The organism is Okeania sp. SIO2C2, assembly GCF_010692625.1.
Taxonomy (GTDB): domain Bacteria; phylum Cyanobacteriota; class Cyanobacteriia; order Cyanobacteriales; family Microcoleaceae; genus Okeania; species Okeania hirsuta.
Window position 1 is genome coordinate 57,672 of sequence record NZ_JAAHGM010000020.1, and the last position, 57,671, is coordinate 115,342.

60 protein-coding genes and 3 pseudogenes (2 of these 63 cut by a window edge) are annotated in these 57,671 nt (G+C 38.6%); 19 read left to right on the forward strand and 44 right to left on the reverse strand.

Going from position 1 to position 57,671, the window contains the following annotated elements; translation table 11 throughout:
- From F6K18_RS17855 to F6K18_RS17910, 12 genes and pseudogenes are all read left to right on the forward strand, one after another.
- A protein-coding gene (locus F6K18_RS17855; protein ID WP_287522613.1) for a polyketide synthase crosses the window boundary here: on the forward strand, positions 1-3,174 show its 3' portion. It extends 4,560 nt beyond the left edge of the window; the window shows 3,174 of its 7,734 coding nt (coding positions 4,561-7,734); its start codon lies off the left edge, out of view; it ends in the stop codon at positions 3,172-3,174.
- Positions 3,175-3,200: 26 nt separating this feature from the next.
- Positions 3,201-4,385 (forward strand): condensation domain-containing protein, encoded by a 1,185-nt coding sequence (locus tag F6K18_RS17860; RefSeq protein ID WP_287522681.1) that lies wholly within the window; start codon positions 3,201-3,203, stop codon positions 4,383-4,385.
- Positions 4,379-4,522, forward strand: coding sequence for a hypothetical protein (locus F6K18_RS17865; protein ID WP_287522614.1), 144 nt, complete (start codon positions 4,379-4,381; stop codon positions 4,520-4,522). The genes F6K18_RS17860 and F6K18_RS17865 overlap by 7 nt, the downstream gene beginning before the upstream one ends.
- Before the next feature lie 881 nt (positions 4,523-5,403).
- Positions 5,404-5,847 (forward strand): ATP synthase subunit I, encoded by a 444-nt coding sequence (locus F6K18_RS17870; protein WP_287522616.1) that lies wholly within the window; start codon positions 5,404-5,406, stop codon positions 5,845-5,847.
- A gap of 66 nt (positions 5,848-5,913) precedes the next feature.
- Complete coding sequence (gene atpB / locus F6K18_RS17875) at positions 5,914-6,663, forward strand: F0F1 ATP synthase subunit A (RefSeq protein ID WP_375339679.1); 750 nt, start codon at positions 5,914-5,916, stop codon at positions 6,661-6,663.
- 346 nt (positions 6,664-7,009) lie between these two features.
- Positions 7,010-7,255, forward strand: a complete 246-nt coding sequence (gene atpE / locus F6K18_RS17880) for an ATP synthase F0 subunit C (RefSeq protein ID WP_011611801.1) — start codon at positions 7,010-7,012, stop codon at positions 7,253-7,255.
- 333 nt (positions 7,256-7,588) lie between these two features.
- Positions 7,589-8,074 (forward strand): F0F1 ATP synthase subunit B', encoded by a 486-nt coding sequence (locus F6K18_RS17885; RefSeq protein ID WP_287522618.1) that lies wholly within the window; start codon positions 7,589-7,591, stop codon positions 8,072-8,074.
- A 91-nt stretch (positions 8,075-8,165) separates the two neighbouring features.
- Positions 8,166-8,699 (forward strand): F0F1 ATP synthase subunit B, encoded by a 534-nt coding sequence (locus F6K18_RS17890; RefSeq protein ID WP_287522620.1) that lies wholly within the window; start codon positions 8,166-8,168, stop codon positions 8,697-8,699.
- A complete protein-coding gene (atpH, locus tag F6K18_RS17895) occupies positions 8,696-9,241 on the forward strand; it encodes an ATP synthase F1 subunit delta (RefSeq protein ID WP_287522622.1) in 546 nt (181 codons plus the stop codon). The genes F6K18_RS17890 and atpH overlap by 4 nt, the downstream gene beginning before the upstream one ends.
- 44 nt (positions 9,242-9,285) lie before the next feature.
- Positions 9,286-10,803 carry a F0F1 ATP synthase subunit alpha gene (atpA, locus tag F6K18_RS17900; protein ID WP_287241325.1) on the forward strand — a complete coding sequence of 506 codons (1,518 nt, stop codon included), beginning with the start codon at positions 9,286-9,288 and terminating at the stop codon, positions 10,801-10,803.
- 203 nt (positions 10,804-11,006) lie between these two features.
- Positions 11,007-11,123 (forward strand): annotated as a pseudogene (locus F6K18_RS36685) (zinc ribbon domain-containing protein); the annotation flags it as partial.
- 412 nt (positions 11,124-11,535) lie between these two features.
- Positions 11,536-12,483: a F0F1 ATP synthase subunit gamma gene (locus F6K18_RS17910; protein ID WP_287522624.1), complete on the forward strand. Its 948-nt coding sequence runs from the start codon at positions 11,536-11,538 to the stop codon at positions 12,481-12,483.
- A 708-nt stretch (positions 12,484-13,191) separates the two neighbouring features.
- Here the strand turns inward: F6K18_RS17910 and F6K18_RS17915 are convergent.
- Positions 13,192-13,320 carry a hypothetical protein gene (locus tag F6K18_RS17915; RefSeq protein ID WP_287522625.1) on the reverse strand — a complete coding sequence of 43 codons (129 nt, stop codon included), beginning with the start codon at positions 13,318-13,320 and terminating at the stop codon, positions 13,192-13,194.
- A gap of 52 nt (positions 13,321-13,372) precedes the next feature.
- Complete coding sequence (locus tag F6K18_RS17920) at positions 13,373-13,867, reverse strand: hypothetical protein (RefSeq protein ID WP_287522626.1); 495 nt, start codon at positions 13,865-13,867, stop codon at positions 13,373-13,375.
- A gap of 79 nt (positions 13,868-13,946) precedes the next feature.
- Here F6K18_RS17920 and F6K18_RS17925 point away from each other — a divergent pair, with 79 nt between their 5' ends.
- From F6K18_RS17925 to F6K18_RS17945, 5 genes are all read left to right on the forward strand, one after another.
- A complete protein-coding gene (locus tag F6K18_RS17925; RefSeq protein ID WP_287522627.1) occupies positions 13,947-14,828 on the forward strand; it encodes a shikimate dehydrogenase in 882 nt (293 codons plus the stop codon).
- Between the two features lie 989 nt (positions 14,829-15,817).
- On the forward strand, positions 15,818-15,961 hold the full coding sequence (locus F6K18_RS17930) for a hypothetical protein (RefSeq protein ID WP_287522629.1): 144 nt from the start codon (positions 15,818-15,820) through the stop codon (positions 15,959-15,961).
- On the forward strand, positions 15,894-16,175 hold the full coding sequence (locus tag F6K18_RS17935) for a transposase family protein (RefSeq protein WP_287522630.1): 282 nt from the start codon (positions 15,894-15,896) through the stop codon (positions 16,173-16,175). Before F6K18_RS17930 ends, F6K18_RS17935 begins: the two co-directional genes overlap by 68 nt.
- The gene (locus F6K18_RS17940; RefSeq protein WP_287522632.1) at positions 16,156-16,428 is read left to right on the forward strand and encodes a transposase family protein; all 273 of its coding nucleotides are present in this window, start codon (positions 16,156-16,158) and stop codon (positions 16,426-16,428) included. The genes F6K18_RS17935 and F6K18_RS17940 overlap by 20 nt, the downstream gene beginning before the upstream one ends.
- A 34-nt stretch (positions 16,429-16,462) precedes the next feature.
- On the forward strand, positions 16,463-16,732 hold the full coding sequence (locus F6K18_RS17945; protein WP_287522682.1) for a transposase family protein: 270 nt from the start codon (positions 16,463-16,465) through the stop codon (positions 16,730-16,732).
- Positions 16,733-17,686: 954 nt separating this feature from the next.
- Here F6K18_RS17945 and F6K18_RS17950 read toward each other — a convergent pair.
- The 7 genes and pseudogenes from F6K18_RS17950 to F6K18_RS17980 all read right to left on the reverse strand — a co-directional run bounded on the left by F6K18_RS17950 (position 17,687) and on the right by F6K18_RS17980 (position 27,938).
- Entirely contained in the window at positions 17,687-19,648 is a 1,962-nt protein-coding gene (locus F6K18_RS17950; protein ID WP_287522683.1) for an amino acid adenylation domain-containing protein, read from the reverse strand.
- A gap of 12 nt (positions 19,649-19,660) precedes the next feature.
- Positions 19,661-20,983, reverse strand: a pseudogene (locus F6K18_RS17955) (condensation domain-containing protein); the annotation flags it as partial.
- Positions 20,984-21,391: 408 nt separating this feature from the next.
- Positions 21,392-22,363 (reverse strand): DMT family transporter, encoded by a 972-nt coding sequence (locus F6K18_RS17960; protein WP_287522634.1) that lies wholly within the window; start codon positions 22,361-22,363, stop codon positions 21,392-21,394.
- A 337-nt stretch (positions 22,364-22,700) separates the two neighbouring features.
- Positions 22,701-23,810: a D-alanine--D-alanine ligase gene (locus F6K18_RS17965; RefSeq protein WP_287522636.1), complete on the reverse strand. Its 1,110-nt coding sequence runs from the start codon at positions 23,808-23,810 to the stop codon at positions 22,701-22,703.
- Between the two features lie 241 nt (positions 23,811-24,051).
- Positions 24,052-25,050, reverse strand: coding sequence for an NAD(P)-dependent oxidoreductase (locus tag F6K18_RS17970; RefSeq protein WP_287522637.1), 999 nt, complete (start codon positions 25,048-25,050; stop codon positions 24,052-24,054).
- A 431-nt stretch (positions 25,051-25,481) separates the two neighbouring features.
- Positions 25,482-26,456 (reverse strand): DMT family transporter, encoded by a 975-nt coding sequence (locus F6K18_RS17975; RefSeq protein WP_287522638.1) that lies wholly within the window; start codon positions 26,454-26,456, stop codon positions 25,482-25,484.
- Positions 26,457-26,501: 45 nt separating this feature from the next.
- Positions 26,502-27,938 (reverse strand): sodium/proline symporter, encoded by a 1,437-nt coding sequence (locus F6K18_RS17980; RefSeq protein WP_287522640.1) that lies wholly within the window; start codon positions 27,936-27,938, stop codon positions 26,502-26,504.
- A gap of 451 nt (positions 27,939-28,389) precedes the next feature.
- On the opposite strand from F6K18_RS17980, the pseudogene F6K18_RS17985 reads away from it, so the two are divergent.
- Positions 28,390-29,052: pseudogene (locus F6K18_RS17985) on the forward strand (IS1 family transposase); the annotation flags it as partial.
- A 220-nt stretch (positions 29,053-29,272) separates the two neighbouring features.
- On the opposite strand, the gene F6K18_RS17990 reads toward F6K18_RS17985, so the two are convergent.
- The 5 genes from F6K18_RS17990 to F6K18_RS18010 form a co-directional block, all read right to left on the reverse strand.
- Positions 29,273-30,637 (reverse strand): ATP-grasp domain-containing protein, encoded by a 1,365-nt coding sequence (locus F6K18_RS17990; RefSeq protein ID WP_287522642.1) that lies wholly within the window; start codon positions 30,635-30,637, stop codon positions 29,273-29,275.
- Positions 30,638-31,388: 751 nt separating this feature from the next.
- Positions 31,389-31,745, reverse strand: coding sequence for an aspartate 1-decarboxylase (gene panD, locus F6K18_RS17995; RefSeq protein WP_124143152.1), 357 nt, complete (start codon positions 31,743-31,745; stop codon positions 31,389-31,391).
- A gap of 260 nt (positions 31,746-32,005) precedes the next feature.
- Complete coding sequence (locus F6K18_RS18000; protein WP_287522644.1) at positions 32,006-32,851, reverse strand: O-methyltransferase; 846 nt, start codon at positions 32,849-32,851, stop codon at positions 32,006-32,008.
- 227 nt (positions 32,852-33,078) lie between these two features.
- Complete coding sequence (locus F6K18_RS18005; protein WP_287522646.1) at positions 33,079-34,422, reverse strand: sedoheptulose 7-phosphate cyclase; 1,344 nt, start codon at positions 34,420-34,422, stop codon at positions 33,079-33,081.
- Positions 34,423-35,991: 1,569 nt separating this feature from the next.
- Entirely contained in the window at positions 35,992-36,165 is a 174-nt protein-coding gene (locus F6K18_RS18010; RefSeq protein ID WP_287522648.1) for a hypothetical protein, read from the reverse strand.
- A gap of 609 nt (positions 36,166-36,774) precedes the next feature.
- Here F6K18_RS18010 and F6K18_RS18015 point away from each other — a divergent pair.
- Positions 36,775-37,638, forward strand: a complete 864-nt coding sequence (locus F6K18_RS18015) for a pentapeptide repeat-containing protein (protein WP_287522649.1) — start codon at positions 36,775-36,777, stop codon at positions 37,636-37,638.
- Positions 37,639-37,880: 242 nt separating this feature from the next.
- On the opposite strand, the gene F6K18_RS18020 is transcribed toward F6K18_RS18015, so the two are convergent.
- The 30 genes from F6K18_RS18020 to rpsS all read right to left on the reverse strand — a co-directional run.
- Positions 37,881-38,360, reverse strand: coding sequence for a hypothetical protein (locus F6K18_RS18020; RefSeq protein WP_124143147.1), 480 nt, complete (start codon positions 38,358-38,360; stop codon positions 37,881-37,883).
- 855 nt (positions 38,361-39,215) lie between these two features.
- Positions 39,216-40,325, reverse strand: coding sequence for a peptide chain release factor 1 (gene prfA / locus F6K18_RS18025; protein ID WP_287522651.1), 1,110 nt, complete (start codon positions 40,323-40,325; stop codon positions 39,216-39,218).
- A gap of 121 nt (positions 40,326-40,446) precedes the next feature.
- Positions 40,447-40,698 carry a 50S ribosomal protein L31 gene (gene rpmE, locus F6K18_RS18030; protein ID WP_124143144.1) on the reverse strand — a complete coding sequence of 84 codons (252 nt, stop codon included), beginning with the start codon at positions 40,696-40,698 and terminating at the stop codon, positions 40,447-40,449.
- A gap of 701 nt (positions 40,699-41,399) precedes the next feature.
- Entirely contained in the window at positions 41,400-41,810 is a 411-nt protein-coding gene (rpsI, locus tag F6K18_RS18035; RefSeq protein WP_124143143.1) for a 30S ribosomal protein S9, read from the reverse strand.
- 5 nt (positions 41,811-41,815) lie between these two features.
- Positions 41,816-42,265 carry a 50S ribosomal protein L13 gene (gene rplM, locus F6K18_RS18040; RefSeq protein WP_287522652.1) on the reverse strand — a complete coding sequence of 150 codons (450 nt, stop codon included), beginning with the start codon at positions 42,263-42,265 and terminating at the stop codon, positions 41,816-41,818.
- Between the two features lie 345 nt (positions 42,266-42,610).
- Positions 42,611-43,429, reverse strand: a complete 819-nt coding sequence (truA, locus tag F6K18_RS18045; protein WP_287522653.1) for a tRNA pseudouridine(38-40) synthase TruA — start codon at positions 43,427-43,429, stop codon at positions 42,611-42,613.
- Between the two features lie 322 nt (positions 43,430-43,751).
- Positions 43,752-44,102, reverse strand: a complete 351-nt coding sequence (gene rplQ / locus F6K18_RS18050) for a 50S ribosomal protein L17 (protein WP_124143141.1) — start codon at positions 44,100-44,102, stop codon at positions 43,752-43,754.
- A gap of 170 nt (positions 44,103-44,272) precedes the next feature.
- Complete coding sequence (locus F6K18_RS18055; protein ID WP_287522655.1) at positions 44,273-45,235, reverse strand: DNA-directed RNA polymerase subunit alpha; 963 nt, start codon at positions 45,233-45,235, stop codon at positions 44,273-44,275.
- 24 nt (positions 45,236-45,259) lie between these two features.
- A complete protein-coding gene (gene rpsK / locus F6K18_RS18060) occupies positions 45,260-45,655 on the reverse strand; it encodes a 30S ribosomal protein S11 (RefSeq protein ID WP_124143139.1) in 396 nt (131 codons plus the stop codon).
- An 809-nt stretch (positions 45,656-46,464) separates the two neighbouring features.
- The gene (locus tag F6K18_RS18065) at positions 46,465-46,740 is read right to left on the reverse strand and encodes a zinc ribbon domain-containing protein (protein WP_338043122.1); all 276 of its coding nucleotides are present in this window, start codon (positions 46,738-46,740) and stop codon (positions 46,465-46,467) included.
- Between the two features lie 18 nt (positions 46,741-46,758).
- A complete protein-coding gene (gene rpsM / locus F6K18_RS18070; protein ID WP_202225088.1) occupies positions 46,759-47,142 on the reverse strand; it encodes a 30S ribosomal protein S13 in 384 nt (127 codons plus the stop codon).
- Between the two features lie 84 nt (positions 47,143-47,226).
- The gene (rpmJ, locus tag F6K18_RS18075; RefSeq protein ID WP_287522657.1) at positions 47,227-47,340 is read right to left on the reverse strand and encodes a 50S ribosomal protein L36; all 114 of its coding nucleotides are present in this window, start codon (positions 47,338-47,340) and stop codon (positions 47,227-47,229) included.
- 104 nt (positions 47,341-47,444) lie between these two features.
- On the reverse strand, positions 47,445-47,669 hold the full coding sequence (infA, locus tag F6K18_RS18080) for a translation initiation factor IF-1 (protein ID WP_008191178.1): 225 nt from the start codon (positions 47,667-47,669) through the stop codon (positions 47,445-47,447).
- A 252-nt stretch (positions 47,670-47,921) separates the two neighbouring features.
- The gene (locus F6K18_RS37325; RefSeq protein ID WP_375341329.1) at positions 47,922-48,092 is read right to left on the reverse strand and encodes a hypothetical protein; all 171 of its coding nucleotides are present in this window, start codon (positions 48,090-48,092) and stop codon (positions 47,922-47,924) included.
- Positions 48,093-48,292: 200 nt separating this feature from the next.
- On the reverse strand, positions 48,293-48,889 hold the full coding sequence (locus F6K18_RS18090; protein WP_287522659.1) for an adenylate kinase: 597 nt from the start codon (positions 48,887-48,889) through the stop codon (positions 48,293-48,295).
- Positions 48,889-50,229 (reverse strand): preprotein translocase subunit SecY, encoded by a 1,341-nt coding sequence (gene secY, locus F6K18_RS18095; RefSeq protein WP_287522660.1) that lies wholly within the window; start codon positions 50,227-50,229, stop codon positions 48,889-48,891. The genes F6K18_RS18090 and secY overlap by 1 nt, the downstream gene beginning before the upstream one ends.
- A 274-nt stretch (positions 50,230-50,503) precedes the next feature.
- Positions 50,504-50,959, reverse strand: coding sequence for a 50S ribosomal protein L15 (gene rplO, locus F6K18_RS18100; protein WP_287522662.1), 456 nt, complete (start codon positions 50,957-50,959; stop codon positions 50,504-50,506).
- 485 nt (positions 50,960-51,444) lie between these two features.
- Positions 51,445-51,978: a 30S ribosomal protein S5 gene (gene rpsE, locus F6K18_RS18105; protein WP_287241294.1), complete on the reverse strand. Its 534-nt coding sequence runs from the start codon at positions 51,976-51,978 to the stop codon at positions 51,445-51,447.
- Positions 51,979-52,029: 51 nt separating this feature from the next.
- Complete coding sequence (rplR, locus tag F6K18_RS18110; protein WP_124145117.1) at positions 52,030-52,392, reverse strand: 50S ribosomal protein L18; 363 nt, start codon at positions 52,390-52,392, stop codon at positions 52,030-52,032.
- Positions 52,393-52,932: a 50S ribosomal protein L6 gene (gene rplF / locus F6K18_RS18115; RefSeq protein WP_124145118.1), complete on the reverse strand. Its 540-nt coding sequence runs from the start codon at positions 52,930-52,932 to the stop codon at positions 52,393-52,395. It abuts the gene before it with no gap.
- Between the two features lie 298 nt (positions 52,933-53,230).
- A complete protein-coding gene (gene rpsH / locus F6K18_RS18120) occupies positions 53,231-53,632 on the reverse strand; it encodes a 30S ribosomal protein S8 (RefSeq protein ID WP_124145119.1) in 402 nt (133 codons plus the stop codon).
- A gap of 30 nt (positions 53,633-53,662) precedes the next feature.
- Positions 53,663-54,208: a 50S ribosomal protein L5 gene (gene rplE, locus F6K18_RS18125; RefSeq protein WP_124145120.1), complete on the reverse strand. Its 546-nt coding sequence runs from the start codon at positions 54,206-54,208 to the stop codon at positions 53,663-53,665.
- 64 nt (positions 54,209-54,272) lie between these two features.
- Positions 54,273-54,641: a 50S ribosomal protein L24 gene (gene rplX / locus F6K18_RS18130; protein ID WP_287522665.1), complete on the reverse strand. Its 369-nt coding sequence runs from the start codon at positions 54,639-54,641 to the stop codon at positions 54,273-54,275.
- On the reverse strand, positions 54,642-55,010 hold the full coding sequence (gene rplN, locus F6K18_RS18135) for a 50S ribosomal protein L14 (RefSeq protein WP_124145122.1): 369 nt from the start codon (positions 55,008-55,010) through the stop codon (positions 54,642-54,644).
- Positions 55,011-55,102: 92 nt separating this feature from the next.
- Positions 55,103-55,351, reverse strand: coding sequence for a 30S ribosomal protein S17 (gene rpsQ / locus F6K18_RS18140; protein WP_124145123.1), 249 nt, complete (start codon positions 55,349-55,351; stop codon positions 55,103-55,105).
- Positions 55,352-55,465: 114 nt separating this feature from the next.
- The gene (gene rpmC / locus F6K18_RS18145) at positions 55,466-55,744 is read right to left on the reverse strand and encodes a 50S ribosomal protein L29 (RefSeq protein ID WP_124145124.1); all 279 of its coding nucleotides are present in this window, start codon (positions 55,742-55,744) and stop codon (positions 55,466-55,468) included.
- The gene (gene rplP / locus F6K18_RS18150) at positions 55,745-56,161 is read right to left on the reverse strand and encodes a 50S ribosomal protein L16 (RefSeq protein WP_124145125.1); all 417 of its coding nucleotides are present in this window, start codon (positions 56,159-56,161) and stop codon (positions 55,745-55,747) included.
- Positions 56,162-56,338: 177 nt separating this feature from the next.
- Positions 56,339-57,067: a 30S ribosomal protein S3 gene (gene rpsC, locus F6K18_RS18155; protein ID WP_287522668.1), complete on the reverse strand. Its 729-nt coding sequence runs from the start codon at positions 57,065-57,067 to the stop codon at positions 56,339-56,341.
- Between the two features lie 52 nt (positions 57,068-57,119).
- On the reverse strand, positions 57,120-57,476 hold the full coding sequence (gene rplV, locus F6K18_RS18160; RefSeq protein ID WP_287522669.1) for a 50S ribosomal protein L22: 357 nt from the start codon (positions 57,474-57,476) through the stop codon (positions 57,120-57,122).
- 37 nt (positions 57,477-57,513) lie between these two features.
- Positions 57,514-57,671, reverse strand: the 3' portion of a protein-coding gene (gene rpsS, locus F6K18_RS18165) for a 30S ribosomal protein S19 (protein WP_124145128.1). 118 nt of this gene lie beyond the right edge of the window; 158 of the gene's 276 nt are visible here — the last part of the coding sequence; the start codon falls outside the window, past its right edge; its stop codon occupies positions 57,514-57,516.

Sequence of the window (57,671 nt, forward strand, 5' to 3'; positions counted from 1 at the left end):
ACCACTGCTTCTGGTAAACTGGCATTCCTATTTACAGGGCAAGGTTCACAATTTGCCGGTATGGGTCGCAGATTGTATGAAACTGAACCCGTGTTTAAAGATGTATTAAATCGCTGTGAAACAGCATTTTTTGGCCATTGCGGGCACTCTATTCTAGATGTTCTATTGGCAAAAGACGAGGACACCTCGATCCACAGAACCGAATTTGCTCAACCGGGACTCTATGCTCTTGAATGTGGCATTGCTGCCTTGTTCCTGTCTTGGGGCATTCAACCCAGCATGGTGATTGGTCATAGTGTTGGTGAATTTGCAGCCGCATGGGTGGCTGGGGTTTTCCAGTTGGAAGAAGGGTTGATGCTGGTAGCTGAACGTGGACGCCTGATGCAGGAACTCCCAGAGTCAGGGAGCATGATCGGTATTTTCGCTCCCCAGGATGTGGTTATGAGCTACATACAGGACTACACAGATGTTTCCATTGCCGCAATTAATGGGCCAAAAGCTGTGGTGATTTCAGGTAAACAGGAATCATTAACACAGATTATCCAGCGCCTAGAAACGGAGCATATAAGCTACAAAGAATTAGTGGTGTCCCATGGGTTTCATTCTTCACTGATGGACCCCATCCTTGATACTTTTGAACGATTTGCCTCCCAGTTTGACTTCCATCCACCCCAAATCCCCTTCATTTCTAACTTAACAGGAGATCTTTTGGATGCAGAACGGACCCTAGATGCCACCTATTGGACAGACCATATTCGAGGAACTGTTCGTTTTCATGATGGATTAAAAACTATTGTGGATTCTGGACTAACTATGTTTCTGGAAATTGGACCTAAACCAATCCTCTGTGGTCTAGGACAACGGGAGTTTCCAGAACTGAACTGGATTCCCACTCTTGAAGGATCGCAAAAGGGTTATGGTGATGTTTTAGATAGCCTTGCTTGTCTCTATAACTGTGGAATTTCTATAGATTGGAATGCTTTTCATGTCCATGAGAACCGACGGAAACTTCCCCTACCTACCTACGCTTTTCAACGTCAATGTTACTGGCCAGAAACAACTATGATTTCTACACAATCCTCTAGAACTGCTTCACCATCTGCTATTTCAGAGCGGATCGGGCGGGAAATGACGGAAATGATTGCAACTATGATGCGAATGGACAGCAGTGCCATCGATCGTGAAACATCTTTCCTCAGCCTAGGACTAGATTCCCTCACCTTATTAAATGTTATTGCCCGCATTGAAAAAGACTACGGCATTACTCTGGCTATTCACCAATTCCTGGATGAGTTGACCAACCTTCAACAACTCATTGACTTCTTAAGTCAGAAAGTCCCACCACAAAAGGTTTCTCTACCAGTTATCACCCCATCGGCCAATGGAGCAGCTCTTCCTAACCAACCTGCTCAACCATCTGAACCCACTGTTACACTTGACACTAAACTCAATCAGGAACCAACAGTTGCTCTTGCACCAGTGGAAAACGGCACCTCGACAGGTCTGGAGCGCATTATTGAGCAGCAACTACTGGTAATGACGAAACAATTGGAAACCATCCAGGGAAAATCCAGTGTGTCTTTGGCCCCCGTGAGTCCCCCTTCTCAACAACAGCAACCCCTGGTTAAGGCAATAGAACCAATGGAACCTGCCAAGTCGGTGGAGGCCACTCAACCAAAACCAGCGGAAAAAATAGGATCGACACCCGCTCCATTCTCATTTTGGGGAGCAAAAGGCAAAGCCGGCAAACCACCAACAGCTAAACAACAGGCATTCATCGACAATTTAGTCCAAGCCTACTGCCAACGCACCAAGGGATCGAAAGAAAATGCCGCCGCCTATCGCAATTACCTGGCAGATCGCCGATCAATTAGGGGCCTTCGTCCCAAACTGAAGGAGATTTTCTACCCAATTGTTGCAGAGCGTGCCGAAGGTTCCCACATTTGGGATATTGATGGCAATGAATACATTGATATTACGATGGGTTTTGGGGTTCATCTGTTGGGTCATAATCCAGATTTCATCATGAATCCGGTTCGTTACACCCTAACCACTGGCGTACAAATGGGTCCTCAAACACCATTGGCCGGAGAAGTTGCCAAACTATTCTCTGAGGTCACGGGGAAAGAACGGGTGACTTTCTGTAATTCTGGGACTGAAGCTGTGATGACCGCAGTACGTATTGCTCGGGCTGCTTCTGGTAAGCATAAAATTGTGAAGTTTAAAGGTGCTTATCATGGTCACTTTGATGGTACGTTAGCCATTCCGGCACAAACTGATGGAACACCCTATGGCCAACCTATGTTCCCAGGAACATCACCTAACATGGTGAAAGATGTGATTGTGCTGGACTATGGCAAAGCAGAGAGTCTAGAGGTTATTCGACAACATCGACATGAACTAGCCGCTGTGCTAGTAGAACCAGTTCAAAGCAGACTGCTGAGTCTTGCGCCAAAGGAGTTTTTGCATGAGCTACGTGCCCTGACCCACTCAGAAGATATTCCCCTGATCTTTGATGAAGTGATTCTGGGATTCCGGGCCGCGCCTGGTGGTGCTCAGGAATATTTTGGGATTGAAGCCGATCTTGCAACCTATGGAAAAGCGGTTGGTGGTGGGATGCCGATCGGGGTCGTAGCTGGAAAAGCTAGGTATATGGATCGGATTGACGGGGGCACTTGGAACTATGGAGACCAATCGTATCCCCAAACGGAACCCACTTATTTTGCTGGTACTTTTTGCAAACATCCTCTGGCCATGTCAGCAGCCAAAGCAGTTCTTCTCCATATCAAGGAGCAAGGTGGAGCATTACAAGCCAAATTGAATGACTCTACGGCCCGACTTGCTCAAGCCTTGAATCACTATTTTCAAACTGAGGGACTCATGCTGCGGGCCGATCAGTTTTCGTCGATTTTTAGAATTGAGTTCCAAAGTATGTTTAGTGAACTGTACCTTCCCATTGAAATGGATCTCTTGTTTTACCTATTGATCCATAAAGGGGTTTATGTTTGGGAAGGTCGGGTCTGTTTTCTCTCAGCAGCTCACACTGACCAGGATATCGATCGCATTATTACCGTGGTTAAAGAAAGTGTTGAAGAGTTGCGTTCCGTTGGGTATTTTCCGTCACAAACGTCACAAAAACCAGTTGCTCAAAAAAAAAACGCACTTATCCCCTAACGGAAGAACAGCAACGCCTACTTCAAATTTCCCAGGATAAAAATGGTTCGACTGCCTATAATGAATCGATTACGTTTGAGCTGACAGGAAAACTGGCCATTGATCGGTTACGGAATGCGATTCACACTGTCATCCATCGGCATGATGCTCTGAGAACATCCATTGCTGCCGATGGATTTGCTCAAATTGTTAGGCCAGTCCTGGATGTTGAAATTCCTTTGCTAGATTATTCATCTGAAGATGCTCCAGATGAAGCCCTAAATCAGTGGCTCTTAGCAGAAAGCCAACAGCCATTCGATCTTTATCAAGGACCTCTAATTCGGACAACAATTGTCAAACTTTCTCCAGAGAGATACGCATTCAATATCTGTATTCATCATTTAGTTTCCGATGGATGGTCTCTGGTTGTGATTTTGGAGGAAATTAGTAAGATTTATTCCGGTTGTCTAGATATTCCCCCAATTCAACAATTCACAGACTATTTGCAATGGTATAACCAAGATACCCAAAGCGATATCTTCAAGAAGTCCGAACTATTTTGGAGCGAAAATCTCAGGGCGGTATCCCCCTTACGTTTACCTCTGGACTACTCTGCTCCAAAACAACGAACCTACAACGGCGCTCGTATTAGTATACAGATACCATCGGACTTAACCTTTGCTCTTAAACAACGTTCGATGGCCTGGAATGCCACCCTATTTCACACACTGCTGGGAGCCTACGCTTACCAAATGACCCAGTTTTGCCAGCAAAATACCATCACGATTGGAATTTCTGTGAGTGGCCGTCCAACACATCTGGCCGAACATTTAGTGGGCTACTGTTCACATTTCATTCCCATCTACCTGAAAACTGATGAGAACTTAACCTGGAACAAGCAAGTAGAACGAACCAAAGCTGCCATTAGCAAAGCATTCAAGCATCAAAATGTGCCCTTAGCCAGAATCTTAGGCCAATTTCCCCAGGAACAACAGCAAAACCTCATGCAAGTTACTTTTAACCTTGACATCCCGATGAACCTTGATTTAGTCGATCTGCAAACTCAGATTATTCCTCAGCCAGTAACTTCCGCACGATATGCAATGGGCCTGAATGTCATCCCTGAACTCGATCGCCTTCATTTTGATCTGGATTACAACACAGATTGCTTCAAGACAGAAACAATGCAAGAATTTCTAATGAATTTGATAGAACTGCTTCGGGTTTGTTGAAAAAGTCTTTTAGTAGGGGTAGGAGACAACCCACCCCTCGCCCCTCCCCCTCCCAGGATGGGAAGACAGGAGGAACGGGGAATGAGCGAGGAGGTAGGAGTAAGAATTGTAAGAATGATTTTTCTGCCCAACTATGAGCCTAAAATACTAACTTTTTGAACGTTTTAGACTGAAATAGGCACACTTTTTAAAGGCCCCAAAAAGGCTAAAATCTTTATATTTCAATGCTTTGATATTTAATTAGGGTTTGCGTATGGAAAGTCTTTTTGCTCTTTGTAGGAGACAGGAGACAGGAGACAGGAGTTATGGGAATTAGTGAGGAGGTAGGAGTTAAGAATTGCCTCTCAATTTTTCTGCCATAATCATCCCAAAATACTAGCATGCATGAGCTTTTTCCACCAAAAAGTTGGTACTTTTTTCAACTCTAAAACCCTAAAACCTTTATCTTTCAATACTTTTAGGATTAATCAGCAAACCCTAATTAGCAAGCCCTACTTCAAGGCATTCTTACGGGCTGTGTTGCAAAATAGTGAGGGTTGTGAGCTACTTGGAGCTATTTTTACCATGAATCAGTTATAAAAAACCTTATATCTTTGAACCAATATTCCCTTCTGCCTTCTGCCCTCTGCCTTCTGCCCTCTGCCTTTGTACTACGTTTTGAAGTGCGGAATTTAGGTTATATCAAGTCTTATTAATTAGCCATAATCAAAATCTTTTTCCCGATCAATTTCTCTCTGTTCCCTATTGCCTCAATTTTTTATTGTGGGTATTCAAAGAGACATAATATTATATCATGTCCGGATAATTAGTGATAAAAAACTTTCTTCTTCTCTTCCTTCTTTTTTCCTCCTGACTCCTGACTCCTGACTCCTGACTCCTGACTCCTGACTCCTGACTCCTGCGACTTCTGGCCTCTAAATTTTAACTTTTGACTTCTGGGTATGCTTGCTCCAACATGGTATGATGACTATTGGCATATAGAAAAAGCCTACCACTTGTGATTAGTATCTAAATTTTTGTGAATACATCTGATACATCACCAGAAACCATAACTGTTGACGATAGTAATACTCCAGAAGTTGAAACTGCAGGGGCAGAACCAAACACTTCAATGCAAGAGTATTACAAACTGCAGCAGGAATTATATGTAATCACCTTGACAATTACAGGTATAATATTTATCTTTGTCTGGGTTTTTTACTCCCTAAACATTGCTCTTAATTATTTGATAGGAGCAACTACAAGTGTGGTTTACTTAAGAATGTTAGCTAAAGAAGTTGAGAGTATTGGCGGGGATAAAAGAAGTGTAGGTAAAACAAGGTTAGCAATATTTGTCGGGCTGATGATATTAGCAACTCAGTTGAATCAGCTCAAAATTTTGCCGATTTTCCTTGGGTTTCTGACTTACAAAGCAGCACTAATAATATATGTAGTGCGAACATCCTTGATGCCAAACTCATAACAATTGAAGCAAATTCTAATTCTTGAAAAATCCACTTGATATAAATCGGGAAGTCTGAGAATCAAAATGCTAGATATTTTGCATACTATTAACTATTTACCTCTGGCTGAACTAGAAGTTGGCCAGCATTTTTACTGGGAGCTAGGCAGCCTCAAAATACATGGGCAAATTTTACTCACATCCTGGTTTGTAATTGCCCTGATAGTCTTGGCTGCTTTAACAGCAACACTCAATGTGCAGCGAATTCCTAGTGGGATGCAAAATTTCATGGAGTACATCCTAGAATTTATACGCAGCCTAACTAAAGACCAGATTGGTGAAAAAGATTATCGCCCTTGGGTACCATTTGTTGGTACTTTGTTCCTATTTATATTTGTGTCAAATTGGTCAGGAGCGCTAGTACCATGGAAAGTAATAGAACTACCTGCGGGAGAACTTGCTGCCCCCACAAGTGACATTAATACAACAGTGGCATTGGCACTACTGACTTCCATAGCATATTTTTATGCAGGTATCAGCAAAAAAGGCTTAGGATATTTTGCGGGCTATGCTGAACCAGTACCATTTATGGTCCCCTTTAAGATCATAGAAGATTTTACCAAGCCTTTGTCCCTAAGCTTCCGTTTATTTGGTAATATTCTTGCTGATGAATTGGTTGTGGGAGTGCTAGTTCTGCTAGTACCTCTATTTATTCCTCTACCACTAATGGTTTTGGGTCTATTTTTAAGTGCTATTCAGGCATTGATTTTTGCAACTCTAGCTGCTAACTACATCGGAGAAGCGTTAGAAGAACACGGCGCAGAACATCACGATTAAGAGTTAGGTAAGTAGTAGAAAAAAAATTTGCTTAAAAGTAACTCAAAGTCTGGTATTCTAAGCTGTTAGTGGGATGAATTATCGCCAGATTCACGGAAACTGGAAATGGTAGAGCAATAAGTCCCTCAAGACAACAAAACAAGTAAACTTCAGAGTTGACGAGTGATGTGAGATAAAAGCATGAAACTTGAACTTATTGAGTTTCATATTTCACTTCAATCATCACATCAGTTCATCGAAAAAAGTGACAATTGTGTATGTAGTTGATTACGCAAAAGTGTAATCAATATAGTTCTAGTTAATCGTCAAGTTTGTACTTTAGGTTAAAAAAGGAAAGAAAATTATTATGGATCCATTGATTGCTGCTGCTTCCGTCGTTGCTGCTGCCTTAGCTGTAGGTTTAGGTGCGATTGGTCCTGGAATTGGTCAAGGAAATGCAGCAGGTCAAGCTGTAGAAGGTATTGCCCGTCAACCAGAAGCAGAAGGAAAAATTCGAGGCACATTATTGTTGAGTTTGGCATTTATGGAAGCTTTAACAATTTACGGTTTGGTGGTATCACTGGTGTTGCTATTTGCCAACCCCTTTGCATAAACAACCCTAATTATAGAAAATAGGGATTTTAGATTTTTGATTTTGGATATCGAAAATCTAAAATCTTTAAAAAGCATTCAGCAGTTCAGCAATTAGCAGTCAGCTTTGCGCATTTGCAGAGAATTCCGAATGGAAAGGGGATTTAAAGCAACCCCTAAAATTAAGCGAAAAGCTAGATAGAAGTCGGGGATGTTTTACCCAAGCTTTTCCTGGAGGAATGCTACGCAAACAGATGCCTAAATTATATGGGCAAATTTTTAGGCTGATAGCTGATAGCTGATGGCTAGTTAAACCCAACCTAAACTATTGGGAACCACCTAAAAATTAGAGAAAATGATAAATTGGACAATATTACTAGCCGTTGAAGAAGTAGCAGAAAAGGGTGGTTTGTTTGACATTAATGCAACTCTACCCTTAATGGCAATTCAGTTTCTGATTCTGGCTTTTGTCTTGGATAAAATTTTTTACAAACCACTGGGTAAAGCTATAGATTCTCGTGCAGATTATATCCGCGACAATCAAATCAAAGCACAAGAGGGTTTGGCAAAGACAAAAAAATTAGCTGAACAATACGAGCAAGACCTAGCAGAAACTCGTAAAAAATCTCAAGCAATTATTACTGAAGCTCAAGCGACAGCTCAGAAAATAGTAGCCGAAAAAGTGGCTAAAGCTCAACAAGAAGCACAAGCCAAAAGAGAACAAGCAGCTCAAGAAATAGAAGAGCAAAAGCAAGCAGCTTTGCAACAGTTAGAAGAACAGGTAGACTCTTTGAGCCGCCAAATTCTAGAAAAACTATTAGGACCAGAATTGGTCAGATAGCCACAGAAAATTCCAGGTTGAAAAGTTGAGCTATTGATAATAACACTCAGCATCCAACAAGATAATTTAAGGCTAACTATCACAGGATATCATGGTAAATGTTTTATGGCTAGCCACAGAAGCTAGCGCTGAAGAAGGTTTTGGTTTAAACCTGGATCTTTTAGATACTAACCTAATTAATTTAGGAATTTTGATTGTAGTTTTAATTTATTTTGGGCGAGGCTTTATTGGGAAAATTCTTAGTGAAAGACGCGCCACTATTGAACAAGCAATCAAAGAAGCAGAAAAACGTCAACAAGAAGCAGCATCAGCTCTAGCAGCTCAACAACAAAAGTTGACCCAAGCTCAAGTAGAGGCCGAAAAAATTCTAGCCACTGCTGAAACAAGAGCACAGGAAGTCAAGCAAAAAATTGAGCAACAGGCAGAACAAGATATTGAGCGGATGAAAGCTACTGCTAGCCAAGAGATGGACTCGGAAAGAGATAAAGCAATTGCCCAACTGCGCTCAATTGTAGCATCTAAAGCATTGGCACAAGTAGAATCTCGCCTCAAAGAAACTTTAGATGAGAATGCCCAGCAACAATTAATAGATCGTAGTCTGGGGTTATTAGGAGGTCAATCATGACTGTAATTGCTGGTGAAATTGTAGAACCCTACGCAGCAGCTCTAATGTCCTTGGCTAAATCAAAAGACCTTGCCGAGAGGTTTGGGGAAGATATACGTTCTCTGCTCAATATTATGGATGAATCCCCAGAATTGAAGCAATTTATGGGAAATCCAATTATTAAACCGGAAGACAAAAAAGCAGTGCTGCAACGCATGATGGGTGATGAAGCCGATCCCTATATGCGTAATTTTTTAATGCTGCTAGTTGATAGAGGTCGGATTATTTTTCTAGAAGAGATAGGGAAAAAATACCTAGCACTATTGCGAGAACTAAATCAAACTGTTCTAGCAGAAGTGACCTCCACAGTAGAATTAAACGAAGACCAAAAAAATACAGTCCGCGAACGAGTCAAATCAATGACTGATGCGAGGGATGTAGATATTGAAACCAAAATCGACCCCAGCTTACTCGGTGGTGTCATTATCAAAATAGGCTCTCAGATAATTGACTCTAGTCTGCAAGGACAACTACGCCGAATTGGCAATAGCCTCAAAGCATAATTAACTCATTTTTTGTAATAAAGACTGGACAATAAAAAAGAAAAATGGTATCAATCAGACCTGACGAAATTAGCCAAATTATTCGCGACCAAATAGAACAGTACGACCAAGATGTCAAAGTATCTAACGTTGGTACTGTTCTACAAGTGGGTGACGGTATTGCCAGGATTTATGGCCTAGACAAGGTAATGGCAGGAGAACTGGTAGAGTTCTCAGATGGTACAGTAGGTATTGCCCAAAACTTAGAAGAAGATAACGTAGCGGCAGTATTGATGGGTGAAGGCCGGGAAATTCAAGAAGGGTCTGCCGTAACTGCCACAGGTAGAATTGCTCAAGTGCCAGTAGGAGAGGCCATGGTTGGCCGGGTGGTAGATGGTCTCGGTCGAGCTGTTGATGGTAAGGGAGATATTCAAACCGATGACAGTCGTCTGATTGAATCTCCTGCTCCAGGAATTATCGAACGCCGTTCTGTTTGTGAACCTATGCAAACAGGTATCACCGCTATAGACTCGATGATTCCCATAGGTAGAGGTCAACGGGAATTGATTATTGGTGACAGACAAACAGGTAAAACAGCGATCGCCATCGATACTATCATTAACCAAAAAGGTGAAGATGTTATCTGTGTATATGTGGCTATTGGTCAAAAAGCTTCTACTGTAGTTCAGGTAGTAAGTACCCTTGAAGAAAAAGGTGCAATGGATTACACCGTTGTAGTAGCTGCTAATGCCAGTGACCCTGCAACTCTCCAATACTTGGCTCCTTATACTGGTGCTACTATTGCTGAATACTTTATGTATAAAGGCAAAGCAACTCTGGTAATCTATGATGACCTTTCCAAGCAAGCTCAAGCTTATCGCCAGGTATCTTTGCTACTGCGTCGTCCACCAGGTCGTGAAGCATATCCAGGAGATGTATTCTATCTCCACTCCCGTCTCTTAGAAAGAGCTGCTAAACTCAATGATGATTTAGGTGGAGGCAGTATGACTGCTCTACCAATTATTGAAACTCAAGCTGGTGACGTTTCGGCCTATATTCCTACCAACGTTATCTCTATTACGGATGGTCAAATCTTCCTCTCCAGTGACCTATTCAACGCAGGTTTCCGCCCAGCAGTAAACGCAGGTGTTTCTGTGTCGAGGGTAGGTTCGGCTGCTCAGACCAAGGCTATGAAAAAAGTTGCTGGTAAGATTAAGCTAGAGCTAGCACAGTTTGCTGAATTAGAAGCGTTCTCTCAATTTGCCTCAGACTTGGATAAAGCTACCCAAAACCAACTGGCAAGAGGTCAGCGCTTGCGGGAGATTTTGAAACAATCTCAAAACTCACCTCGCTCTCTTCCCGAACAAGTAGCAGTGATTTATTCTGGTATTAATGGTTACTTGGATGATATCCCTCTTGAGAAGGTGACTAAATTTATTTCTGGTTTACTGGATTACTTGAACAACAGTAAGCCCAAGTTCGGTGAAATTATCGGTACTGAAAAGGTACTGACTGATGAAGCTCAAACTGTCTTAAAAGAAGGTATTACTGAGTATAAGCAAACATTCTTGGTATCTGCTTAAATTAGTTACTTTTAAGTATTAACATTTAGTGGTTAGTTGTTAATGCTCAAAAGCAACTAGCCACTAATTATGGCGTTGCTAAATACTGGGATAATTAAGGCGGACACGGGGACAGGGGGACACGGAGGCACGGGGATTATAGTTGATCCTCTCTGATAAAATCATCCTGCAATTATGCAATGCCCTAATTATTAGTTAGATAACGTTGCTCTAGTTGTGGGCACACAGTAGAAAAATTACCATTAAACATTAGAGAGTGGGATTGTCCAGAGTGTGGTAGTCACCATGACAGGGACATAAACGCTTCGATAAACATTTTGCGGATGGGAACCCGCGTCGGCGATAGACGCAAGCGGTCAGACCCCGCGACGACGCCAGCTCGCTTGCGGAATGCTGACCAAGAGAGGGAACGCCCACCAAGAAGGCTGCGGGACTCGCAGTGTCAGTCTGTGGAGCGACTGTAAGACCTTCTGGGAGTAAATCTCGGAAGGCGGGTGCTAAGAAACAGAAAGTCCCTAACAGTGATGCTAGGGAATCCCTGGCTGTCTCGTTAGAGCAGCGTCGGGAGGATGTCAAAGGCGAATCTCTATAGATTTATTGAAAAAAAAGGTTGAAAGTAACTAGATAGACAGATATGAGAAAGTTTAATCTAGTTGACTTAGTTGAGAATAAATTAAAATTTCCCTTCTTTATTTCTTCCTTGTTACTTCTTACTTCTTCCTACACAAAATCATGCCTAATTTAAAAGCTATTCGCGATCGCATCAACTCGGTCAAAAACACTAAAAAAATTACAGAAGCAATGCGCCTAGTGGCCGCTGCTAAAGTACGTCGTGCCCAAGAACAAGTAATTAATACTCGGCCTTTTGCCGACCGCCTTGCCCAAGTTTTATACGGACTTGCCGAACGTTTACAATTTGAAAGTGTAGATTTACCCCTACTAAAACAGAGGGAAGTTAAAACAGTAGGGTTATTAGTAATTTCTGGAAATCGTGGTTTATGTGGTAGCTATAACAGCAGCATCATTAAACGCGCAGAAATCAGAGCAAGTGAACTCACTGAGCAAGGAGTTGATTATAAATATTTATTGATTGGACGTAAAGCAATTCAATATTTCCAACGTCGGGAAGCTCCAATTTTAAACACTTATGATAATCCTGAAAAAATTCCTACAGCTGATGATGCTTCAGCAGTTACTGATGAAGTACTTGCTGATTTTCTCTCAGGAACAGTAGATAGAGTAGAGTTGGTTTATACCAAATTTATTTCACTAATTAGCTCTCAACCTGTGATTCAAACTCTCTTACCTCTGGATCCTCAAGGTTTAGAAGTTCAAGATGATGAAATCTTCCGTTTAACTACTAAAGGTGGTCACTTTGAAGTATCACGGGACAAAGTAACAACACCTACTAAAAGCTTTCCCCGCGATATGATTTTTGAGCAAGACCCAACTCAAATTTTAGAAGCTCTCTTGCCATTATTTTTAACTAACCAGTTATTGAGGGCGTGGCAAGAATCATCTGCTAGTGAGTTAGCATCTCGGATGACAGCAATGAGTAATGCTAGCGATAATGCTAGTGAATTAGTTGGTACATTAACTCTTTCCTATAACAAAGCTCGGCAAGCTGCTATTACTCAAGAAATTCTGGAAGTTGTGGGTGGTGCTAGTGCTTTAGAATAATACCTTTGAAAAACCTAGCCAAAGAAAGGACATTTCTAAGGTTGTCTCTCAAAGGTTGCAGATCGAGTCTGAAGTGACTACGTTGGTAGGTCACGACCACAATATGTGAACTCCAGCATATATGCTGGTCGCTCTAAATTAAGGACAGTCTTTAATAGCGCCAATCGGAAGTAGGTTTAGTACCGATAGTGTTTAGAGTATGAACAAGCCTAGCCAACATGATCGAGGAACACTTTACTGAAAAGGAATAGACACCACAATGTCTAATTAAAAGTTGTACATAAAAAAGGTGGTTATACCTATACATTTTGTCCACAATTGTCTATAAATGTCGAGGAAAATGCTGTCTAAAACTTAACAGGCTACTTTAGAAAATTATTAATATTATTAATACGTCTGACATGACTCAGGCGTATTTTTTTCTTATTTATTGAGAGTAGGGAAAAGGCAGCAGCGGTGCGACTCCACGGGGTACGACAAACTTAGAAGATATCTAATAGACTTGTCGCTTTATAACTTAAAAAACTCCCAAAAACCTTGTTCTGTAAGGATTGTAGCTATTGATGAAAAAAAGGCTTAGAATTATTGATCTGTCTAGGTTGTAGCGATTTTTTTCCCTCTATTTAGGGCTTGCTGAATAAAATTGTAATCAATATCTCTAAAGGCTTCCAGGGTTAAATATTGCTGAAAAAGTACAAGGTTTTTGGCTCAATTATGTCTAAAAATGCTAATATTTTTCCCCTGACTATCAGAAAATTTGGCCGTAGCAGATAGTCTAAACTGTTGCCTGTTGCCTGTTGCCTGCTGCCTATCATCACTATCAGACTTTTTCAGCAAACCCTATTTAGTAACAACTCTAATATATTTAGTTTAAATTTTGAAAAACTTATTAAACATATTTATAGGCTCGTTTTGCCATCACAGGTTTAAATTGAGTATCTACAAACTGCACTGGCTCAAAGGTATCTATCCACAAGTGAGCGCCACAACTTGCTGGATTTAGTGGTCGATAAACTATACGACAAGGACCCTGAATTTCTAACTGAAAACCTAAATAGTTACCTTTTCCCTGCTTCAAAGCGATTACTGGTTTCAATTGGTCTAGCGCTATTTGAGGATTTTTATTTATTTTTTTGCGATTTGCTTGAATTTTTTGCTGATTAACATGGATCATGGTCGGCTTCTGTCGCTGTCGATGATACCACATACCTTTAGGACCTCTAGTCCCTGGTATAACAACAGGCATTTGGCCATAAAGAGGAATTCGCCAAAATCCCTTGTGTTTATAAGCGCCTTTAATTCTACCTTGAGAAAGTAAAACTCTGACGCGTTGACAACAAATACCTAATAAAAAAGCTGCTTCTCTAGTTCCGATAATAGTCATTTTTACTATAGCACTATAGTTTTGATTGTTTAATTCGTATAAAATATATTATAGCAATTTTTACTTAATATTTATCATAATGATTACAGGTAAAACAAAATTATTAGGAGTCATGGGCTATCCGGTTGAACATTCTTTGTCTCCAGTAATGCACAATGCTGCAATTAAAGCAATAAATAATCAACAAAACTTAATAGATTATGTTTACCTACCTTTTCCAATTAAACCAGAAAATTTAAAAACAGCTATTGCTGGGTTTTCTGCTATTGGCATTCAGGGTTTTAATATTACTATTCCCCACAAACAAACAATATTACCACTTTTGTCAAAAGTTTCAGACCTTGCTCAAGCAGTGGGGGCAGTTAATACTGTTTATCAAACAGATAAAGGATGGGAGGGAGCAAATACAGATGTGGAAGGATTTCTTTCTCCACTAAAAACTTATAATTGGGATTGGCATCAAAAGGTAGCATTGATTTTAGGTAATGGTGGTGCATCTCGCGCAGTAGTGGCTGGTTGTGCTCAATTGGGTTGTGCAGAAATTAATGTTATTGGTCGGTCTCAAGAAAAGTTAGCTGCTTTTAGGCAAAGTTGGATTAATTCTCCTTTACCAGTAAATTTAAAAATACATAAGTGGAATGAAATGTCAAGATTAGTTTCACAAGCAGATTTGCTAGTGAATACTACTCCGATTGGAATGTATCCTAATATTGAGCAGTCTCCAATAGATGAGAAAGTGTTCGATCTATTATCACCAGGAGCAATAGTCTATGATTTAATCTATATTCCTAACCCTACTAAATTTCTTCAGCAAGCCCTGGTTAGGGGAGCGATCGCTATTGATGGATTAGAAATGTTGGTTCAACAAGGAGCTGTAGCTTTGGAATTATGGTTGCAAAAGTCTGTACCAGTTGATATTATGCGCCATTCTCTACGCCAACATTTAGGCTTGAATGATTAGACCTGTAATATCATGTCCGGTTGAATACTTATCATATATTTGGGGGTGGGGAGTAGGGGAGTGGGGGAGATTGAAGTAATTGTAGAATTATAAACATATAATAGACTTGTCGCTTTATAACTTAAAAAAAATCCCCAAAAGCCTTGTTCTGTAAAGATTGTAGCTATTAGCGGGTCAAAATAATTGGAATTATTGCTCTGTCTAGGTTGGAGCGATTTTTTCCCTCTATTTAGGGACAACTCTAATATATAACCGGATTCTATATAACTGTATAAATTCAATAATCATCGATATCCAATAGACATCTCCAAAAATCAAAAATAAACAGGACTTACGCAAAGGCACTACATATAGCGCCTACTAATTTAGGCGATTGCCTCAGCAAAGCTCCGAATGGCGCTATAATTTTTTAAGCGATCGCCTAGCTTTGCTGATTCTATTTAATTCCATAAAAACTTAAACAACTCTCATTTTAATTGTCGGATATTTTAGTTCAGATACGCTTATATTTGGATAATAAGGGGTTGCACATTATGGAATGATATTGCCAAAAATTAGTTTAGACTTTGACTAAAAAAAACAGAATATCAATCATTCTAGCAGAGGAACGGGGAATGAGCGAGGAGGTAGGAGCTAAGTTTTGTAAGAATGATTTTTCTGCACAACTATGCGCCTAAAATACTAACTTTTTGAGCGTTTTAGACGTGATAAAGCCTTTTAAAGGCCCCAAAAAGGCTAAAACCTTTATTTAGAAGTCCTTTGAGATTTAATCAGCAAACCCTACTTAAACTTATTTGTTCCATTAGACATCTCCTCCATGCATAGGGAACAGGATTAACGAAGTCAGAAGTCCCCAAGTAGGGGCGAACCGCCGTTTGCTTCGCATACTCCGCAGGTGCCCGTACAGAAGTTATTTTTGTAACGGGTATTTAATAGACTTGTCGCTTTATAAGGTAAAGTAAAGTTAATAGGGTGTTTGAGATGGGACAATGTTAGATCTTAATCGGGTGCTAAAAGAAGACCGCCTCTTAAGGGCATTGACTGGACTAAACCGTAAGGCATTCGATGAATTATTACAAGCTTTTTGTGTCCAACTTGACTCGGAAGCGATCGCTCTTTTGCCAAAAACCTAGAGTTCGAGCTTTAGGAGGAGGGAGAAAAGCGCGGTTGTTAGAGGCCAAAGACAAGCTATTTTTGATCTTGTTCTACTTCAAGTGTTACCCTACCTTTGATGTGGCAGGAATATTGTTTGACTTACACCGCAGCCGAGCACACTATTGGATGTTAAGACTACAACCGTTGCCCTTAGAGTGCTTTCGGGAAAAAAATGGCCTTACCAGAACGTAAGTTACAAAGCATTGAAGAATTCATTGGCAGGTTTCCATCTGCCAAAGAAGTGATGATTGATGGTACGGAACGGCCAATCCAGCGTCCAAAAGACCAGCAAAAGCAGAAAAATCATTACTCAGGTAAAAAAAAGTGCCATACGAGTCAACATCTGATAATGACAGACTCAGATAAAAGGGTCCTCGTCCTATCAAAAGCAAGAGAGGGCAAGGTTCATGGGCATTCGGCAGTTGGACGCGCGAAAAATTGGTAGATTTTGTGCTTTTTGGAAGTGAAAATTCATGTAGATTTGGGTTTCCAGGGATTACAGAAGGAATTCGTCAACATCAAGCCGACCCACGAAAAAACCTAAAGGAAAGGAATTAACTGAGGAACAAAAACTTTTCAATAGAGAGAAAAGTAGCGATCGCGTCAAATGTGAACATACAATATCTGGCGTGAAGAGATATAATGCAGCGAGAGGATTGTATCGAAATCACATTAAAGATGCGCGACGATCGCTTCATGTTCACTGCGGCTGGACTCTGGAATTTCTACTTAATGGCAGGATAATTTAATCAGTGAAAACCAGAATTTTCCCATTTCACTTTAAGGTTTTATTTCGCGACAAGTCTAATATCAAATCCGTTTAATTCGCTATAAAAAAATGTTCCATCTTCAACCATTACCAAATATTTCTCAAGTTCTCCATCTCCCCTACTCCCCTACTAAGGCATGGTTTTTTCAGTTATCAGTTATCAGTTGTTAGTTAGGGCTTGCTGATTAAATCTAAAAGCATTTACAGATAAAAGTAAGTGCCTTTTTGGGGCCTTTCAAAAGTGCCTGGTTTTCAGCTATTTACCGAAAAATTGTGGTTTAAAACCTCCCCTTTTAATGGGATAATAAATAAAAATTTTCATGATTAGTCAATCCTCTTCTTTTCAAGGAGAGGTAATTCGCGCATTCGCGCATTCTAAATTCTTGAAGTTCATGCATGGCTCGTATTTTAGGCGCATAGTTGGGCAGAAAAATCATTCTTACAATTTTTACTCCTACCTCCTCGCTCCCAAGCCATTTCTCCTATCTCCTGTCTCCTACCCTCACCCATAAGACTTTTTCAGCAAATCCTAGTTATTAGTTGTAAGAATGACAAAAAAATTTATGCCTTCCTTTCACCAAAGTTAATTATTCAACTAAACATGATATGGCAATATGAAATGATTTGTGAAAATAACTGTAGGGGTTTAGTTTTCAAACCCCATCTTAACTTGGGTGGTAATAGCTAACTGCTGAATATTACCTATTTTAACTTGGGTTTGGTGACCAAATCCCTACGATAAAATATGACAACATAATTGCAAATTGCTATAACTGATAGCTGGTAGCTAACTGCTGAATACTTACCGAATAATTAAGGTTTAAAGCCTCTCCTTTAAAGGAGAAACAAGAAAAAAATTTTCCTTTTATTCAATCCTATCCGTTTTAGGGAGAAGTAATTATCAATTATCCATTATCAATTATTCATTATTGCACTACTTCAAATATTCACTCAAACGTTCTGCTAATACTTTATTATTTGCTTCCTTTATAAATGTAAAATGATTGCCAGGAACCATAACTACCTCCATATCAACTACATCTAAAATAGCATACATTTCTACCCAAACCAATTGAGGATCTATGCCATGAGGATGTTTTTCTTCCGCACGAAAGACTGTTACTTTTCCCGGATAAGGCCGACGTTTATAACTATAAGTTGCCTTCAAAGTGCCAATAATTACATCAATAAACCGCCGATTTTGTTCGCGAGTCGCTTCCTGGGGAAATAACTCTAATTTTTCCGCTTTATCAATAATAAACTCTATTTGTTCCTCTGAACTTAGCCCAATTAATTCATCCTCCCTAACTAAATTAGTTATACCAAACATTCCTCCAAAATAACGACTTAATACACCCTTCATGTACAAATTATCAATTTTCTTATTAGGGTCTAATAAGATGGGAACCCAAGGATCTAATAAAGCCAATAAACTAACTTCTTGTCCCTGCTGAACTAACTGTTGTGCCATTTCAAAAGCAACAACTCCCCCAAAAGACCAACCACCAATTTGATAAGGTCCTTCAGGTTGAAATTCTTGCATAGTTTTGATATAAAATTCAGCCATATCTTCCACATTTGTGAAGATTTTTTCTCCTTCATTAAATCCTTGAGCTTGTAAACCATAAAAAGGCTGATTATTACCTAAATAATGGGATAATTCCTGGTAATAAAATACATGACCGCCCGACGGAAGGGGGATTTTTTCTAGTCTCCCCCTTTCCAAGGGGGACGGAAGGGGGATATTAATAAATCTTTCTGCTGTTAAATCTGGGCGGTTCAGATAACCATTTGCTACACCTACTCCTCCAATATATAGTTCTCCGGGAACACCGATGGGAACTGGTTCTAAATTTCTATCGAAAATATAAAGTTGATTGTTAGCAATAGGGCGACCAATGGGAGGAAGTGCTGGCCAATTTACCGCAGATCCTTGTAAAGTGTAAGCAGAAACTACATGACTTTCCGACGGCCCGTATTGATTTTGCAACCTACAGTTGGGCAGTCGTTTCATGAACTCAATTAAGTCTGGAGTCATCTGTAACTGTTCGCCTGCTGTGACAATTTCACGCAGTTGTGGTAAAATTTGACATTGAGCAGCAACTGTAGCTAACTGTTGCAAGGCGACAAAGGGTACAAATAGTTTATCTACTTTGTTATCAATCATAAATTGCATCAAAGCAAAACTATCGCGCCTGACTTCTGGAGAAACTAAAACTAAAGTACCCCCAGAATATAAGGTTGAAAAAATTTCTTGGAAAGATACGTCGAAACTGATGGGAGCAAATTGTAATGTTTTTGCACCTTGACCAATAATTGCTTCCTGCTGCTGCCACATAATTAGGTTAACCAGAGCGCGTTGACTCATAGCAACTCCTTTGGGTTTACCTGTGGAACCGGATGTATAGATGATGTAGCCTAGATTTTCGGGTTTAGCCACTTTTGCCAAATTTTCTGTAGGCAATTGAGCGATCGCCTCCCAATCTTTATCTAAGCAAACAACCTGTGCTTGATGTTTGGGCAAAGATGTCACTAATGATTCCTGAGTCACCAATACTGATACTTGTGCATCAGAAAGCATATAAGCTAAACGTTCTGAGGGATAGCTGGAATCTAGGGGGACATAAGCTCCTCCTGCTTTGAGAATTCCTAATATACCTACGACCATTTCCAAAGAAGGTTCTACACATATTCCCATGTGTTTTTCTGGTTTCACTCCCAACTTTTGTAAGTAGCGAGCTAGTTGATTAGCTTTGGCATTCAACTCTGAATAAGTCAGCTTTTCTCCTGCAAAAACTACTGCCACTGCATCGGGTGTTTTTTCTACTTGTGCCTCAAATAATTCATGGATACATTTGCCTTGAGGATAATCTACTTTTGTATCGTTCCATTCCACTAATATTTGCTGTTTTTCCCTATCACTCAGTATCGGTAACTTATCTACTTCTGTCTGAGGATTTTCTACAATTGCTGTTAGTAAATTCTGGAAATGTTCGGCAATTTGAGTAACAGTTTCTGCTGCTAATACATCACTATTGTATTTCCAATCAACCCAGAGAGATTCCTCTAACTGAATAGCTTCTAAACTGAGTTCAAAATCTACCTTTTGTTGTGGAAGTTGATAATATTCTAATTCTAATTCTTTGGCATTAAATAACTTCTTGAACTTGTAATAACCAAATGCTGTTTGACAGATAGGAGGATAACTCAGATTAGATAATTTGAGTTGTTGTACAAGTAGAGCAAATGGATAATCTTTGTAGCTTTCTGTTTCAAATACTTTTTTACTGACTTGAGTCAAAAAATCTGTAAACTTGAGATTCCCTGAAATAGAGTTTCTGATAACCGTAACATTAGTAAAATTGCCAATCACTCCAGGGAATAATGGTTGATTTTCTCGTTTTTGTAATAAACCTACCAGTAAATATTCTTCTCCTGTGTAGCGGTAAAGCAGGACTTTAAATACTGCTAATAGTATCTCTTCGACCTTGAGTGCTTCTGTTTTTGCAAGTTGTTGAATTTGTTGACTTAATTGTAAATTTATGGTAAGCCTTATTGATTTTCCATTATAAGTTCTAATGGTTGGACGAGGAGAATTTGTTGGTAATTCTAACACTGGTAATTCATCAGCTAACCTCTGCAACCAATAATCACCCAATTGTTTTCCTTCTGAACTATTGAGCAAGTCTAATTCTTTCTGAATATAATCTTCATAAGATTTATTTAGTATGGGTAAATCTAGAGATTCATCATTAATTTTTGATTCATAGAGAGCCACAAATTCATTCACTAATATTAATCAAGACTCCCAATCTCCTGCTATTTGATGAACAGTCAATAACAAAATATTCTCTGTTACCTAACGTTTAAATAAACAAGCACGAAATACCCCACTATTTTCCAAGTCAAAAGGACGTTTGTTCGAGTCAGATAACTGCCCTTCTAATTCCTCGTCGCTCCAAGATGAAGCAGAAATTTGTTCAAAATTAATATCGACATTTTCCCGAATTTGTTGAACTATTTTTCCATCTTGTTCGTAATAGATACTGCGGAGAATAGAGTGACGTTCAATTAATACTTGTAGTGTATCTTTTACACTTTGAATATCTAGAGGTGATTTAATCCGAACTGCTACAGACACTTTGTCTGTTAGACCTGTAGGGTTGAATTTATACAGAAACCAATTTGCTTGCTGTATGTGGGAGGTAGAAAGCGATCGTAAAGTAAACAAAACTTGATTCCTCTTTATTTAGCTAATATTTTTCTGATCTTTTCAACAAGTAATACCAATTTGAAAAAAGAATGTTACGAATAGTAAGAGCGATAAAAATACTTTACAGGAGCTGTCCCTTTGACAAAAAAGATAATTTACGCCCTAAAAAATGGTATTAAAGCCATTCCCATACGACTCTGTCCTCCTGACTCCTGACTCCTAAAAAATATCCTAGCTATTTGTAGCAAACATTTATCAATTTGGTATAATATAATGTCCGCTTAATTCGGTATAAAAAAATGTTTCATCTTCAGGTATTAGAAAATCTTTCTAAATCCTCTTTCCTCCTGACAACTGATAACTGAAATGACTCCTGACTCCTGACTCCTAAAGAATTAATATCATACACGCGCTTCACCAACCCCTTCAGCCATTTTCCAACTTGATAGCAGATGTGCTAGAAATAGCCAAATACATTCCAAATAAAATTACAAAGAAACTTACCACAGTCAAAAAATTTAGGCTTTCTGAGAATATAGCCCAACCTTCCACCGCACTGAGAGCCGGAATAACCAACGCCACTAAGCTACTAAACCCAGCAGATAACTTTTTGAGACAATAAGCCCAAAGTCCCATAGCAAGCATTTGACTAACGAGAGCTTGGGCAATGACTGCAAGCCACCCATTTATCGAAGTTGGGAAAAGTTGCTCTTCGGCAATCATAACAACAGGTAACATAAATAGAAAACTTGTTGTTGTAGACCAAGTCATAATAGTGACAGGGCTTAAATTACTACGGAGTCGCTGAATGACAAGTGGATGTATTCCAAAAAACACTGCTGAGAGCAAAGCTGCTAAACTTCCCAATAGTTCTTGGCTCATTCTCAATGATAACAGTTCTTTTGCTTCTAGTAAAGTTGCTCCAAAAATCGCAACTACCATACCAATCAAAAATCGATTGTCGAAAGTTTGACCTAAAGCTAGCCACCCTCCTAAGACGGTAAATATTGGCACCAGATTATGGATCATACTAGAGTTAGCAATACTCGTTTGATTTAAAGACCAAGCCCAAAGCATTAAACCTACTGATATAAGAATACCATCTATTATTAGTAGCTTTGCCCTATTAACTAGATGGTGCTTCTGTTGTTGGAGTGGAGTTTCTTTATTTCGGTCTCGGTGGCGTACTGTCAATAAAGTATTTAGCAGCCAAAAGGCAACAGCCGCTATCCAAAAACGATTAAATGCTGTAGCGTTTGGTCCTATTTCCAGTTCGCTCAAACGGATAAAAATGGGTGAAAAAGAGAGACAGATTATGCTAGCTGTTAATGCAACTAAGGAATCTATCGGTAAAAATGAGACAAACTGTAGCTTTAATAATTTTGCTTGAGCATTCATCTTTTTTTTCTAGGCTAAGTCAAATGGGAATGATAATAACGATAAATTAAGGCTGCTGAATAGCCAGTGTCCTAATTAGAACAGGACTTACCCATGAGGTACGAAAAACTAGGACTTGAGATTGCTTCCCTACCCACTCCCCTACTCCCCACTCCCTCACTCCTCTGCTCAATAAAATGAGAAATGGTATTATCAAAATAATATGGGTCGCGCAACCCTGCCTTTTAAGGCGAAATATTTTTGGAGAGTTGCTCAAATCCCCTACTTCCGCTCCTGGGAGGGGGAGGGGCGAGGGGTGGGTTAACTTCTGACTTTTGACTTCTGACTTCTGACTTCGTTAAACCTTTGTTACTTGCTGTGATGTGCTGTATTTAAACAACGAACTACAAGCTACACGAGTTCTCCCTGCTGCTGCACTCCATAGTTGCAAAGCCACATCTTCTAAATTTTGCCCATCAGCTTGAAGCATCCGGGAAATCATGCTAATTTTGCCGAAAGACCAAAATAAACCTGCTTCGAGTAGATATGGCTCATTGGTTTCTGCGTGTACTCGGAAGTCATACAAGGAGTAATCACGACATCCCAAAGCAACATGAGCCTTCTTAGCAGCATCCGCAAGTTTCTTGAATAGTTCTGGTGTGACATTCGCTGGACATACTGGCTTCACTTCTGGTTTCTCAGGTTGTTTTCCAGGAGTTCCGTCTGATTTTAGCTCCAGCTTATCATGTACAGTTCTAATAGGGTGTTCCTCCGTGACTAAATACTCTATCATTGGCAAGACGGACAACTTACCTTCATCCTCAACCACAGCTACACGGAATTCCCTTCCAGGAATATAATCCTCAACTAACAACGTCTCGTCTAGTTCAAACCCAACTTTTAATGCTCCCTCTATCTGAGATTCATCCCACACCAATGTCACACCCAAAGAATTGTCTTCCGAGGTTGGTTTCACGACAAAGGGGGGCTGCATTGTTAGTTTATCTCCCGCGCGTAATTGTTGTGCTTTAGCAACCAGGACATCAGATGCAGAAACAATGCTCCTTGTCTGTGCTTTGTTAGTTGCTAACGCTGTGCAATGGGATGGCGAACCAACTACAGGGATACCAATAATATCCTCAAATAAAGCCCTGAAACTGGTCATTCCAGGAAAGCAGAACATATGGGGAACTACTACATCAATCTGAGGTAGTCGAGGAATCATATCCTGGAGAGACATCTTTTCTGACAAGGAATCTAAGGATGTTCCTAACTGCCAAAGACTGTCAGGATTTACGACTGCATAGTAGCTACTGACACCCACTGGTTGCACTACTTCTTTGGCGTAGATTATTGATAAGTTGTAGTAAAAGTCAGACACAAGGGAACCTGCAAGGTGCAATACTTGTAATACTGGCATTGTGCTTAAGGATGAAGGTTGAGTTTGGCTAATTTTTCCTAATTTCATAACTAAATTGCTCGGTATTAATTTGTTAATTTGATACTTATGGTTTGCTGATTAAATCTAAAATAATTACCAGATAAAGGTTTTAACTTTTTTAGGTATTGAAAAAGTACATGGTTTTCAGCTCTTCATACTCAAAAAGTTAGCATTTTTAGCGCATAGTTGGGCAAAAAAAATCTCCCCTACTCCCCCGCTCCCCTACTCCTTAAAAAAGACTTTTTCAGCAAATCCTACTTACATAAGGCTATTGTTGGGTGGAACTCGAGGTTACGGGTAAAGTAGCTTTAGCCATTACTCCAGCTCTCTCCTCTTGCAAACAACGCACCTTTGTGGTAGAATAACCTGACCAACCTCGTTGCTCTGCTTCCTCATAGTCTTTGACTGCCAAACTTAACTGAGGAACAGATATATTGCGTTGACTCGCCATCGCCAGAGCAATTCGTAAATCCTTATGTAGTAATTTGACTGTAAAAGCTGGTTGTTGAGATAGGTCATCACAGCGTCGTGAAAACCAATAGTGAGGTAAACCATGAATATCCCCAGCATTTTGACCAAATGAACCAAAGCGTAAGGCATCCCAAATAGTTTGTAGTTCAATTCCCTCTGCTAAAGCTAAGGTAATTCCTTCACCTACTGCTTGAACTGCCACAGCATTAACAGCATTGTGAATCAGTTTACATTGAGTTCCTTTACCAATATCTCCACAGTAGAGAATGCGGTCTGCCATTAGTTTGAGAATGGGTTCAACTTGCTCAAAGGTAGCCTTTGAACTACTCGCCAGAACTGCTAAACCCATGCCAGTTTCACTTTTAGCACCTTCTGGACAATCATTAAAGGGAGCATCTAACATCTCAACTCCCAGTTCCTTCATGGCTTTATGCAATCTGAGTATTGTTTCGGGAGAATTTGTGGTAAGGTCTATATAAATACTCCCCGGTCGCAATCCTTGACTAAGACTATGTTCGCCCTCCAGTACAGCAGTTATCACATCTGTTGGAGTAGGCAAGGAGGTAAAAATTATCTCTGAACAAGTTGCAACTTCTGCACAACTATGGGTAATATGGGCACCCAAAGACTGCAATTCTGTCATTCGATCTGGATTAATGTCGTAGACATAAACTGAGTAACCATGGGCTAGAAAATTAGCTGCTTGTCGCCCTCCAATATTGCCACAACCAATGATGCCAATAGTGCGATAATTAGTGGGAGCTTGACTTTTTGAAGTGCTATTACTTGGTGACATATTTTGTTTAAGTATCGATAATGTTGTTGTTACAGAAGCGGTAATTTCAGTTATCAGTTATCAGTTATCAGTACCTCTCTCTGCCTATTTGTGCAGCATGACCTAGGAAAGTCAGAGGCTTGAAATATTGAACTTTATTTTTTTCATACCCTTAAAAGGGGAGACTTGAGACCTTATTTTTTGGTCAGCACTCAGTAGGATTATTTTTTTTGACGTTGAGAAGAGGATTTTAACCCCTCCTCAAGCATCTAGCGTAATAGTTGCTGGGGATTTTAATCCAAGCCCAAAAAGCTGTTAACGCAGTTCCGACCTTGGAGGTTAGCTGTTTGCGGAGCATTCCGTCAGGAAATGCGCTCAAGCTGATAGCTAGTTAAAATAAATTAGGGAACAGCTAACAGCATGGGGTGTAGAGTGCCGTTAAATCTTACGGACTATAACGGCACGTTATTGACTTGAGACTTAATAGCGAACTTACTAGAAATAGCCAAATACATTCCAAATAAAATTACCATGAAACTTACCCAAGTCCATGGTTCAATATTTTCTGAAAAAATTGCCCAACCTTCCAGGGAACTGAAAATAGGAGCAAGCAACCCAACTAGACTAGCAAACCCTGAAGATAAATTTTTCAGGCAATAAGTCCAAAGTCCTATACCCAACATTTGACCAACAAAGGCTAGACCGATAACTGAAAACCACCCAGTTACTGAACTAGGAAAAAGTTGTTCTTGAGCAAATATAGTAACAGGTAATAGCAACAGAAAACTTGTTGTTGAAGACCAAGTCATAATGGTTACAGCGTTAAACTTAGTACGGAGCTGCTCTGCAATTAACGGGTGTACTCCAAAAAACACTGCTGATAGTAAAGCCGCAAAATCCCCTGTTAGCTGCTGACCAATATTCAATGAGAACAGGTCATTTACTTCTAGTAACATTACTCCTGCGATCGCAACAAATGTACCCAGGATAAATCGATTCTCAAAGAATTTACCAAAAACTAGCCACCCTCCTAAGATAGTAAATATAGGAATCAAATTATGGATAATGCTAGAGTTAGCAACACTGGTATTGGTTAAAGACCAAGTCCAACATATTGTACCCATTGATAAAAGCATTCCATCTGCAATCAGTAATCCTATTTCTGGTCTCGAAAGAGTTTTATGTATTCTCAGTTCAGTGTTTTGCTTTTGGTGAGGTACATTTAAAAAACTATTGACTAGCCAAAAGCCAATAGCTGCAATCCAAAAACGATTAAATGCTGTAGCGTTTGGTCCTATTTCCAGTTCACTCAAACGGATAAAAATTGGTGAAAAAGAGAGACAGGTTATGCTAGCTATTAATGCAGCCACCGAATCTATCGGTAATGATAAGAGTTGTAGTCGTGATACTTTATTTGGAGCATCCATCTTTGTTCCGTCTCGATCAAATTGATACAAGGTAGTACAATTTTTTTATTTACTCAACTCTCTAGAGTCGATCAAAAAATGAACAATTCCATAAACAATAAAGCCTGTAGCCATACCGGGAAGCACTTCATAAATAGCACTAGATAACCCAAGTCCTAAATTCCAGGCTATGGAAACAATAATACCAATAATCATCATGGCGATCGCTACTGGCACACTTATAGGTTTTTGCCAAACCCGCAATACCAATAACGGGCCTAAACTGCAAGCTAAAATTGACCAAGAGAAAATTACTAAAGCGAATACGTTATTGTCTCCTGTTAGGGCTATTACTAATACAATAGCTGTGACAATTAACGTGGCAATTTTAGCCATTCTATAAGAATTAGCTGTATTAGGAATCAAGTCTTGGCTCAATGCAGCTGAACAAGATAGTATCTGAGAGTCTGCTGTGGAAATGGCAGCTGAAAATAATCCGGCTAACATTAACCCCACCATCACTGCTGGTAACAGTTCCATAGATAGATAAGGTAATGCCAATTCTGGGTCACTTGATGTCATCAAATCTGGCAACAACGCTCTTGCAGTTAACCCAACACCGAATGCTGTAGCAGAGTTCATTTGACCGCAGACAAATTTGATATTGCGCGCCAAAGCTACATTTTCTGCGGAGTCAATTGCCATTGCTCGTACTAATATGTGAGGCTGACCGACAGCGCCAAACCCTGCCACTACCCATCCCAAAAAGTAAGGGAAAAATCCCCAAGGCAAATTAGCCGGAATCCAATTTGTTAGTTTGGGGTCAATTGCATTGAGTTTTGCCCAAAGTTCTCCAAACCCACCACAGTTAATCAATCCGACTACGCACAAAACCAATAAGGAGCCAATCATCAAAATTGCCTGCACTGAGTCAGTCCAGATAGAGGCACGAATTCCTCCTGAAAAACAGTATATAACGACAATTATAGCTCCAATGATCACTCCTAATTGATAGTTCCAGCCAAATATTGCATTTAGTCCTTTGCTTGCTGCTACGAGTTGAGCTGAAGCATAAGTACCGAGAAAAGCAATAGTAATTAGAGCTGAAATTATTGTAATCGAGCGCCCGTTATTTTTTCCTTGTCCTAGGTTTTCTTGACCGAGGAATGAAGAAACTGTATCTGAATTAGTTTGCTGAGAGACTAATCTCAACTTTTTGAATATCAGCCACCAAGCAATATAGTCTCCTATTGCCCAAGCAACAGGTATCCAAATGGAAGCAACTCCAACTTTGTAGGTAAAGCCAATTACTCCAATGAATAAATATCCACTCTGACCTGTTGCCATTGCTGATAAAGCTGTCAACCAGGGATTAACATTTCTACTAGCAAGTAGGTAATCATTTGTTGTGTTTTGTTTTTGGGTTGCGGAATAAATGCCTACTACTGTAAATAATAGTAAAAAGGCAATAAATGTCATCGCAATCCAAATTTGTTTATCCATAAAAATTGATTATTTCACTTTAGTAGAAACCTGGTTTCTCTTTCTTAATTTCTGAGTTTACAGTCTACATAAATCCGGTTTGTTAATCTCCGCTTCAGTACCTGGTTTTTCTGGTTTGGTTTACGTTAGGTTTATCAAAATAATTGGGTCGCGCAACCCCGCCTTGACTGGCGAAATCTTTTTGGAGCGAAGCTCAAATCCCCGTTACAAAAATAACTTCTGACTTCTGACTTCGTTAAACCTGATACCAATTTTACAACTGTTTGCTACAAATAGGGATGGTATTTATTAGAAGTCAGCTAGGGAAGCCGTCAGATTGGCGACCTACAGAATGAATAGCTTTGATACCATTTTTTTGGCGTTGCATAGAGTGCGGGATGAATGATATGGTCTGACAGAGGAATAACTGAGGGAGCAAATCTAGGAATGTCCAGACTGCTATTCTACTCATATTCGTAAGAATGGTCATAGACGTGGGAAGCAAAACCACATCTGTGTTAATTGTGGTCGTCAGTTTGTATCCCTACCCAAAATTCAACCAGGATACAGTGATGATACTCGTCAAATCTGTCTGAGAATGTATGTCAATGGTATGGGATGAGCGAGGTATAGAGTGGGTTACAGGAATTCACCATACCACCATGATCCGATGGGTAATGGCAGTGGGACAACAGTTACCAGATGCCTAGGACCCGGAGGATATTCCGGCAGTTGGGGAACTTGACGAGCTACAAACTTTTGTGGGTTCAAAAAAAACAAAATCTGGGGAGTGGACAGCAGTTAACCACTTTCCAGCAGGTATCTTAGCTTGGGTGGATTGAGACCATAGCGCATTGACTTTTGAACCTCGTTTGGCAGATTGTGAGATTTGACGCATTGCTTCTTCTAGGTTACTGATGGGTTCAAAGTTTACCCCCAATATAAATTCCGGATGGCGATCAGATTGTGAGCAAGACCTACATGACCACAGTTGAGGGAGAAAATACAGGTCTTTGGCATGATCTAGCTCGCTTAATCACGCCAGACACTATGCTATTCCAAGTCAAATTAGATGCTCAAACATTCTATGAGACTACTAATTCACTACCTTAAGTTTTGGGATGTGCCTGTTCCCTTTAGATTCATCCCCCCCTCAGCAACGCCATTTTTTTGGTTGTCAATCATCTTTTTACTCAAAGATACATCTTTTGTCAAGTATTTCTACTCCCTATTATTCATAAAATTATTTTGTCAAATTTGTATTACACAAACCCGGTTTGTTAATCTCAATCCCAGTAGAAATATAGTTTTTATTTTTTAGTTTCTGAGTTTACAGTCTACAGAAATCCAATTGATTAATCTCCCCCTAATTCTACCAGTTTTCCAATATTAAAATCAATTCTTACCCACCCTTTTAATTTTTGCAGATTACTTAACAAAAGTAAAGGAATTTGCCAATGATGTACCATCAAAAATGGTAAAGGGTCATTCACTTGAAAAATACCATCTGTTCCTTGAAAAATTCTGTTAATCCAACTTTTTAATTGCCCCAAAGATCTCATTCCTGTCAGTCGCCATAATTCATGGTAAGTCCAATAAGTAGGTTTACTATTTGGCAGTGGTATTAGTGAGGCTTCATTTTCATCTTTACTATCTTTCAAATAAGCATCTGCTACTCCTGGATGGTCGTGAAACGTAGTAATAGCTGAGTGAGTTCTGGGGTTACATTCAATGGGATAAACTCGACCATCTTCTGTTTGAATAAAGTCAAAGGAAATTTGCCCAGTAATATCTAATTCTCTGACAAATTTTTCTACCCATTGATAGATTTGAGGTCTATCTAAATGATGATAATTGACTTGAAATTCTGATGATTCGCAACAACAATAGAGTCTAACTTTACCCTTTCTGACAGTGCTATGGGTACAATATTCTTTGCCTTTCACAAATTCTTGCATAATCCAGGGTCTCTGTTCGCTAATCGGCAAACTATTGACAAATTCCTCCATTTCTGCTTTAGAATTCATGGGCAGTTTTGTCATATCTAAACGACGCACTGAATCGTAAGGAATACTTTTGAGAATATATTTACTCCCATCAGTAGCAAAGTCAAAATTGAGAACTTGTTCGGGATTTGTAATTAGAAATGATTTAGGTACAGATAAACCAAAACTTTTAGCTTTTTCAATAAATGTAAATTTATTATCTAATAGTTGCGTAATTTCAGCGTCAAAATGCAATACTTCACAATGTTCCGATATAAGTGGTTTTGCTAAAGATTCATAGTAGCTTCCTGCCGGACTAGAAACTGGGATAAATACATCTATCTTTTCTTTTTTAATAATCTCTAATAATCCTTGATAATAGCCCTCCCAATCTTTTTGGGGAAAGGGTAATGTGTAGAAGCCTGAAACAGCATTAGAAAATCTATTTCCTGATAACCAATATTTATTTGCTTCTAGCAGAAAAACTTTGTGTCCTGCTGCATGGAATGAACGGGCAAGTTGCAAACATTTTGTCATTTTTGCGCCCGTAATTAGGATGTTTTTTGGGTTTTCAGCTACTACTTTTTTTTGAAAAGGTTGACTGATAAAATTCCATAGCAGCGATGGTATTACCTTTAGTAAATTCAACGGTAAAACAATTAACAATAAAATCAGAGAACCGAGATTTTGGAACAGTGCATAAGCACGTCCTTGGACAAATAAAATTAGTGCCATGTTATTATTTATAATAAGCAAAAAAAAAGTTAAGTTTTGGAGAACAAAAATTTATAGAACTTACGCATGAAGGCTATTTGTAGTAGACTTACACAGCTAAAACTGTGCAATAGATTTTTATTTTTAGGTGTCTTTATCTCCCCTACTCCTCACCCCAATGACCTAATACACCATTTTAAGGTGTATCAATTTAGTAGGGTGTGTTAGCGCTAGCTTCAACAATTAATAATTAATAATTACCGAAAAATTGTGGGTATGCGCCTCCCTTTTTAAAGGGATAAAAAAAAGAGACTATTCCTGATATCAAGCCTCCTTATTGCAGAGGTACTGATAACTGATAACTGATAACTGAAATGACCTCTCCTTGAAAAGAAGAGAATTGACGTGGTAGGGAAAATTTTTTCTTTTTTCTCCTTTAAAGGAGAGGATTTTTACCTTAATTATTCGGTAACAAACCAAAACCCTATATCTATTGTCAGTGCGTAAGTCCTGATTTAGCTACAAAGGTAGATATAAATAGGGTTTACCGATCGAATATCAAAGTATTGATAAATAAAGGCTTGAGCATTTTGAGGATCGAAAAAAGTGCGCCTGTTTCAGTTGAAAATGCTCAAAAAGCTAGTATTTTGGGCTGACTATAGCAGAAAAATCACTCTTACAATTCTTACTCCTACCTCCTCGCTCATTCCCATTTCTCCTGACTCGGTTCTCCTCCCCCTGCTAAAAGACTTTTGAGCGCAAACCCTAAATATTAGCTTTTCTGTAGAGGATTATTATTTTTATCCACTAAAATAACTTGAGGACGATGTAGAAGTGCTTCTTCTGGTGTCATTTGAGCATAAGCGATGACTATTATCTCGTCCCCAACAGCATTTATTCGGGCTGCTGGACCGTTGAGGCAGACAATACGACTACCCCATTCCCCTGGAATAGTGTAGGTTTCTAGCCGTGAACCGTTATTGACATTAACTACTTGTACTTTTTCATAAGCTAATATACTGGCAGTTTTTAGTAGTTCTTCATCAATGGTAATTGAACCCTCATAATATAGTTGTGCTTCAGTTACTTTGAGTCGATGCAGTTTACTCTTAAAAATTGTCAGTAGCATTTTGTTATAGTTATTTGTATCGGTAACAATTATGATGTTATATCATGTCCGGTAGCATCGGTATTGTATAGCAAGGGTAGGGAACACTTAACTGGGAACAGGGAACAGGCAAGAATACTTAAGAGCAAGAACAAAACTTAAATTCCCTGTAGATATTCACCTTTGGGTTTACACTAATGATACCAGCGGACATGATGTTACCGAATATTCAGGAGTTATATCCAATTATTTATTGGGTTAATAATATCCTCAAACCATAACTACTTTCGTTTAATAATAGTTACCCCATCTCGTAAAGGTAGCAAAACTTGTTCTACTCTGGGATCTTCTGCAACAAAACGGTTAAATTTAGCGACCGCTTCTCCATTAGCAGCACGCTTTTCTGATGGGAGATAAGGTTGCCCTTGCAATAAAGTATTATCAACACAAATAAATCCATTTGGTGCTAATAAATTTGTATCTAAGAGAATTCTGAAATATTCTATATACTCTTTTTTATCGGCATCAATAAAGACTAAATCAAAAGTTTCTCCGGCATCTGCCAACTTTTGCATAGTTTCCAAAGCTGGTGCAACTTCGACTGATATTTTCTTCCCAGCGGGAGACTTTTCAAAACAAGCTTTAGCAAAGTCAGCTACATATTGATCGACTTCACAAGCAACTTCATGTCCATCTTCTGGCAGCGCTTCTGCCATTGCCAATGCAGAATACCCGGTAAACATTCCAATTTCTAGGATACGTTTCGCTCCAGTCATGTGAACGAACATTTTGAGAATTTGCCCCTCAATATGCCCAGATAACATTTCCTGTTCTAACTGGCGCACTGTTTCGCCATCAGAAAATCGTAAATTCCAGGGTTCCCGGCGAGTCTTTTCTGCTAATGCTGCCAACGCATCTGACTCCTGGGTAGTATTTTTTTCAATGTAGGGGTCAAGACCTTCTGCTAATTGGTAAGCATCTTTAATCGCTTCAGCAAGTTTGGCAGGTATTTCTACAGTTTCTGCCATCTTGACAGTTTTCTCAAGTTGTTCTACTAAAATACCCAATGGCGTAACTGGTCTGGCAGTTTTTGTATTTACAGTTTCTGTATTGACAACGGTTATCATATTTCTATTCCATTACTACTGGATAAGTAGGATGGGCAAAGACTAAATCATCTATAGCATACGAAAACTAACTTTTAGCCTAAGCATTACAAGGCTTTGAGATTAATTATCGCAGAGGTCTGATGAAAAGTTTGCAGTCTTTGCCCACTATTGTTCTTTTTTTCAAAAGGGAGTAGGGAGGAATTTCTTGTTTTCTCCACCCCACATCACAACTTCTATTATTTATTTTACTCCAAACCAAGGTCACTTAAATACATTTGTTCGCCTTTTCCTTCATTTGGCACAGAGGTACAAAAATTCTTATGTTCCTCCACAGCAGATATTAATAAGTCTGAGGGAACTTCTCCAGCAAAACTACAACTACCAATACCTGTAGGTAAAGGTGCCCATAACCCACTACTACCGCGCTTGCGACGCATATTTTTCTGTCCTTGAATCATCAAATCACTGTCTTCGAGGATAGGATGATAAACTGATAAACCAAGAGAAGAACATAGTGCAACTATTCTGTCGCGATCGCCTTTTTCTAACCAACCCATTTCCATTGCCAAGGTTGCTCCAAAAGCCATACCAATAGTAACAGCATGACCGTGCATCAATTTGACAGCTGGCTCAAACTTCGGACTCCAGGTGTGACCGTAAGCATGGGGTCTGTCTTGATAGGTCTCGAACATATTTGTTCCCTCATGCTTCATGTAGGAATACAATGCTCGATAAATTACTTCATCAGCTACCTGGGTCAGTTCCTCATCCGCATCAAAGTTAGCAAAATGGGTTTCAATTAACCGTGGGCCGTATTCTTCTAGTAAATCAAATAGCACTGGGTCATCAGTTACTGCCATTTTGATAATTTCTGCCATCCCATTACGGATATGACCTTTTGCCAAAGTACGGAATAAGCTACGGTCTACTATTGTGATAACTGGGGGATGATAGGAACCAATACTATTTTTAAATAGCTGACCATTTGTGCAGGTACGAGGAGATGGTCCAGCATCAATAGCTGCAACAATAGAACTTCCGATCATCACATAAGGTGTTCGTCGGTGCTGCAAAGCACAGGCCAAACCTGCTACATCGCTGAGTACGCCACCTCCAATGATTAGCACGGGTTCGTTGCGGGATACATCACAGCCATCTTTACCTAAGAATTGGAGTATTCGCTGAACTGTTTCTGGAGTTTTGTCTGATTCCCATGCACGACAGACTAGAGTTTCTAGGGGAATCTCATTGTGCTTAAAGTAAGCTTGCAGTGATTCTCCATAAAGTTCATCGACTGTTTGATCGACAACTGCTACACAACGACCACGACTTTTGTAGATTTCTGCCAAAACTGGGTTAGATGGGTCTAATACTCCATATACCAACTTTACTTCTGACTTGAGAGTAAAGGTTGCAGAAATTTCAAATGAGCGACCATCTTCTACCGCCTTAATTTCTCCACGACCATCGTACCACTCTGAGGTTCGGTACTTCTTTGCATGATCGCGCCGAATACTGGGGTCAAATGTGAAGTCTGGTTTGCTGATTTCTTTGGTTAATGCTTTAGGCGGGAATATTGTGTTGGTCATAATTTTAGTTAGTTAATGGTTTTCTTTGAAATTTTACTTCTTATAACACACAATCGAAGTTTTTGGTTGTACTTAAAGTCAGTTTAGCAGCACATTATAGTACACCACATCAATGGTGTTTAGGGATATTACTATTTGCTTAGAGAAGTTTTTTCATTAATGCTAATTCAACAACTAATATTTCACAATTAATAATTAATAATCACCTTTTGTTCAAAAGAATATGACTGACTAATACCAGTATCATCAAATATTGCTACAGTAGTTTATTTTCCTGGTAAAAAATAGATATTAATACTGTAACCACCTTTGTATTTATTTGAGTTCAAAAGGCATAATAATGATTTTTTTCCTTGAAAGTATAGGCTTTAAGCCTAAAATTATTAATTATCAATTATTCAGTGAATTATTTTTGCTACTACAGTATTTTCGATCGGTGTACTCTAGTACTGAATGTAAATAGTTTAGTACATTCTACAATTGATTTCGATCGCTATCTAGGAAATATCTACGAACTCCTTAGAAATACATTGAAGCAATTTTAGACATCATAAACATAGACAATCTTTGTATAATTTAAAGATTGACTGATGCTATAGACTTAGGAATTCCTCTTGCAAGAGGCTAACCAGGTACTAATGATCGCTATTTTGTAAACACCAAAACCTCTTGTAGCTTCCTTATTTGATAGCAAAACTTAATTAATATCATCATTGGTGTTTTATTGTTATTTTACTTCTTCTCAAGATTATAGTAGAAAGCCAATATTCTTGTCGATCTCCTAACTTCCACTTCAAATTACAACCGTGATTCACGTTTTGATCTGGATTTAACGGCTGCTTGATAGGTATTATGTTTAGCATAGTTGTCAAATCCTTATATTAATAACTAATGGACTGATTTGGTAATTTTAATTATGGCGACGTGAATCTAACTTACATTTGTGTTTGCGATCGCTTTTAATTCTTTAGCAGTTTGAATTACAAATTACCTCATACCGAAGGAATATTTTAGTAATGCTACTAAAATAACAAGCTTAATTTATGCCTGAAGGCAGGCAAGGTAAAAGTTCTACATTTTCAACACTGTTAGGAGGTTGGAAGTTTGTGCCTCACTTTTAGGGAAGTCACCCTAGAAAAATACTTCATTATCTATGAAATTGTATTAGTGAGGAATGCGTTTTCTCCCACTTTCCAAACTTCATTTCACTATCTTGAGGTTTTAGCCAACACATTTTCAAGGTTTACTGTGTAGCTATTTTCCCCATTCATTCAATAAATTTGGTAGAGCCGTTAGATCACCAAGATATGCTGACGTTTTTAGTAATATCCTTAAATTAGGGACATTTAATTTTTTGGACTTTACTAATAAATTCACTTTTGGTTTGCAATGGTTAGGTCATGGCTCTTCAAATATGTTAACTATTGTTCTCGTTTGTTAGTTTAACTCTTGATTCGTATCATTTTACTTAATATTAAGTAAATCTTTATTAACTTTTAATAATTATACATAAATTTAATTAATATTATGCATATATATGATTTTTATCTGATATAATAAATATTTTGATTAACTTTTTTTTTTAAGACTATAGCTAGAAATACTTAGAACTACATCAGCAAAATGTGGAATAAGTAATATCATGTCTGGAATAATAACCCTGAAAAAACTTTCTCTTCCTTCTTCTTTTCCTCCTATATAACCTAATTTGGTATCTTGACCTTGATGATAATTTTGAGCCATGGAGTCGTCCGTGAGATAGAGGCAATAGGAGAAAAAGGTGGAAAAATATTCCCATACTCCTCCATAAAGAGTGTGGGGAGTGTGGGGAGTGTGGGAACCAACCCCTAACCCCTCCCAGGATGGGAATATTGAGAAAGATTTGGCAATGGCGCTCAGATGGAAAATTTCTTTATATCGAAGTTAAACGGATTTGATATAATCAGGATCTTTAGTTCTGCTGTATTGCTATGTTCGACTATGAACCCAAATTCAGTTGAAGTAAGGGATTTAGCCGATACACCAATCTTTGGCAATATCATTCCATAACGTCCAACTCCTTAATAATCGGTATGTTCGGTGGGTTACAGTGAACAATTAAGATTTTGGTTTGCGACTCATAATTATTGTCGCCTAACCCACCCTACTAGCGCGTCAAGCTTGAAATAGTGTTTTAGGAAAATTCTCCAAACCTTAGTCAAAGCAAGAATTATACTCAAAAATTTAATACACCATTTTCAGCTTGACACGACACTACGCCTGGATTTAACATTCCTTTTACAAACAGTCTCTTATAGTTATTACTCCATAACAGAAATATATAAATATCTCTAAGAAGTTATCTAATAAAAAATGGCAAATAAAGAATATCTCGCCCTACTTAATCGGGGTATAATTACATGGAATGAATGGAGACAGAAAAATCTACATCTACAAGCAGATATTACTAATGTCAACCTCAGAGGTATTAACCTGCAAGGTATTAATTTTCAAGGAGTAAATCTCACAGGAGCGAATCTCTGTTTAACTCAATTAAAAACAGCTAACTGTAGTGATGCTAATTTAACTTCAGCTCAACTGATTCATGCTAACCTTACTTCTATTAATCTTCAGGGAGCTAATTTAAGATATGCTAATTTGATTTCTGCAGATCTAAGACAGGCTAACTTAATAGACGCTGATTTAGTTGATGCAAATTTAATTGGAACTGATTTACAAAATGCTATTTGTCGATATGCTGATGCTACTTCAGCAGACCTGAGAAGAAGCAACTTAGCCAAAGCAGATTTAATAGAAACTAACTTCAGTTATGCTAATCTTAGTCATGCTAATCTCCATGAAGCTGAATTGATTGGGGCTTATTTTTACCAGACTAATTTAGACAAAGCTAATCTGATTGAAGCTCATCTGAGTAGAATTCATTTATCAAATGCTTCTTTAAAGGAAGCAAATCTTTATAAAGCAGATTTTAGGTTTGCAAACCTCAAAAAAGTTAATTTTCTAGGTGCAAATTTGAGGGGGGTTTATTTCCGAGGAACTAATCTAAGTAAGGCTATTTTAATTAGAGCTGATTTGAGAGGTGCTGATTTGAGAGGTGCTGATTTGAGAGGTGCTAATCTTACTGATGCTTTAATTAATGATATTAACCTTTCTGAAGCTAATCTTCAGGAAACAATTATGCCTAATGGTAAAGTTAATTATAATTATGAAACTTGATATTTTTAGTATTTTAACTACATAGTTAAAATACCATTTATGTTTGAGATATGAACAGGGAATTAAATATTTTAGAAAATAGGGAAGAGGTGTAGATTTGAAAAAGTTTTTGTAAGCAGAAAAAATAATAATCTAATTGAAAAACTCATCTAAATAGATGATAAATCATATTAATTAAAATTTAAGACATACTCTAAGACCGAGAAAATCAAAAAACTAAGTGCTAATGACAAATTACAATATTATTCGCTAGGGCCTTCTAATATTTCTTGTACTTCATTATTAGTTTTGCCTAAAATTCTTGCTATAGGTCCTACTAAGTTTGTATCTACTGCTTTGCCTGCATAAATATCTTTGAGTTGCTCAGGAGAAATTTTATGAATATCACAAAATTTAATAAACTCATGGCCACTAACCTGCAGTTGTTCTTGCCTTTCTCGCAACAAGAGGGCTACCGCTCTTGGTCCATATTTAGGTCGTTCAGCCAGAGCTATATATTTCTGCATTAAGTCATTAACTCTACTTCTTTTTCCTCCCACCCTTCGCAGTAAATCTAGACAAGCTAGCCTTAAAGCTTTGTGTAACCTTTCCTGCTCATTCATAACTTCTAGAATTTCTTCGGCATATTCAGGTTTACAAATGCCCACTAATTCTCCATCATTTAAAATTGGCACATAGAAACCCATTCCACATTCCCAAGATAATTCTTCATTGGTAGTCATGCCCAAATCTCCTACTTTTCTTTAATTTGCTAGAATTAGAATAGTTTACTACGTTATATCAAATTCATTTCTGAGCTGCATAGAATAATATACAACCCATATTCCGCACCACAAAATGTCGTATAGAAGAAGGAGTCAGGAGTCAGAATTTACGAGAAAATCATAGCTGCAGTGATTGAGTAAACAATCAAGCAAGTATTTATGATTAATTATTTACTCGGGATTTGATGAACGAAAAAAGTAATTGAGATGATTTGCATAGTATAAATACCTACCAACCTACGGATTTTTATAATACTTTTAATGTTACAAATCGAAGTGCGGAATGTGGGATACAAGACTTATATCATGTTCGGACGGGTCAGTTATAAATAGGGTTTGCTGATTAAATCTCAAAATATTGATAGATAAAGGCTTTAGTCTTTTTTTTGTCGAAAAAATTGCCTGGTTTTCAGTGCCTCAAGCTCATGCTTATGAGCATTTTGAGCAGACAAGGGCAGAAAAATCAAGGGACAAAATATCCAACTACCTCCTCTATAATTCCCATTTATCCTGACTCAGTCCTCCTGACTCGGTTCTCCTCCCTTTACCATGCATACTTTTTCAGCAAACCCTAAATAAAATTGGTGTTGCTGAAATTTAATGGTAAGTAGCTGAAGGTAAAATTGAAAAACTTATGTTTTACATAGCTAAAAGTCTTATACTATCAGCTTTTTATCCCCCCTATTGCCTGTTCCTGCGCACAGCGCTATACTTGCTAATATAAGCATATTTTATAAAAAAAACGAGAACTTTGTCCTCGCTTTTTGAGTGATATTTATATTATGTGAATAAGTCCATTTCACAAAATGTCAATTAGACTGACATTGGAGTAGATGTGGATGCTGCCAACTCTTGCAAACGTTCCTGCTGGTCTTGGGTAATACAAGCTTGAATTACATTTTCTATATCTCCCTCAAGAAGAGGTGCAAGGGAAAAGTTCTGACTCAAGCGATGATCTGTCACCCTATTATCTTTATAGTTATAAGTCCGAATTTTTTCTGAGCGGGAGCCAGTACCTACTTGCGATCGCCTCATCGAACTAACTTCTTGTTGTTGCTCTTGTAGCTTAATCTCATAAAGTTTAGCTCGTAAAATTTGCATTGCCCTCTCTCTGTTTTGTAGCTGACTGCGCTCCTGAGTACAGAAAATTCTAATTCCTGTGGGTTTATGAAATAAATCCACAGCAGTTTCCACCTTGTTCACATTTTGTCCACCTGCTCCACCAGAACGAGCCGTTGTTAGTTCAATATCTTTTGCATCTATTTCCACTTCTACATCATCCACTTCTGGCATGATGGCCACCGTTGCCGTTGAAGTATGTACCCTCCCACCTGCTTCTGTCACTGGAACTCTTTGAACCCGATGAACTCCTGCTTCAAACTTCAGCTTACTATAAACCTGTTCTCCCTTAATCTCTAAAATTGCTTCTTTAAAACCTCCCATATCTGCTAAAGATTCACTCAGTAAACTCACCTTCCATTTTTGAGTTTCTGAGTAACGGGAGTACATTCTCACCAGATCCCCTGCCCAAATACTAGCTTCATCCCCTCCTGTACCAGCTCTAATCTCCAACATAATATTCTTATCATCGTTGGGGTCTCGTGGTAGTAGGGCAATTTTCATTTGAGTTTCCAGAGATTCCAGCTTGACTTCCAATTCCTCTACTTCCATTCTGGCCATCTCTTCCATTTCTTGGTCGCCACCAGCTTCTTTCAATATTTCCTTAGCATCCACTAATTCTTGCTGACTATTTTTCCACTCTTCATAAGTATTTACCACCTCTTCTAATGAGGAGCGTGCCTTAGCTACTTTTTGGAACTCAGTTGGATCTTTTGCAATATCTGGATCTGCTAAACGTAGAGTTAATTCATTGTAAGTTTGCTCAACGGATTTTAATTTTTCTAGTAAATATGTTTCAGCCATTGTCAGTTGTCCCTTGTCTTAATTAGTATTTTATTTATGGGGAATTTTTTGTGAGATGTTGATGTTAATTGTTGTCTGTAATATTTTATAGACAACTAATTAAGGACAATTGACATTCCAGCTATTTTTTATCTTTACTCTTTTTAGATTTAGAGCTTTTCCCTCCATCTTTTTTACTATACTTACGCATAAATCTCTCAACTCTTCCTTCAGTATCAATAATTTTCTGAGTACCTGTAAAGAAGGGATGATTTCCGGACCAAACATCAACATTAATCTCTGGTTTTGTTGAACCAATTGTCATTACCACTTCACCATTACAGTAAACTTTGGCTTCTGGATACCACTCAGGATGAATACCAGCTTTAGGCATTTTCTTTACTCTACTTAAAATTACAAATATTTTTTCTATAAAATATCTTAGCTTATTGCACTGAATTGACAAAGCTAATTTTGTGCATTCAATTGTTGGGTTGGGGGCGGGTTCATCTAAATAATTTGTAACACCATTAACTTAATGCAGAACCCGCCCCTACTACACTATTGCAAAATTTTAGATGTGTCATACCAATTTTATAAATTTTTGCTACAAATATTTGGACTGTTTCGAGTAGTCAATAGTCAATAGAAGTAGCTTTTATTCTCATTTTTTGCCATGAAAAAATCTATTCTAGTAAATTTGCATCTGACTTAAATTACTTTAGTTGACTAAACTATTCGTAACATTCTTTTTTCAAATTGGTATCACGCCACTAGGGTCTGTCATCAATTAGAACTATAAGCTTTGTGAGTCAAGGTTTTTAGCGCCTGTAGTCTTTCCAAGCCAAAAGTTCAAAACTCTTGCTACATAGTACTTTCAGATTTAATTGATGAAACGCCCTACTATAGCGCTATTGAAAATTTTATCAAAAGACATCTGGTAAAAATCAAAAATCAAATCAATTCTTATCCATAAATTATCAATTATTTCTCCATGTTCCCTGTTCCCTGTTCCCTGTTCCCTCTTTTCTAGAGATGTCTAAAGTTTTTGCCAATTATCATCAATCTTGTAACAATTGGCATTTTTTTAGTATATCATCGTTTAGAATATTGAGGTGCTTTACGAGCTTTGCGTAAACCATACTTTTTCCGTTCTTTAGCCCGGGGGTCGCGAGTTAAATATCCTTCTGTCTTTAGAGGTTTACGGTTATCTGGGTCTAACTGGCACAAAGCTCTAGCAACGCCTAATTTAATAGAATCAGCTTGTCCTGTTAACCCACCTCCTGTAGCTTTCACTAGAATGTCATACTCATTTTCCAAACCTAAAGTCTCTAGTGGAGCTTTAGCCGATGATAAATAACCATGATTATATTGTAGGTATAACTCACCATCCTTGCCATTAATAATCAATTTGCCTGTACCTGGAACTAGGCGTACTGAAGCGATCGAGGACTTACGACGACCAGTACCCCAATACATAGCACGGCCACTTTCTTTTGCTTGCATTATTTTTATTCTCCTGGAGTAGTTTCAATAATTAACGTTTCAGGTTTTTGAGCTTGGTGAGGATGGTCAGGTCCTGGATAAACTTTTAGTTTAGCATGAAGTTTTCTGCCTAGAGAATTTTTTGGTAGCATTCCGTAAACTGCCTCCTCAATAATTCTTTGAGGCAAACGAGCTTGCAACTTAGAAAAAACCTCTGTTTTCATCCCTCCTGGCCTTCCAGAATGGCGACGATAAAGTTTCTGACTACTTTTTTTACCAGTTACATTCACCTTTTCAGCATTAACGACAATCACAAAATCTCCTGTATCGAGATGTGGAGTATAAGTTGGTTTATTCTTACCCCTAATAATCATCGCAATAGCAGTAGCTAATCGCCCTAAACGCTGTTCTTTAGCATCAATAACATACCATTTTTGCTCTAGAGTCTTCAGTGGTGGAACGTATGTTGTATTCATAATTTACTTAATTTAGTTGTTTTTTTTACTGCTTATATTGGCTTTTATTGTCAGTTTAATCTGATGGAATTATTCGCTCAGTTTACCCAATTGTCAGTTATTATTCTTTGATACTTAATCAGGAATTACGCATTTTTCCGACATAAACACTATATGTACCATAGTGCTATAGTTTTTATCTACTATATGTAGTGCCTTTGCGTAATTCCTGTTAATGGAAAGTCTCAATAGAGATACTTATAGCGGTTTTTTAGAAAGAAGTCTCCAGTAACAGCAGTGAGTAAACCAGTTTCGCAACATTTTAGGAGTGACTGAATCCATCAAAGTAGCGATCGCCTGCTCTAATCAATAAAAAATAAATTGAGGCATATTATTATACCAAACTTCTTGAGTAAAAGGAAATTCCAGATAACCAACCCGCAATAAACATAGGCCACTAGCCGGAGCTGAGTGCTTCACAACTTCCCTTCTTTGATTAACCCAGATATCTGTAAAATTTTCCACAGATAGCTTCTGCTGACCCACTTGAATGAGTAACCCCACCAATAATCGCATCATCCCATATAGAAACCCACTAGCTTGAACCTCTATATGAATAAATGGTCCCTGACTTTCACACTTCACCTCTTGTACATCTACCCAAGAATGAGGACGAGAAGAGCCAGCTCTTTGAAAAGCAGCCAAGTGATGACGGCCAATTAAAGGATTCAAAGCTGCTTGAATCAACAATGGATCTAACTGTGCTTGATAGTAATGCCAAACAAAAGGCATCACAAACAAATTAGGCCGTTTTTCTGTATATAAAGTGTAGCGATAACGCCGCGAAGTTGCAGAAAACCGAGCGTGCCAGGTAGATTCGACTTGAGCCGAACTTGCGATTAAGATATCATTAGCTAGCCGTGAATTGAGAATAGTAGCCCACTTATGGGCAGGAATTGGGCCTGAAACATCGAAATGAGCTACTTGTGCTGCTGCATGAACTCCCGCATCCGTTCTTCCTGCACCATGTAATATTACAGGCTGGTTAACCACAGAAGAAATAGTATTTTCAATCTCTTCTTGTACAGTTCGTTGATTTGGCTGTCTTTGCCACCCATGAAAATGAGTGCCTTGATATTGAATTACAAGAGCAACACGCCGAAGTAAAAGTTGGTTATTAGCCATGGGAAAGTTGAAAGTTTTTAAAGCTTAAAAGTCAATCTTTGTCACCATTAAATTTTTACTATTAATAAAATGGTCAAATACTAACTTTTTCTGATTTATTTCCCACACTACCCCTTACCGAATAATTACCGAATAATTAAGGTTTAAAGCCTCACCTTTAAGAGAGAAACAAGCGGTCGAGGGATGGCGAGGTCTCCTCGCTGTCCTTCAATCGACCAAGAGAGAAAAATTTTTCCTTTGAGTCAATCCTCTTGTTTTCAAGGAGAGGTAATTATTAATTATTAATTATTCATTATTCATTATTCATTATTGAATACAGACCTTAAACCAGTTCAATAATTGCCATTTCTGCGTTATCTCCACGACGGCGAACAGTTCTTAAAACACGGGTATAACCTCCATTACGAGAACCGTATCTATCCTGTGCTCCTTCAAATAGAGAGTGAACTAGCTTTTTGTCATAGATATAACCTAAAGCTTGTCGGCGAGCTGCTAACGATCCATCCTTTGCCAAGGAAATCATTTTTTCTGCTTCTGACTGTACAGCTTTAGCACGGGTTTTTGTGGTAGTAATCCTACCATGACGGATTAATTCAGTTGCTAGAGACCGCAGAAGAGCGCGACGCTGATCTGCTGGTTTTCCTAGCTTTGGAACACGACGACTATGACGCATGACTACTTTGAGTATCTAAAATATTTGAGCTAATTTTTTCAATTTGTGTTTCCGTACTGCTACTAACAGCTTCAAAAACTCAGTCGGTCATCTTTGAAAGCAAATAGTATTTCAGATTGACATTTTTGATGCCATTGACAAAAACTGGTTTAATTTCTAACTTTTGGCCTCTAAGTAGCTTTAGCAACTTTTTCTTGAGGTAAAGTTATTCCCAAGCGTTTCTGTAAAGCTTCTATAACTTCCTCAGCCGATTTTTGACCAAAGTTTTTGATCTCTAAAAGGTCTTCTTGACTGTACTCCAGTAGGTCTGCAACAGAGTTAATTTGCGCTCTTTTCAGACAGTTATAAGCCCGAACCGATAGTTGTAATTCTTCTATTGGAATCTGACTTGTTGGGTCTGTAGGCTCTCCTGATGGAGCATCTGCCATATTAGTAATATCTTTAAGTGGCTCAAACAAACTCATTAAGATACTAGCAGCATGACTCAAAGCATCTTGAGGTGTGTAACTGCCATTTGTCCAAACCTCCATAATAAGTCGGTCTTCTTCTATAGAGCTACCTATACGAGCTTCAACTGTATAGTTAACCTTACGAACTGGCATAAAAATGGCATCAATTTGCAGAAAATCAAGAGCTGTAACATCATCGCGAGTACGATCTACCGCTCTATAACCAGTCCCTTTCTCAATTCTAAACTCCATTTCCAGAATTGACCCAGGAGATAGGGTAGCGACATATTGGCTGCGATCGATTATTTCTACCTCCGAAGGTACATCAAAACGATCTGCAGTTAATGTTGCTGGCCCTTCTATCCTGACTCTACCAATTTGTGGTTGGTTGGAATGGCTTTTGAGAACAACCTCTTTCATGTTCAGTAGGATCTCTAGAACATCTTCCCTTACCCCTTTGATTGTGGCAAATTCATGATTAACCCCAGCTATCCTCACTGATGTAATGGCTGTTCCTTCTAAGTTAGATAGTAGAACCCGCCTCAGTGCATTCCCTACTGTTGTCCCTTGACCGCGAGCTAGTGGCTCTATAATAAATTTTCCGTACTGACTACGATCTTTGTCAGTTTTAGACTCTATACACTCGTAATGAAACTGCGCCACGGAGTGACCTCCCTTGAACATTGAACCCCAGAGTTAATAATTTGATTAGACTCTACGCCGTTTTGGTGGACGGCAGCCATTGTGAGGAATTGGGGTAATATCTCGGATCAAAGTTATCTCTAGTCCTGCCCCTTGTAAAGCCCTAATAGCAGTTTCTCTTCCTGCTCCAGGACCACTAACCATTACTTGAATCTGACGCATTCCTTGGTCGTTAGCTCGACGTGCTGCGCTTTCTGCTGCTGTTTGTGCGGCAAAGGGAGTTCCTTTTTTTGCTCCTTTGAAACCACTAGAACCTGCTGATGCCCAAGAAATTACTTCACCATTCAAGTCAGTAATGGTTACAATTGTATTATTGAAGGTAGACTGAATGTAAGCCACCCCATTGGGCACATTCTTTTTTTGCTTTTTTGCACCTGTTTTTTTACCTGGTTGTCGTGCCATATTTGTCTTTATGAGTGGTATCTTAAGGTAATAATGTACTTTTCTCAGAACAAGTTGACTTATTTCTAATCTTAAACTTATAAGAATTGTTTACTTTGATATAGCTTTAAAAGCTATGCTATATCCTTATATGACTAGCTAGAAATATTGTATTTTGGTTTTACATGACTTAATGTCTGAGAAATAAACTTTTTTGCTGGCTATTGAATTTTTAAATGCTATACTTTTAGTAGTAATACCCACATTTTACTTACATATGAGAGATGATTTTTTTGCGCCAGTAAAGTTTTTACTTTTATTTACTAGAACTATGAGTCTAGAGTTTTTGTTGTAATATCTGAAGTAGCAGATTTTTTGTGTTTCAACCCTGGCAAGTTTTTCTCACTTAAGTCAACAGACTTAACTATAAATAATTCTTTTTTCTCCTTAATTTAATAGTTATAATTAGACAATAACAATTGACTTTCAGAGTTGATCGTTTAATTCGATTAATTTCTTTTCAATCTGACTGAATTACATTACTATAATCACTGTCAATTACTCATAATTTCAGATCATTTGCTATTATTAATAGTATTAATAATTTGTTTGTACTTAAGTAAGCTATACAGAAATAGAATTAAGACTTAAGTAGATAATCAAATCAAATAATACTCAGTAGCAAGTAAGGCTTTAACTAAATTGTTCCCCCCCTTTGGCGAGCTTGGTCTTTACTAATGATAGTAATAGTTTTACTTGACATCCTCCCGGCATTGAATCTAAAGATTACAACGCGGGATTCCTAACCATCACAGGTTAGGTCTTTCTGCTTAAATGCAAGCCCTCCGGAGCTTAATCCTTTCAGGCCTTACAGTCACTCCACAGACTGACACTGCGAGTCCCGCAGCTTTCTTGGTGGGCGTTCCCTTGCGTCTGTCGCCGACGCGGGTTCCCATCCGCAAAATATTTATACTAGCGTTGATATCTCTATCATGGTGAGCTGGACATTCTGGGCAATCCCACTCTCTAATATGTAGAGGTAGTTTATCTACTACATCTCCACAGTCTGAACAAAGCTTAGAACTGGGAAAGTATCTATCAATCATAAAGATAGAACCAAACTTCTATTTCTTAGCACTAGCTTTTTTCTTACCAGCTACAGTTCGACGTACACCTCTACGAGTTCTAGCGTTGGTACGAGTTTGCTGTCCTCTAACTGGTAGACCCATTCTGTGCCGACGACCTCGGTAAGTACCAATGTCCATCAATCGCTTGATGTTCATGGCTTCCAATCGTCTTAGGTCTCCTTCTACTTGGTAGTTATTCTGAACCATAGAACGAAGTGCTGCTATATCAGCATCACTTAAATCCTTAACACGGGTATCAGGGTTTACACCAGTTTCATCTAAAATTTCTTGAGACCGAGATAGTCCAATTCCATAGATATATGTCAGACCAATTTCTATACGCTTATCGCGTGGGAGGTCTACTCCTGCAATTCGTGCCACTTTACTTTATCTCCATTACCTTAAAATTAAACTTAAACTAGGTTAATTAGTAGGCAACAATCTGATGCCTGTGTCAAAATATGCTTAACCTTGACGTTGTTTATGTTTGGGATTAACGCATATAACCATTACTCGTCCTTTACGACGAATAACACGACACTTTTCACACATTTTTTTGACAGATGCTCTAACTTTCATGCCTTATTATGGCAATACTACAAATTTAGTATTGTATCATTTACTAATGTTTTCAGCAAGTAGATAATTTCTCTACAAATTATTGAGTAGAGATTAGAACGTTACTACTTTTTCCGCAGCCGATATGTAATTCGACCTTTTGTCAAGTCATAAGGTGTTAACTCTACCTTGACTCGATCGCCTGGTAAAATTTTGATGTAATTGCGACGAATTTTACCAGAAATATGAGCTAGCACATTAAACCCATTATCTAGGTCTACCCTGAACATAGCATTCGGTAGGGACTCCGTCACTGTACCCTCCATTTCTATGAGATCTTGTTTTGCCAACTGTTAATCACCTCAACGCTGCAAGTAACCAATTTTTTATATTGGGAACAGCCTGTTATTTCAGGTGATTCCCCTCAACATAATCCTATCAAAAAGTTTTTAATTTTCAGAGGTTATTGAGCATGAGCCATACAGAATATATCTGCTTCATAAAACTGATACAAAAGGTCACGAACAGTGACAAATTGATGTTTACTTCATGCTTTCCTACTACGGAATGCTACGCAAACCACTGAGACTGTCGGCAGTTACTCATCTACAGGCATTAACGGTCAAGCCAACCGCATCTATTAAGTGGGTCTTACATCCTGAGGAAACCTCCCCTATTAGCCCTCGCTTTTTTAAATTAATTGACGCATTCAGGTCACGGTCTATTGACACCCCATATTCTGGACAATCATAAATCCTCAGACTTAATGGCATCTGTTGGACATGACCGCAGTTGGAACAAGTCTTTGATGATGAAAAAAATCTATCTACTATTCAGAGCTGCACTACCGTACTATTGGCACTTATACTCAAGCTGTCGCCTAAGCTCATCAAACCCTTGGTCTATAATTTAGAGATATACAACCAAATATTTAAGGTAGAAAAAATTGATCAAAATCTAATTCTCATTTACCCTATGATGATATATTAACCGATAGCTTGAGAGAATTAGTCACAGCATCAACAGACTGATTTCCATCTATTGTAACTAGCTGTTTACGTTCTTTGTAAAATTCAATCAAAGGTTGTGTTTGTTGATCGTAGACTTTTAGACGATTTCTAATAGTTTCCTCATTATCATCTTGCCTACCTCTTGATAATAAGCGACTGACTAAAACTTCATCTGGAACTTGTAAATTTATGACCATCAAAGAATTACTAATTTCAGCTTTTTCTTCTTGAGTGTCATTTCCATTTTTACTTACAGATAAAAGTTTTTCTACAAAATGTGCTTGAGCTACATTTCTAGGAAACCCATCTAGAACCCAACCATTTTGAGCATCATCTTTTTTCAGTCTTTCTTCAACCATGTCAAGGATGAGTCCATCGGGAACTAAATCACCTTTGTCCATGTATTCTTTCGCTTGTAAACCCAGGGGTGATTTTTCTGACACATTATTGCGTAAAATATCACCTGTAGAAATATGAGGAACTTGGTAAAAATCTGCTATTCGAGATGCCTGTGTTCCCTTACCCGCCCCTGGCGGACCTAAGAATATCAGTTTTACCACTATTGCTTCACCATTCCTTCGTATCTCTGAGAGATAACATAAGTTTGAATTTGTTTTGCTGTGTCTATTGCTACACCTACTAGAATTAATAGAGAGGTAGCTCCTAATCCTCTAAAAGTAGGTACACGGGTTGCACTTTCTACTGCCGTAGGGATAATTGCTACTAAACCAAGGAAAATAGCTCCTAGGAAAGTCAACCTATTCAAAACTTTCTCTATATAATCGCTAGTAGTTTTACCTGGACGAATACCTGGGATACTTGCCCCCATTTTCTTCAGGTTCTGCGACATATCCACTGGGTTCATAATTAGGGAAGCGTAGAAATAACTGAAGAATAAGATTAGAACAAAGTAAAATAGAGCATATAACCAAGGAGTAGGGCCACTAGGACTGATAGAAGTAATAATCTGAGATAAAAGTGGATTGTTAGAAAACTGAGCTAAAGATACAGGTAATATGAGAACGGCAGAAGCAAAGATAATTGGCATTACTCCACCTTGATTTAATCGTAAAGGTAAATAGCTTTTTGTTTCCCGATAAAGTTTTCTACCTACTTGACGACGAGCTGAAAGTATGGGAATTCTGCGACTTCCCTCTTGTACAAAGACAATACCCACAATCATCACTAGGAATACCAGAAGCAGAACAATCGCACGACCGACAATAGCACGGTCTCCTCCTTCAAACAATTTAATTGTGTCCCCTAGTGACTGAGGTAAAACAGCAACAATGTTGACAAAAATCAACAATGATGCTCCATTACCAATTCCTCTTTCTGTAATTAATTCAGATATCCACATCACAAACATGGAACCTGCTGTAATTGCTAAAACAGTCTTAGCAATAAATAGAGGCCCCGGGTTAATCGCTACACTTACCGACGAGCCATTGATATTTGCAGATGAACTATTCAGAAATATTGCTAAACCAAAGCTTTGTAACACTGACCATCCCAAGGCCACATAGCGAGTGATTTGAGAAATTTTACGACGCCCTGCTTCACCTTCATTCTTTTGCAGATTTTCTAAACTGGGTAAGGCTGCTGTCATCAATTGAATGATGATCGAGGCATTAATATAAGGTATGATACCTAATGCAAAAATACCTAATGCCGAGAAACCTCCACCAGAAAACAGATCGAGAAATCCAGTTAAAGCCTGATCTCCGATACTTGCTTCAAAAGCTCCTCTATTTATTCCTGGTACTGGTAAGTACACACCTAGACGCACCAAAAGAAGTAAACCTATTGTCACTAGCAGTCGCCCCCGCAAGCCTGCTGCTTGGGCCATCTGCAAGAATGTTTCTTGAGCAGTTGGTGACTTGTCTCTACTAATGTCCATATTTATTTGAGATTTATATTTTATATTTTTGATTTTAGCAAAATTAGGTAGAATCCTCCGCTTCTAGAGATTTTATTTGTTTGAGCAGTCAGGTTTTTTCTTCAACTAAAGGTTTTGAGACTCTACTTGAGATCACCTAAAAAAACTAGAAAGTTTATCAAAATAATTGGGTCGCGCAACCCCACCTTTTAAGGCGAAATACTTTTGGAGAGTTGCTCACGCATCCCCGTCACAAAAATCACTTCTGACTTCTGACTTCTGACTTTTGACTTCGTTATTGGTTCGATCCTATCTGTTGACAACTACCACCTGCTGCTTCTATTTTGGAACGAGCTGTAGCTGTAAATCCTATAGCATGAACATTTAGTGCAACATTCAACTCTCCATCTCCGAGGACTTTGAGGGGTCCATCATTACTTGTAATAATTCCCGCTTCCATTAGAGAGGCAAGAGTTACCTCTGTGTTCGCTGGTAATGATGCCAACTTACCCACATTGATAATTGTATATTTCTTCCGATTTACCATCGGAAAGCTTTTTAACTTTGGCAAGCGACGATAAAGAGGATTTTGACCACCTTCAAAACCCGGTCTAGTACTGCTACCAGACCGAGATTTTTGACCACGCATCCCCTTACCACAACTTGCACCTTGACCTGCTGAGATTCCTCTGCCTAATCTACGAGGGCGTTGCTGAGAACCTTTTTTAGGAATTGCATCTTTTAATCTCATATTGTTTTATCTTGCTACCTTTGAATTTGCCATGAAGATTAAGATTCAAATTTTATCTTTTCTTTTGCTGGTTTAATACCCTACTGTCAGCACGGGTACTTAAAATTGTTTGGGGTTTGTAGATACGGAGTGGCGTGTCGAAGACTGTAAATAAGCAATTAGACCTTCTGCCTTCTGCCTTCTGCCTTCTGCCTTCTTCAATACCTAACTAACTAATGTTAAGTCTATAGCAAAGAATAAGTTGGTTAGGACTTATGCGGATAATAAACAGTAAGACAGGGAAATATTTTTCCCACTGTTGCCTGTTGCCTATTCCCGAAGAATTAATAATTAAATAATTAAATAATTCAGGTAAAAATCCTCCCCTTTCAAGGGGAAACAAGAAAAAATTTTCCTTTTATTCAATCCTATCCGTTTTTAGGGAGAGATAATTATCAATTATCCATTATCAATTATCAATTATTGAACTATTCCCTATTCCCTGCTTAAGCATATAGATGTTCCACAGGTAGGTCTCTTTCTTGAGCAACATCGGCCAATGTTCTCAAAGCAGATAAGGCGTTAACAGCAGCTCTAGCATTGTTTAATGGATTATTAGACCCTAACTGCTTGGCTAATATATTCTGAACACCTGCTAGTTCAAGAACTGTTCTCACAGCTCCCCCCGCGATAACTCCCGTACCTGGTGCGGCTGGACGCATTATCACTTTAGCTCCACCACCAAAACCATTGACAAGGTGAGGAATAGAGTTAGATTTTGTGAGAGGTACTTCTACTATATGTTTTTTGCCATCCGCAACTCCTTTCTTCACAGCACCGATAACATCTGCTGCTTTACCCACTCCTACGCCTACTTGACCTTTTTCATTGCCTATGACAACGATAGCCCGGAAACTCAGGTTTTTACCACCTTTAACTACTTTAGTGACTCGGCGGATTTGGACAACCCTTTCCTGCCATTCACTTTCTTTCTCTTTTGTACGGTTATTTTTTTTACGACGTTGCTGCTGTTCTGCCATAGTTGTTACCTTTTGTCAAGTTCATTTTTTGTGTGTAACTTTACTAATTATCTAGAAGTCTAATCCCGCTTCACGAGCTGCCTCAGCTAAAGCTTTTACACGGCCATGATAGATATTTCCACCACGGTCGAAAACTACTTTTTCTATTCCTTTTTCTAGAGATCGCTGTGCAATTAATTTTCCTACTTGCACAGAAGCATCACAGTTAGCTCCTGAACTAATACTTGATTTTAATTCTGGTTCTACAGTTGATGCTGCAACTAAGGTATGTTGTTTAGTATCATCAATTACTTGAGCATAGATATGCAGATTTGATCGAAATACTGACAGTCTAGGGCGTTCTGATGTACCAAATACCTTTTTTCGCACCCGACGATGCCGCTTTCTGACAGAGTCTTTACGAGTATACTTCATCTATTTTTTACCTGATTTACCTGCTTTGAGTTTAATCATTTCACCTGCATAGCGAATACCTTTGCCTTTGTATACTTCTGGTGGACGAACAGCACGAATTCGCGCAGCAGTATTTCCTACTAATTCTTTATTTATGCCAGTAACAATTACATTAGTATTATTTTCTACTGCCACCTGAATACCTTCCGGAGGAGGCATTTCTACTGGTTTACTGTAACCTACGTTTAAGATCAAGTTCTTCCCTTGAACTTGAGCACGATATCCTACTCCTTGAATCTGTAGTCGCTTTTCATATCCTTTTGATACCCCTTCGACCATATTGGCAACTAAAGTTCGAGATAGACCATATTGCTGACGAGCACGACGAGTTTCAGTTTGTGGTTTAACCACAATAGTATCTTCCTGCTGTTCAACAGCTATTTCTGGGGACAGTACTCTAGAAAGTTCACCTTTCGGGCCTTTTACTGTTACTTTTTGACCATCAATGGTAATGGTCACTTTGTTGGGAATCTTGATGGGAAGCTTACCAATTCGAGACATAGCTTTCTTTGTATATATATAAGGTTGCTAGATATTGTTTTCTTTGGGTTAGTGAATAGCTCTTGATTAGACCTCTTGCAAAAGTTTTAATCAAATCAATTCAAGACACGAAATCAACAATTTTACCAAAAAATTGTGGTTTCAAGCTTCCTTTTTTTAGGAGATAAAAAGACAAAAATTTCTTTGAGTCAATCCTGTTCTTTTAAAGGAGAGGTAATTATTAATTATTAATTATTAATTATTAATTGTTAAACTCCCTATTCCCTGACTTCTGCAAGAAGTCTATTCATTTTGTTTACTACCAAACATAACAAAGGACTTCTCCTCCGATGCCTCTTTTTCTAGCTTCTCTATCAGTCATAATTCCACTGGATGTGGAAATAATAGCTATTCCTATTCCACCTAAAACTCGTGGTAATTCTTTACGATTTTTATAGACCCGGAGTCCAGGTTTACTAACTCGCTTCAGATATCTAATAATGGGTTGTCGATTTTTACCTTTGTATTTTAAAGAAATTACTAGGAACTTCTTGAGACCTTCGCCTTCTTGTTCAAATCCACCAATAAAACCTTCCTCGTTCAATACTTTGGCAATACTGCGAGTCATCTTTGTTGCTGGAACTTTTGTTGTTGTATGTTGCGCCATGCAGGAGTTGCGAATTCGCGTCAACATATCTGATATTGTGTCGTTAGCCGCCATTTTTTCCTTTTTTTCCTTAACTACTTTAAGTTAATTAGTCCGAAAGGGCATTCCCATTTCTTTAAGTAAGGCGCGGCCTTCCTCATCAGTGTTAGCTGTGGTAATAATTGAAATGTCCATTCCCCGAATTTGATCGATACTGTCATATTCTATCTCTGGAAATATTAGTTGCTCTTTTAAACCTAAGCTGTAATTTCCTCGACCGTCAAAGCTTTTAGGATTTATGCCTCTAAAGTCTCTAATTCTAGGTAATGCTAAATTAATTAGTCGGTCTAGAAATTCATACATTCTTCCAGAACGTAGAGTCACCATAACTCCTACTGGCATTCCGTTACGGATTTTAAAGCCTGCGATCGCTTTTTTTGCCCTAGTTACTACTGGTTTTTGGCCTGTAATTGTAGCTATTTCTTTGATTGATGAGTCTAGAGCTTTAGCATTTTGAGATGCTTCCCCTAAACCCCGGTTCAATGTTACTTTAACCAGTTTTGGTACCTGGTGAATATTTTTATACTTAAACTGCTCCATCATTTTGGGAACAATTTTTTCTTGGTAAAAATTCTTTAGTCTTTCTGCCATAGTTTTAGTAACTATATAGTTTAGTAAATTTACTTAGTAATAAAGTAATTTGATTTTGGTCTGTTTAATCAATAATTTCTCCTGTTTTTTTGAGCTTTCGCACTTTGCGACCATCATCTGTAAATGTATAACAAATGCGACTAGCTACTTTTTCTTTGCTAGAGTAGAGCATAACGTTAGAACTATGAATCGGAGCTTCAATGGTAACAATCTTACCTGACTCTCCTTCTTGCTGAGGTTTAACGTGCTTTGTTTTGACGTTAATATCTTTCACTACAACTTTGCTAACTTTTGGCAACACCTTCATAATTTCGCCTACTTTGCCTTTATCTTTTCCGGCAATTATTTGAACTGTGTCACCTTTCTTAACGTGCATTTTATAGCGTATAGGTTTTCCCTGTGCGCTCATTTGAGGTTTTTTCTTTTTAGCCATTTACAGTACCTCCGGTGCTAGGGATACGATTTTAGTAAAATTTTTGTCTCGTAATTCACGAGCTACTGGACCGAATACACGAGTTCCTCGTGGATTTCCATCCTGGTTGATAATTACTGCTGCATTATCATCAAATCTAATGCTCATACCAGTATCTCGACGTAAACCTTTCCTAGTACGAACAACAACAGCTCTCACTACATCTGACTTTTTGACAGCCATGTTAGGAGATGCGTCTTTGACTACAGCTATTATAACGTCACCTATACGAGCATAGCGACGATTGCCACCACCTATTACACGGATGCACATTAATTTTCGGGCACCGCTATTATCAGCTACATTTAATATGGACTGTTGTTGAATCATTGCTGTCTCTGTGATGTTTTATAGATGTGTTAGAATTAAAGTTAATTGATTTGTTAATTTTAATAGTTTTATTCGACCAATAAAACCAACCATTAACTAATCTTGGAATTTAGGATTTCAGCAAGTTGCCAACGTTTAGTACGACTCATGGGACGAGTTTCTGTAATCCGAACGCGATCGCCTTCGTTACATTTATTTTCTTCGTCGTGAACTTTATATTTTTTAGTTTTCACGACTGTTTTGCCGTACTTCGGGTGAGCAGACCTGTTTTCGATCGCCACCACTATTGTTTTGTCCATTTTGTTGCTGACAACTACACCTACTCTTTCTTTAGCTGCCATAATTTTCCTTGTTTTATGAGTAATAAAGTGTTCTTTAATTTTCCCGATAAATACTTGTAAAATGTCAACAATTAATAATTTACTAATTGCAAAACATATTAAGTTTTTAATTTTTTATTCTGGACTATCTGCTGTTTCAACAGATGTACTTGAAACTGATGCTGCTACTTCTTGAGTAGAAGCTTCTGCTTCTTTAACTAATTCTCGTTCTCTTTCTATTGTTAACAATTGAGCCAGTCGATGACGATTGTATTTAAACAGGTGAGGTTTTTCCAACCTTCCGGTAGCTTTTAACATTCGTAAATCGAACAATTCTCGCTTAACTTTTACTATCTCAGCGACAAGTTCTTCATCACTCAAATTCCTAACTTCTTCTACTTTAGGAAAAGGCATCTAGAAATCTCCCTCGCGTGTAATAAACTTAGTCTTAATTGGTAACTTAAATGATGCTAAACGCATAGCTTCGCGGGCGATGTCTTCTGCAACTCCACCTAACTCAAACATTATGCGTCCTGGTTTAACTACTGCTACCCAATATTCTGGTGCACCTTTACCAGATCCCATACGGGTTTCTGCGGCTCGCATTGTCACGGGTTTATCTGGAAATATACGAATCCAAATTTTCCCACCCCTACGGATATAACGAGTCATGGCACGACGAGAAGCTTCTATTTGACGGGAAGTAATCCAAGAAGGTTCTAATGCTTGGAGAGCAAATTCACCGAAAGCAATGCTATTGCCACTATTTGCATTACCTCTCATTCGTCCGCGTTGCTGTTTACGGAATTTTGTTCTTTTAGGACTTAACATAGTCTACTATTTTGTGCTTAATTTAGTATTTTCCTAGAAAGTCATTTAAATGCTTTGATAGCTATTTATCAAAATAGTTTAGTCTAAAACCCCGCCTTGATTGGCGAAATGTTTTTGGACGGTTGCTCACTCATCCCCGTTACAAAAACAACTTCTGACTTCTGACTTCTAACTTCATTAACCTTCGTTAGACCTGTCTTCATATTGCTGACGACGTTTTTGTTGTCTACGTTTTGGTTGATTTACTTGAGCATTTGCCATATCTTCTTGACCAGGAATAATTTCTCCTTTGAAGATCCAAATCTTGATTCCCAGGATGCCGTAAATTGTCTTAGCAGTACAGTAGGCATAATCAATGTCAGCTCTCAATGTATGCAGAGGTACACTACCTTCTCTTGTCACCTCGGTACGAGCAATTTCTGCTCCATTGACTCTTCCACTTACCTGCACTTTTATGCCTTCTACACCAGCTTTTTGAGCCCTAGTTATAGCTTGACGTACAACTCGACGAAAAGAAACCCTTTTCTCTAGTTGTTGAGCAATGTATTCACCAATAAGCATGGCATCGGTGTCTACTTTTGTCACTTCAACAACATTGATTCTGATTTGACGGTTGCTACCCAAAAGTTGTTGTAAACCTACTCTCAAAGACTCAATACCTGCACCACCTCTACCAACCACTACACCTGGTCTAGCGGTGCTAACTTCTAAGTCTATCTGGTCTGCCTTTCGCTCAATTCTGATTTGAGAGATGCCTGCATTTGCCAGAGTTTGCTTGACATATTTACGAATTTTGTGGTCTTCTTCCAACAGTTCTGGGTAGTTTTTAGCATCAGCGTACCAACGAGAGCGATGCTCTTGGGTTACGCCTAATCTAAAACCAATTGGATGTATTTTTTGTCCCATTACTTCTATAACTTAAATTAATGTCATCTAATCGTTCAAATTTCTTCCCTTACTAATCAACCACAGGAGCTACTGCAACTGTAATATGACAAGTAGGTTTACGAATTCTGTAAGCACGACCTTGAGCGCGGGGTCGGTAACGTGGCAAACAAGGCCCTTGATCGGCAAAAGCTTTGGATACAACTAAAGTTTCTGGGTCTATTCCTTTATTATGCTCGGCATTCGCTGCTGCTGAACGCAATGCTTTACGCACAGGGTCGCAGGAACGATATGGCATAAATTCAAGTATAATCAACGCTTTCCGGTAAGAGATGCCACGAATTTGATCTAGTACGCGTCGCACTTTAAAAGGAGACATTCGGATGTAACGTGCTACGGCTTTTACTTCTTCATTGGTATCTACAGGCATACCTTTCTCCAATTATCAATTTCAACGAGTTTTCTATTTATCTTTTAGATTTTCTATCTGAACCGTGACCTCGATAGGTTCTAGTCGGTGCAAATTCCCCTAATTTATGGCCTACCATCTGATCGGAGATGAACACTGGGACGTGTTGACGTCCGTTATGTACTGCGATCGTATGACCTACCATATCTGGGATAA

Excerpts from the sequence above, each read along its gene's own strand:
- atpB (WP_375339679.1), top strand. The coding sequence starts at position 5,914 with ATGCTAGATATTTTGCATACTATTAACTATTTACCTCTGGCTGAACTA.
- atpE (WP_011611801.1), top strand. The coding sequence starts at position 7,010 with ATGGATCCATTGATTGCTGCTGCTTCCGTCGTTGCTGCTGCCTTAGCT.
- F6K18_RS17885 (WP_287522618.1), top strand. The coding sequence starts at position 7,589 with ATGATAAATTGGACAATATTACTAGCCGTTGAAGAAGTAGCAGAAAAG.
- F6K18_RS17890 (WP_287522620.1), top strand. The coding sequence starts at position 8,166 with ATGGTAAATGTTTTATGGCTAGCCACAGAAGCTAGCGCTGAAGAAGGT.
- atpH (WP_287522622.1), top strand. The coding sequence starts at position 8,696 with ATGACTGTAATTGCTGGTGAAATTGTAGAACCCTACGCAGCAGCTCTA.
- atpA (WP_287241325.1), top strand. The coding sequence starts at position 9,286 with ATGGTATCAATCAGACCTGACGAAATTAGCCAAATTATTCGCGACCAA.
- F6K18_RS17910 (WP_287522624.1), top strand. The coding sequence starts at position 11,536 with ATGCCTAATTTAAAAGCTATTCGCGATCGCATCAACTCGGTCAAAAAC.
- F6K18_RS17920 (WP_287522626.1), bottom strand. The coding sequence starts at position 13,867 with ATGACTATTATCGGAACTAGAGAAGCAGCTTTTTTATTAGGTATTTGT.
- F6K18_RS17925 (WP_287522627.1), top strand. The coding sequence starts at position 13,947 with ATGATTACAGGTAAAACAAAATTATTAGGAGTCATGGGCTATCCGGTT.
- F6K18_RS17930 (WP_287522629.1), top strand. The coding sequence starts at position 15,818 with ATGTTAGATCTTAATCGGGTGCTAAAAGAAGACCGCCTCTTAAGGGCA.
- F6K18_RS17935 (WP_287522630.1), top strand. The coding sequence starts at position 15,894 with ATGAATTATTACAAGCTTTTTGTGTCCAACTTGACTCGGAAGCGATCG.
- F6K18_RS17940 (WP_287522632.1), top strand. The coding sequence starts at position 16,156 with ATGGCCTTACCAGAACGTAAGTTACAAAGCATTGAAGAATTCATTGGC.
- F6K18_RS17960 (WP_287522634.1), bottom strand. The coding sequence starts at position 22,363 with ATGAATGCTCAAGCAAAATTATTAAAGCTACAGTTTGTCTCATTTTTA.
- F6K18_RS17965 (WP_287522636.1), bottom strand. The coding sequence starts at position 23,810 with ATGAAATTAGGAAAAATTAGCCAAACTCAACCTTCATCCTTAAGCACA.
- F6K18_RS17970 (WP_287522637.1), bottom strand. The coding sequence starts at position 25,050 with ATGTCACCAAGTAATAGCACTTCAAAAAGTCAAGCTCCCACTAATTAT.
- F6K18_RS17975 (WP_287522638.1), bottom strand. The coding sequence starts at position 26,456 with ATGGATGCTCCAAATAAAGTATCACGACTACAACTCTTATCATTACCG.
- F6K18_RS17980 (WP_287522640.1), bottom strand. The coding sequence starts at position 27,938 with ATGGATAAACAAATTTGGATTGCGATGACATTTATTGCCTTTTTACTA.
- F6K18_RS17990 (WP_287522642.1), bottom strand. The coding sequence starts at position 30,637 with ATGGCACTAATTTTATTTGTCCAAGGACGTGCTTATGCACTGTTCCAA.
- panD (WP_124143152.1), bottom strand. The coding sequence starts at position 31,745 with ATGCTACTGACAATTTTTAAGAGTAAACTGCATCGACTCAAAGTAACT.
- F6K18_RS18000 (WP_287522644.1), bottom strand. The coding sequence starts at position 32,851 with ATGATAACCGTTGTCAATACAGAAACTGTAAATACAAAAACTGCCAGA.
- F6K18_RS18005 (WP_287522646.1), bottom strand. The coding sequence starts at position 34,422 with ATGACCAACACAATATTCCCGCCTAAAGCATTAACCAAAGAAATCAGC.
- F6K18_RS18010 (WP_287522648.1), bottom strand. The coding sequence starts at position 36,165 with ATGGCTCAAAATTATCATCAAGGTCAAGATACCAAATTAGGTTATATA.
- F6K18_RS18015 (WP_287522649.1), top strand. The coding sequence starts at position 36,775 with ATGGCAAATAAAGAATATCTCGCCCTACTTAATCGGGGTATAATTACA.
- F6K18_RS18020 (WP_124143147.1), bottom strand. The coding sequence starts at position 38,360 with ATGACTACCAATGAAGAATTATCTTGGGAATGTGGAATGGGTTTCTAT.
- prfA (WP_287522651.1), bottom strand. The coding sequence starts at position 40,325 with ATGGCTGAAACATATTTACTAGAAAAATTAAAATCCGTTGAGCAAACT.
- rpmE (WP_124143144.1), bottom strand. The coding sequence starts at position 40,698 with ATGCCTAAAGCTGGTATTCATCCTGAGTGGTATCCAGAAGCCAAAGTT.
- rpsI (WP_124143143.1), bottom strand. The coding sequence starts at position 41,810 with ATGCAAGCAAAAGAAAGTGGCCGTGCTATGTATTGGGGTACTGGTCGT.
- rplM (WP_287522652.1), bottom strand. The coding sequence starts at position 42,265 with ATGAATACAACATACGTTCCACCACTGAAGACTCTAGAGCAAAAATGG.
- truA (WP_287522653.1), bottom strand. The coding sequence starts at position 43,429 with ATGGCTAATAACCAACTTTTACTTCGGCGTGTTGCTCTTGTAATTCAA.
- rplQ (WP_124143141.1), bottom strand. The coding sequence starts at position 44,102 with ATGCGTCATAGTCGTCGTGTTCCAAAGCTAGGAAAACCAGCAGATCAG.
- F6K18_RS18055 (WP_287522655.1), bottom strand. The coding sequence starts at position 45,235 with ATGTTCAAGGGAGGTCACTCCGTGGCGCAGTTTCATTACGAGTGTATA.
- rpsK (WP_124143139.1), bottom strand. The coding sequence starts at position 45,655 with ATGGCACGACAACCAGGTAAAAAAACAGGTGCAAAAAAGCAAAAAAAG.
- F6K18_RS18065 (WP_338043122.1), bottom strand. The coding sequence starts at position 46,740 with ATGATTGATAGATACTTTCCCAGTTCTAAGCTTTGTTCAGACTGTGGA.
- rpmJ (WP_287522657.1), bottom strand. The coding sequence starts at position 47,340 with ATGAAAGTTAGAGCATCTGTCAAAAAAATGTGTGAAAAGTGTCGTGTT.
- F6K18_RS37325 (WP_375341329.1), bottom strand. The coding sequence starts at position 48,092 with ATGCCATTAAGTCTGAGGATTTATGATTGTCCAGAATATGGGGTGTCA.
- secY (WP_287522660.1), bottom strand. The coding sequence starts at position 50,229 with ATGGACATTAGTAGAGACAAGTCACCAACTGCTCAAGAAACATTCTTG.
- rplO (WP_287522662.1), bottom strand. The coding sequence starts at position 50,959 with ATGAGATTAAAAGATGCAATTCCTAAAAAAGGTTCTCAGCAACGCCCT.
- rpsE (WP_287241294.1), bottom strand. The coding sequence starts at position 51,978 with ATGGCAGAACAGCAGCAACGTCGTAAAAAAAATAACCGTACAAAAGAG.
- rplR (WP_124145117.1), bottom strand. The coding sequence starts at position 52,392 with ATGAAGTATACTCGTAAAGACTCTGTCAGAAAGCGGCATCGTCGGGTG.
- rplF (WP_124145118.1), bottom strand. The coding sequence starts at position 52,932 with ATGTCTCGAATTGGTAAGCTTCCCATCAAGATTCCCAACAAAGTGACC.
- rpsH (WP_124145119.1), bottom strand. The coding sequence starts at position 53,632 with ATGGCGGCTAACGACACAATATCAGATATGTTGACGCGAATTCGCAAC.
- rplE (WP_124145120.1), bottom strand. The coding sequence starts at position 54,208 with ATGGCAGAAAGACTAAAGAATTTTTACCAAGAAAAAATTGTTCCCAAA.
- rplX (WP_287522665.1), bottom strand. The coding sequence starts at position 54,641 with ATGGCTAAAAAGAAAAAACCTCAAATGAGCGCACAGGGAAAACCTATA.
- rplN (WP_124145122.1), bottom strand. The coding sequence starts at position 55,010 with ATGATTCAACAACAGTCCATATTAAATGTAGCTGATAATAGCGGTGCC.
- rpsQ (WP_124145123.1), bottom strand. The coding sequence starts at position 55,351 with ATGGCAGCTAAAGAAAGAGTAGGTGTAGTTGTCAGCAACAAAATGGAC.
- rpmC (WP_124145124.1), bottom strand. The coding sequence starts at position 55,744 with ATGCCTTTTCCTAAAGTAGAAGAAGTTAGGAATTTGAGTGATGAAGAA.
- rplP (WP_124145125.1), bottom strand. The coding sequence starts at position 56,161 with ATGTTAAGTCCTAAAAGAACAAAATTCCGTAAACAGCAACGCGGACGA.
- rpsC (WP_287522668.1), bottom strand. The coding sequence starts at position 57,067 with ATGGGACAAAAAATACATCCAATTGGTTTTAGATTAGGCGTAACCCAA.
- rplV (WP_287522669.1), bottom strand. The coding sequence starts at position 57,476 with ATGCCTGTAGATACCAATGAAGAAGTAAAAGCCGTAGCACGTTACATC.